The organism is Streptomyces sp. NBC_00557 (assembly GCF_036345995.1).
Classification (GTDB): domain Bacteria; phylum Actinomycetota; class Actinomycetes; order Streptomycetales; family Streptomycetaceae; genus Streptomyces.
This window is the reverse complement of the sequence record NZ_CP107796.1, coordinates 3,943,561-4,001,231: the sequence shown is the minus strand read 5'-3', so window position 1 is coordinate 4,001,231 and position 57,671 is coordinate 3,943,561. Positions and strand designations below refer to the sequence as shown.

General features: G+C 72.3%; 43 protein-coding genes and 1 pseudogene (2 of these 44 only partly in view). 18 read left to right on the top strand and 26 right to left on the bottom strand.

Annotated features, from left to right (window positions below; genetic code table 11):
* On the top strand, positions 1–632 hold the 3' portion of the coding sequence (locus tag OG956_RS17120) for a carbon-nitrogen family hydrolase (protein WP_330338843.1). The gene continues 163 nt to the left of window position 1, outside the view; the window shows 632 of its 795 coding nt (coding positions 164–795); the start codon falls outside the window, past its left edge; the stop codon is at positions 630–632.
* A 306-nt stretch (positions 633–938) separates the two neighbouring features.
* Here the strand turns inward: OG956_RS17120 and OG956_RS17115 are convergent, their stop codons facing one another.
* Together OG956_RS17115 and OG956_RS17110 are read right to left on the bottom strand one after the other, a co-directional pair.
* Positions 939–1,433: an LURP-one-related/scramblase family protein gene (locus OG956_RS17115; protein WP_330338842.1), complete on the bottom strand. Its 495-nt coding sequence runs from the start codon at positions 1,431–1,433 to the stop codon at positions 939–941.
* 31 nt (positions 1,434–1,464) lie between these two features.
* Positions 1,465–2,124: pseudogene (locus OG956_RS17110) on the bottom strand (GlxA family transcriptional regulator); the annotation flags it as partial.
* On the opposite strand from OG956_RS17110, the gene OG956_RS17105 reads away from it, so the two are divergent.
* Entirely contained in the window at positions 2,117–2,392 is a 276-nt protein-coding gene (locus OG956_RS17105; RefSeq protein WP_443065569.1) for a hypothetical protein, read from the top strand. The pseudogene OG956_RS17110 and the gene OG956_RS17105 overlap by 8 nt on opposite strands.
* Before the next feature lie 29 nt (positions 2,393–2,421).
* On the top strand, positions 2,422–4,230 hold the full coding sequence (locus OG956_RS17100) for an NHL domain-containing thioredoxin family protein (protein WP_330338841.1): 1,809 nt from the start codon (positions 2,422–2,424) through the stop codon (positions 4,228–4,230).
* A gap of 31 nt (positions 4,231–4,261) precedes the next feature.
* Here the strand turns inward: OG956_RS17100 and OG956_RS17095 are convergent, their stop codons facing one another.
* The 3 genes from OG956_RS17095 to OG956_RS17085 all read right to left on the bottom strand — a co-directional run bounded on the left by OG956_RS17095 (position 4,262) and on the right by OG956_RS17085 (position 7,803).
* Positions 4,262–4,516, bottom strand: coding sequence for a DUF6458 family protein (locus OG956_RS17095; protein WP_330338840.1), 255 nt, complete (start codon positions 4,514–4,516; stop codon positions 4,262–4,264).
* A gap of 88 nt (positions 4,517–4,604) precedes the next feature.
* Positions 4,605–5,903 carry a M18 family aminopeptidase gene (locus tag OG956_RS17090; RefSeq protein ID WP_330338839.1) on the bottom strand — a complete coding sequence of 433 codons (1,299 nt, stop codon included), beginning with the start codon at positions 5,901–5,903 and terminating at the stop codon, positions 4,605–4,607.
* Between the two features lie 73 nt (positions 5,904–5,976).
* Positions 5,977–7,803 (bottom strand): acyl-CoA dehydrogenase, encoded by a 1,827-nt coding sequence (locus tag OG956_RS17085; protein ID WP_330338838.1) that lies wholly within the window; start codon positions 7,801–7,803, stop codon positions 5,977–5,979.
* A gap of 322 nt (positions 7,804–8,125) precedes the next feature.
* Here OG956_RS17085 and OG956_RS17080 point away from each other — a divergent pair, with 322 nt between their 5' ends.
* The 3 genes from OG956_RS17080 (at position 8,126) to OG956_RS17070 (ending at position 10,923) form a co-directional block, all read left to right on the top strand.
* The gene (locus tag OG956_RS17080; RefSeq protein WP_330338837.1) at positions 8,126–8,605 is read left to right on the top strand and encodes an SseB family protein; all 480 of its coding nucleotides are present in this window, start codon (positions 8,126–8,128) and stop codon (positions 8,603–8,605) included.
* Between the two features lie 135 nt (positions 8,606–8,740).
* A complete protein-coding gene (locus tag OG956_RS17075; protein ID WP_330338836.1) occupies positions 8,741–9,718 on the top strand; it encodes a pirin family protein in 978 nt (325 codons plus the stop codon).
* Between the two features lie 125 nt (positions 9,719–9,843).
* Complete coding sequence (locus tag OG956_RS17070; protein WP_330338835.1) at positions 9,844–10,923, top strand: AI-2E family transporter; 1,080 nt, start codon at positions 9,844–9,846, stop codon at positions 10,921–10,923.
* On the opposite strand, the gene OG956_RS17065 is transcribed toward OG956_RS17070, so the two are convergent.
* The gene (locus OG956_RS17065) at positions 10,860–13,016 is read right to left on the bottom strand and encodes a SpoIIE family protein phosphatase (protein WP_330338834.1); all 2,157 of its coding nucleotides are present in this window, start codon (positions 13,014–13,016) and stop codon (positions 10,860–10,862) included. The two genes, OG956_RS17070 and OG956_RS17065, sit on opposite strands and share 64 nt — an antisense overlap.
* Before the next feature lie 198 nt (positions 13,017–13,214).
* Here OG956_RS17065 and aspS point away from each other — a divergent pair, with 198 nt between their 5' ends.
* Positions 13,215–14,978, top strand: a complete 1,764-nt coding sequence (gene aspS / locus OG956_RS17060) for an aspartate--tRNA ligase (protein ID WP_330338833.1) — start codon at positions 13,215–13,217, stop codon at positions 14,976–14,978.
* Between the two features lie 35 nt (positions 14,979–15,013).
* Here aspS and OG956_RS17055 read toward each other — a convergent pair whose 3' ends face one another.
* The 4 genes from OG956_RS17055 to drmA all read right to left on the bottom strand — a co-directional run bounded on the left by OG956_RS17055 (position 15,014) and on the right by drmA (position 22,140).
* Positions 15,014–15,721: a nucleotidyl transferase AbiEii/AbiGii toxin family protein gene (locus OG956_RS17055; RefSeq protein WP_330338832.1), complete on the bottom strand. Its 708-nt coding sequence runs from the start codon at positions 15,719–15,721 to the stop codon at positions 15,014–15,016.
* Between the two features lie 130 nt (positions 15,722–15,851).
* Complete coding sequence (gene drmC / locus OG956_RS17050) at positions 15,852–16,667, bottom strand: DISARM system phospholipase D-like protein DrmC (protein WP_330338831.1); 816 nt, start codon at positions 16,665–16,667, stop codon at positions 15,852–15,854.
* Positions 16,664–18,520 (bottom strand): DUF1998 domain-containing protein, encoded by a 1,857-nt coding sequence (locus tag OG956_RS17045; RefSeq protein ID WP_330338830.1) that lies wholly within the window; start codon positions 18,518–18,520, stop codon positions 16,664–16,666. The genes drmC and OG956_RS17045 overlap by 4 nt, the downstream gene beginning before the upstream one ends.
* Positions 18,517–22,140 carry a DISARM system helicase DrmA gene (gene drmA, locus OG956_RS17040; protein WP_330338829.1) on the bottom strand — a complete coding sequence of 1,208 codons (3,624 nt, stop codon included), beginning with the start codon at positions 22,138–22,140 and terminating at the stop codon, positions 18,517–18,519. Before drmA ends, OG956_RS17045 begins: the two co-directional genes overlap by 4 nt.
* Positions 22,141–22,378: 238 nt before the next feature.
* Here drmA and OG956_RS17035 point away from each other — a divergent pair, with 238 nt between their 5' ends.
* Entirely contained in the window at positions 22,379–23,029 is a 651-nt protein-coding gene (locus OG956_RS17035; protein WP_330338828.1) for a DUF4365 domain-containing protein, read from the top strand.
* Entirely contained in the window at positions 23,026–24,222 is a 1,197-nt protein-coding gene (locus OG956_RS17030) for a hypothetical protein (protein ID WP_330338827.1), read from the top strand. The genes OG956_RS17035 and OG956_RS17030 overlap by 4 nt, the downstream gene beginning before the upstream one ends.
* A gap of 301 nt (positions 24,223–24,523) precedes the next feature.
* Here OG956_RS17030 and OG956_RS17025 read toward each other — a convergent pair whose 3' ends face one another.
* From OG956_RS17025 to OG956_RS17015, 3 genes are all read right to left on the bottom strand, one after another.
* A complete protein-coding gene (locus tag OG956_RS17025) occupies positions 24,524–25,135 on the bottom strand; it encodes a Uma2 family endonuclease (RefSeq protein WP_330338826.1) in 612 nt (203 codons plus the stop codon).
* A 49-nt stretch (positions 25,136–25,184) separates the two neighbouring features.
* Positions 25,185–26,054, bottom strand: coding sequence for a helix-turn-helix domain-containing protein (locus OG956_RS17020; protein ID WP_330338825.1), 870 nt, complete (start codon positions 26,052–26,054; stop codon positions 25,185–25,187).
* Between the two features lie 149 nt (positions 26,055–26,203).
* On the bottom strand, positions 26,204–26,749 hold the full coding sequence (locus OG956_RS17015; protein ID WP_330338824.1) for an ATP-binding protein: 546 nt from the start codon (positions 26,747–26,749) through the stop codon (positions 26,204–26,206).
* A 158-nt stretch (positions 26,750–26,907) separates the two neighbouring features.
* Between OG956_RS17015 and OG956_RS17010 the strand changes: the two genes are divergently transcribed.
* Together OG956_RS17010 and OG956_RS17005 are read left to right on the top strand one after the other, a co-directional pair.
* The gene (locus OG956_RS17010; protein ID WP_330338823.1) at positions 26,908–27,783 is read left to right on the top strand and encodes a helix-turn-helix domain-containing protein; all 876 of its coding nucleotides are present in this window, start codon (positions 26,908–26,910) and stop codon (positions 27,781–27,783) included.
* Positions 27,780–27,992: a DUF397 domain-containing protein gene (locus OG956_RS17005; protein ID WP_330338822.1), complete on the top strand. Its 213-nt coding sequence runs from the start codon at positions 27,780–27,782 to the stop codon at positions 27,990–27,992. Before OG956_RS17010 ends, OG956_RS17005 begins: the two co-directional genes overlap by 4 nt.
* A 55-nt stretch (positions 27,993–28,047) precedes the next feature.
* Here the strand turns inward: OG956_RS17005 and OG956_RS17000 are convergent, their stop codons facing one another.
* The 8 genes from OG956_RS17000 to OG956_RS16965 all read right to left on the bottom strand — a co-directional run bounded on the left by OG956_RS17000 (position 28,048) and on the right by OG956_RS16965 (position 44,387).
* Positions 28,048–32,103, bottom strand: coding sequence for an Eco57I restriction-modification methylase domain-containing protein (locus OG956_RS17000; protein ID WP_330338821.1), 4,056 nt, complete (start codon positions 32,101–32,103; stop codon positions 28,048–28,050).
* Positions 32,104–32,225: 122 nt separating this feature from the next.
* The gene (gene drmD, locus OG956_RS16995; RefSeq protein ID WP_330338820.1) at positions 32,226–35,465 is read right to left on the bottom strand and encodes a DISARM system SNF2-like helicase DrmD; all 3,240 of its coding nucleotides are present in this window, start codon (positions 35,463–35,465) and stop codon (positions 32,226–32,228) included.
* A gap of 139 nt (positions 35,466–35,604) precedes the next feature.
* Positions 35,605–37,320, bottom strand: a complete 1,716-nt coding sequence (gene metG, locus OG956_RS16990) for a methionine--tRNA ligase (RefSeq protein WP_330338819.1) — start codon at positions 37,318–37,320, stop codon at positions 35,605–35,607.
* 138 nt (positions 37,321–37,458) lie between these two features.
* Entirely contained in the window at positions 37,459–39,096 is a 1,638-nt protein-coding gene (locus OG956_RS16985) for a VWA domain-containing protein (protein ID WP_330338818.1), read from the bottom strand.
* Between the two features lie 71 nt (positions 39,097–39,167).
* Complete coding sequence (locus tag OG956_RS16980) at positions 39,168–41,111, bottom strand: FUSC family protein (RefSeq protein ID WP_330338817.1); 1,944 nt, start codon at positions 41,109–41,111, stop codon at positions 39,168–39,170.
* A 215-nt stretch (positions 41,112–41,326) separates the two neighbouring features.
* The gene (locus tag OG956_RS16975) at positions 41,327–42,283 is read right to left on the bottom strand and encodes an endonuclease/exonuclease/phosphatase family protein (protein WP_330338816.1); all 957 of its coding nucleotides are present in this window, start codon (positions 42,281–42,283) and stop codon (positions 41,327–41,329) included.
* Positions 42,284–42,599: 316 nt separating this feature from the next.
* Complete coding sequence (locus OG956_RS16970; RefSeq protein WP_330338815.1) at positions 42,600–43,559, bottom strand: hypothetical protein; 960 nt, start codon at positions 43,557–43,559, stop codon at positions 42,600–42,602.
* 345 nt (positions 43,560–43,904) lie between these two features.
* Complete coding sequence (locus OG956_RS16965; RefSeq protein ID WP_330338814.1) at positions 43,905–44,387, bottom strand: hypothetical protein; 483 nt, start codon at positions 44,385–44,387, stop codon at positions 43,905–43,907.
* Positions 44,388–44,548: 161 nt separating this feature from the next.
* Between OG956_RS16965 and OG956_RS16960 the strand changes: the two genes are divergently transcribed.
* Positions 44,549–45,718 carry a PP2C family protein-serine/threonine phosphatase gene (locus tag OG956_RS16960; protein ID WP_330342867.1) on the top strand — a complete coding sequence of 390 codons (1,170 nt, stop codon included), beginning with the start codon at positions 44,549–44,551 and terminating at the stop codon, positions 45,716–45,718.
* 169 nt (positions 45,719–45,887) lie between these two features.
* Complete coding sequence (locus OG956_RS16955) at positions 45,888–47,219, top strand: hypothetical protein (RefSeq protein WP_330338813.1); 1,332 nt, start codon at positions 45,888–45,890, stop codon at positions 47,217–47,219.
* Positions 47,220–47,258: 39 nt separating this feature from the next.
* Here the strand turns inward: OG956_RS16955 and OG956_RS16950 are convergent, their stop codons facing one another.
* Both OG956_RS16950 and OG956_RS16945 read right to left on the bottom strand, forming a co-directional pair.
* Positions 47,259–48,503, bottom strand: a complete 1,245-nt coding sequence (locus OG956_RS16950) for an amidohydrolase (RefSeq protein ID WP_330338812.1) — start codon at positions 48,501–48,503, stop codon at positions 47,259–47,261.
* Between the two features lie 51 nt (positions 48,504–48,554).
* Complete coding sequence (locus tag OG956_RS16945) at positions 48,555–48,677, bottom strand: hypothetical protein (protein ID WP_330338811.1); 123 nt, start codon at positions 48,675–48,677, stop codon at positions 48,555–48,557.
* A 162-nt stretch (positions 48,678–48,839) separates the two neighbouring features.
* Between OG956_RS16945 and OG956_RS16940 the strand changes: the two genes are divergently transcribed.
* The gene (locus tag OG956_RS16940) at positions 48,840–50,183 is read left to right on the top strand and encodes a tetratricopeptide repeat protein (protein WP_330338810.1); all 1,344 of its coding nucleotides are present in this window, start codon (positions 48,840–48,842) and stop codon (positions 50,181–50,183) included.
* 3 nt (positions 50,184–50,186) lie between these two features.
* Here OG956_RS16940 and OG956_RS16935 read toward each other — a convergent pair whose 3' ends face one another.
* Positions 50,187–51,146, bottom strand: coding sequence for a hypothetical protein (locus tag OG956_RS16935; protein ID WP_330338809.1), 960 nt, complete (start codon positions 51,144–51,146; stop codon positions 50,187–50,189).
* A gap of 432 nt (positions 51,147–51,578) precedes the next feature.
* Here OG956_RS16935 and thrS point away from each other — a divergent pair, with 432 nt between their 5' ends.
* The 3 genes from thrS to OG956_RS16920 all read left to right on the top strand — a co-directional run bounded on the left by thrS (position 51,579) and on the right by OG956_RS16920 (position 55,626).
* Positions 51,579–52,805: a threonine--tRNA ligase gene (gene thrS, locus OG956_RS16930; protein ID WP_330338808.1), complete on the top strand. Its 1,227-nt coding sequence runs from the start codon at positions 51,579–51,581 to the stop codon at positions 52,803–52,805.
* Between the two features lie 50 nt (positions 52,806–52,855).
* Positions 52,856–53,824 (top strand): nucleoside hydrolase, encoded by a 969-nt coding sequence (locus tag OG956_RS16925; RefSeq protein ID WP_330338807.1) that lies wholly within the window; start codon positions 52,856–52,858, stop codon positions 53,822–53,824.
* A gap of 143 nt (positions 53,825–53,967) precedes the next feature.
* Positions 53,968–55,626, top strand: a complete 1,659-nt coding sequence (locus tag OG956_RS16920; RefSeq protein ID WP_330338806.1) for a glycoside hydrolase family 13 protein — start codon at positions 53,968–53,970, stop codon at positions 55,624–55,626.
* 9 nt (positions 55,627–55,635) lie between these two features.
* Here the strand turns inward: OG956_RS16920 and OG956_RS16915 are convergent, their stop codons facing one another.
* Complete coding sequence (locus OG956_RS16915; protein ID WP_443065681.1) at positions 55,636–56,355, bottom strand: DUF4142 domain-containing protein; 720 nt, start codon at positions 56,353–56,355, stop codon at positions 55,636–55,638.
* 316 nt (positions 56,356–56,671) lie between these two features.
* On the opposite strand from OG956_RS16915, the gene OG956_RS16910 reads away from it, so the two are divergent.
* Positions 56,672–57,379 carry a DUF6445 family protein gene (locus OG956_RS16910; RefSeq protein ID WP_330338805.1) on the top strand — a complete coding sequence of 236 codons (708 nt, stop codon included), beginning with the start codon at positions 56,672–56,674 and terminating at the stop codon, positions 57,377–57,379.
* Between the two features lie 43 nt (positions 57,380–57,422).
* On the opposite strand, the gene OG956_RS16905 is transcribed toward OG956_RS16910, so the two are convergent.
* Positions 57,423–57,671, bottom strand: partial view of a cytochrome C oxidase subunit I gene (locus OG956_RS16905; RefSeq protein ID WP_330342865.1) — the 3' portion only. The gene runs 81 nt beyond the window's last position; only the last 249 of its 330 coding nucleotides appear in the window; the start codon falls outside the window, past its right edge — the gene reads right to left on this strand; its stop codon occupies positions 57,423–57,425.

Below are 57,671 nucleotides of genomic sequence, written 5' to 3'. Positions count from 1 at the left end.
AGGCCGAGCCGCTGGAGGGGCCGACGCACGAGGCGATGGCCAAGGCCGCGAGCGACGCGGGCGTGTGGCTGCACGCGGGGTCGATTCCGGAGCGTGACCCTGACGGGCCCCTCTACAACACCTCTCTCGTCTTCTCCCCCTCCGGTGAACTGGCCGCCGCCTACCGCAAGATCCACCGCTTCGGCTTCGACAAGGGCGAGGCCGTCCTGATGGGCGCCGGGCGGGACCTGGTGACGGTCCGGCTGCCCGGGACCACGCTCGGCGTGGCCACCTGCTACGACCTCCGTTTCCCCGAACTCTTCCGTGCCCTGGTCGACGCGGGCGCCGACACCCTGGTGATCCCGGCGGGCTGGCCCGAGCGACGGCGCTCGCACTGGACGCTGCTGGCTCAGGCACGGGCGGTGGAGAACCAGGCGTTCGTGCTCGCGTGTGGAACGGCCGGCACCCACGCGGGAGTTCCCCAGGCGGGTCACTCGATCGTGGTGGACCCGTGGGGCGAGGTGCTCGCCGAGGCGGGCCCGGACGAGGAGATCCTCACCGTCGACCTCGACCCCGCGAAGGTGGCGGCCACCCGCGAGCAGTTCCCGGCGCTGAAGGACCGCGTGCTGGGCCTGGAGCCGCCGCGCCGCTAGCGGGCGACCGCTGGGCCTGGAGCCGCGCGCCGACGGGCGGCCGATGTGCCTTGAGCGCTGTACGCCGGTCGGCGACCACTGACTTGAAGCTGCCGCGACGCCGGCGACCGGTCGGCCTGGAGCCGCCGCGACGCCGACGGGCGACCGATTGGGGCTGATCCGCGACAGCATCGGCGTGCGATCGGTTGCGGCCTGACCCTCGCGGCATCGGCGGGCGACCGGTTGACCTGAGCCCTCGTACCGCCGGCGGGCGACCGCTGGGCCTGGAGCGCCCTGTGGTGCCAGAGGGCGGGCGGGTCGGCGGTGTCAGTCGTCCTCCCGCTCCTTCTGCGCCAGGTGGATCACGCACACCGCCACCGCGACCAGCAGGGCCGGGTCGGCGTCCTCGCGCACGATGTCGATGCCGTAGGTGTCCCGGAGGGTGAGCCGGCGGCGGGAGATCACGGCCAGGAGCTCGCCGTCGTACTCGATGGCGAACTCGTGATCGAGGATCCTGCCGCTGACGTCCAGTTCGGTGCCGTCGACCAGCGACACCCGGTAGTGGTGGCGCAGCAGGGACAGCCGTTTGCGCCGGATGGTCGCCAGGCCCTCGCCGTCCCGCTCGATCACCATGGTGTCGCGCAGCGCGAACATCTTCTGGTGGATGTCGATGAGCACCCGCCCGTGGGCGTCCTTCAGCTGGAAGGTGTCCCGCAGCCGCATGGCCTTGCCGTCGACGAGGAAGACCTTGCGGCCGTGCTCGTCCTCGATCCAGTAATCGTCGCCGATGCCGAGCAGCCGGTCGTGTACGAGGAGTCTCATGCGGGTACCGTTCCCCGCCGCGCGTTGATCGTCACGGCGCCGCCGGCCCGAAACGCCTCCGGTACGCCGACGGGCTGAGCCCCGTCTCCCGGCGCAGCCGCGCCCGCAGGTTGGCCGCCGTACCCAGGCCGCTGCGGGCCGCGACGACGTCCAGGCGCTCCTCGCCCCGCTCGATGAGGCGGCACGCAAGGGCCACCCGTTCTCCGGTCAGCCACGCCAGCGGGGTGGTGCCCAGTTGGGCGCGGAAGCGGCGGTGCAGGGTGGCGGGGCTGACGGCCGCGCGGGCGGCGAGGTCCGCCACCGTCAGCGGATCGCCCAGCCGCTCTTGTGCCCAGGCCAGCAGCGGGCCGAGGGACTCGTCGGGCACGTCGGGCACCGGCCGCTCCACGAACTGCCGCTGGCCGCCGTCGCGGTGGGCGGCGAACACCAGGCGCCGGGAGACGGCGGCGGCGAGTTCGGCGCCGTGGTCGCGGCGCCAGAGGTGCAGCCCGAGGCCGAGGGCGGCCGCGCTGCCGGCGGCGGTGAGGACGTCGCCCTCGTCGACGAAGAGCACGTCCGGCTCCAGCAGCACCTTGGGATGCAGGTCCCGGAAGGCGTCCGCCCACATCCAGTGGGTGGTGGCCCGGCGCCCGTCCAGCAGCCCGGCCTCGGCGAGGGCGAAACTGCCCGTGCAGAAGCTGACGATGCGCGCCCTGGGCCTGCGCGAGCCGGCCGGGGCGCGCACGGTCGTCCTGACCAGCGGCTCGGTGTTCACCGTCCCGCGCGGCACCTACCACAAGCCGTCCGCGCCCCGGCGCGCCGAAGTCCTCCTGTTCGAGCCCACCCGCACCCTCACGGTCGGCGACCGCCAGGAGGATGTGCCCGCCCACGTGGACGTCAGGGCTCAGGGCAGGGGGCAACGGTTCGATCCTGAGAAACGGCTCCGGATCGTCTGGGTGGGCGCAAGCCACGAGGAATAGCTCAGGCCTGGGTGTGGTTGGTCCCGATCATGGCGAAGCACGCACGCGTTCGCGCCCCCGAACTGATCGGCAAGGGCGGCTGGATCAATACGGGTCACAAGGAGCTCAGCCTTGCCGGGCTCCGAGGACGCATCGTAATTATTGATTTTTGGACATTTTGTTGCGTGAACTGCCTGCACGTCCTGGACGAGCTGCGCGAGCTGGAGGAGAAGCACCGGGACACGGTGGTGATCATCGGGGTGCACTCGCCGAAGTTCGTGCACGAGGCCGAGCACCAGGCGGTGGTGGACGCGGTGGAGCGCTACGGCGTGGAGCACCCGGTGCTGGACGACCCGGAGCTGTCCACCTGGAAGCAGTACGCGGTGCGTGCCTGGCCGACCCTGGTGGTGATCGACCCGGAGGGGTACGTGGTCGCGCAGCACGCGGGCGAGGGGCACGCGCACGCCATCGAGCGGCTGGTCGGGGAGCTGGAGGCGGAGCACGGGGCGAAGGGCACGCTGCGCCGTGGGGACGGGCCGTACGTGCCGCCCGAGCCGCAGCCCACCACCCTGCGCTTCCCGGGCAAGGCGCTGCTGCTGCCGTCGGGCAACTTCCTGGTCAGCGACACCACCCGGCACCAGCTGGTGGAGCTGGCCGAGGACGCCGAGACGGTCGTACGGCGCATCGGCTCCGGCTCGCGCGGGTTCGCCGACGGCGGCCCGGAGAACGCCTCCTTCAACGAGCCGCAGGGGCTCGCCCTGCTGGAGGACGGCGCGGTGGTGGTGGCCGACACCGTCAACCACGCCCTGCGCCGCCTGGACCTCGCCTCCGGCGGGGTGACCACCCTGGCCGGCACCGGGCGGCAGTGGTGGCAGGGGTCCGCCACCGCCGGGCCGGCCCGCGAGGTCGACCTCTCCTCGCCGTGGGACGTGGCGGTGTTCGCCGGCAAGGTGTGGATCGCCATGGCGGGCGTGCACCAGCTGTGGACGTACGATCCCGAGGCGGGCACGGTCGGCGTGGCGGCCGGCACGACCAACGAGGGGCTGGTGGACGGACCCGGCGCCGAGGCCTGGTTCGCTCAGCCCTCCGGTCTCGCGGCCACCGCCGAGCGGCTGTGGCTGGCCGACTCCGAGACGAGCGCCCTGCGCTGGGTGGACCTGGACGGACACGTCCACACCGCGGTCGGCACCGGGCTGTTCGACTTCGGGCACCGCGACGGCGCCGCCGGGCAGGCCCTGTTCCAGCATCCGCTGGGCGTGACGGCCCTCCCCGACGGCTCGGTGGCGGTCGCCGACACCTACAACCACGCCCTGCGCCGCTACGACCCGGCGACCGGCGAGGTCACGACCCTGGCCACGGATCTGCGCGAGCCCAGCGACGCCGTGCTCGCCGGCGAGGACATCGTGGTGGTGGAGTCGGCCCGGCACCGGCTGACCCGGCTGCGGCTGCCGGAGGAGGCGGTGCGGGTGGAGGCGGTCGCCCACCGCACCCAGCGGGCGGCGACCGAGGTCGCGCCCGGCAGGCTCCGGCTGGACGTCGTCTTCCAGGCCCCGGCCGGCCAGAAGCTGGACACCCGGTACGGCCCCTCCACCCGCCTGCTGGTCTCCTCCACCCCGCCCGAGCTGCTGCTCGGGGGCGAGGGCGCGGACACGGACCTCTCCCGCGACCTGGAGCTGAACCCGGAGGTCGCCGAGGGCGTCCTGCACGTCTCGGCCATGGCGGCGAGCTGCGACGACGACCCGGCCAACGACTACCCCGCCTGCCACGTCCACCAGCAGGACTGGGGCGTCCCGGTCCGTCTCACCGCGGACGGCGCGGACCGCCTGCCCCTCGTCCTGGCCGGGATGGACGAACAGTAGGCAGGCAGGTTCACCGGATCAAGGACCCTCCTCAGACGCCGTAGCCGTCGCTGTAGCCGTCGACGTGGTGGTGATGGTGGTGCGGTTCCTCCTCGACCACCGGCGTCGGCGGCATCACGACCCGCCGGCGCCGGGCGATTCCGCTGAAGGTCGCCACGCCGATCAGGCCCACGGCCATCAGGATCACGCCGACGACGGTCAGGTTGACACCGTGCATGTGCCAGTCGGTCGCGAACGTGAGGATGGCCCCCACGGCGATGAGGATGATGCATCCTCCGAGCCCCATGAGAAGTCGCCTCCCCTTTCGGTTCCGGAATCTCCGGTGCCGTCCGGGTACCCGGCGAGGCCCCGACTAGCCGTCGGCGGCGCCCGGATCAGCCCTCCAGAAAGGCCGTCAGGGCGTTGGCCAGCAGGAACGGGTCGTCGGCGCCGCACAGTTCGCGCACGCTGTGCATCGAGAGGATGGCCACGCCGATGTCCACGGTCCTGATGCCGTGCCGGGCCGCGGTGATGGGACCGATCGTGGTGCCGCAGGGCATGGAGTTGTTGGAGACGAACGACTGGAACGGCACGCCCGCCTTCTCGCAGGCGGCGGCGAACACGGCGCGGCCCGAACCGTCCGTGGCGTAGCGGTTGTTGACGTTCACCTTGAGGATCGGGCCGCCGTTGACCCGCGGGTGGTGCGTCGGGTCGTGCCGCTCCGCGTAGTTGGGGTGGACGGCGTGGCCCGTGTCGGAGGACAGGCAGACCGTGCCGGCGAAGGCGCGGGCCCGGTCCTCGAAGGAGCCGCCGCGCGCGAGGACCGAACGCTCCAGCACCGTGCCGAGCAGCGGGCCGTCGGCGCCCGTGTCGGACTGGGAGCCGTTCTCCTCGTGGTCGAACGCGGCCAGTACGGGGATGCGGGTGAGCCGGGCGCCGGAGGTGGCGACGGCGGCCAGCGCGGCCGTGCCCGCGTGCACCGACAGCAGGTTGTCCATGCGCGGACCGGCGACCAGTTCCCGGTCCCGGCCGAGGTAGGCGGGGGCCTCCACGGGGTGCGTCATCAGGTCCCAGCCGGTGACCGAGCCGGCGGCCAGCCCCGCCTCCTGCTCCAGGAAGGCGATCAGGTCGCCGTCGGTGACGTCGTCGCCGAGGCCCCAGACCGGCTGCAGATGGCGCTGCTTGTCGAGCTTGAGCCCCTCGCTGCTGACGGAACGGTCGAGGTGGATGGCGAGTTGGGGGACGCGCAGCAGCGGCCGGTCCACGTTCACCAGGACCGTGGAGCCGTCGCGCAGGCTCAGCCGGCCGGCCAGGCCCAGGTCGCGGTCCAGCCAGGAGTTCATCAGCGGGCCGCCGTAGATCTCGACGGCCACCTGGCGCCAGCCGTGCGCCCCGCTGTCCGGGCGCGGCTTGATCCGCAGGTTCGGGGAGTCGGTGTGGGCGCCGACGATGTGGAACGGCGTGTGCGCCTCGGCGCCTTCGGGGACGTACCAGGCGATGATCGCGCCGCCGCGCAGCACGTACTTGCCGCCCTTGGCGCCGTCCCAGGCGTCCGTCTCGGCCACCTGCCGGAAGCCGGCCTTCTCCAGCCGTTCGGCGGCGGCCGCCACGGCGTGGTACGGCGTCGGGCCGGCCGCGAGAAAGGACATCAGGTCGTCGGTGTGGCCGCGGTCGAAGCGGACTGGTGCGCTCATGGATTCACCTTAACGACGTGCACGGGCCCGCTCCCGGAAAGGGAGCGGGCCCGCACAGGGTATCTACAGAGCCTCAGAACGCGGCTTCGTCCAGTTCCATCAGGTCCAGGTCCACACCGGAGGCGACCTTGCGGGCGAGGGTGACGCCCGGCAGGACGTTCGCCGCGAAGAACTTCGCCGCGGCGATCTTGCCGGTGTAGAACGCCTTGTCCTTGGCGGAGGCGGTGGGCAGCTTCTCGGCGGCGACCGCGGCGCCCTTGAGCAGCAGGTAGCCGACGACGACGTCGCCGGAGGCCATCAGCAGGCGGGTGGTGTTCAGGCCCACCTTGTAGATGTTCTTGGTGTCCTGCTCGGTGGCGGCGAGGTCGGTCAGCATCAGGCCGACGATCGCCTCCAGCTCCACGGCGGCCTTGGCCAGGTGCTCGCGGGCGCCGGCCAGCTCCTCGCCGCCGGTGCCGAGCGCCAGGAACTTCTTGATGTCCTCGGCGAGGGAGTTCAGCGCGGCGCCCTGGTTGCGGACGATCTTCCGGAAGAAGAAGTCCTGGCCCTGGATCGCGGTGGTGCCCTCGTACAGGGTGTCGATCTTGGAGTCCCGGATGTACTGCTCGACCGGGTACTCCTGCAGGAAGCCGGAGCCGCCGAAGGTCTGCAGCGACTGGGCGAGCTGCTCGTAGCCCTTCTCGGAGCCGTAGCCCTTGACGATGGGCAGCAGCAGGTCGTTCAGGGCGTGCTCGGCGGAGGCGTCCTCGCCGGCGGCCTCCTTGATCTGGATCGCGTCCTGGATCGAGGCGGTGTACATCACCAGGGCGCGCATGCCCTCGGCGTACGCCTTCTGCGTCATCAGCGAGCGGCGCACGTCCGGGTGGTGGGTGATGGTGACCTTCGGCGCGGTCTTGTCCATGAAGTTCGCCAGGTCCGGGCCCTGGACGCGCTCCTTGGCGTACTCCAGCGCGTTGAGGTAGCCGGTGGACAGCGTGGAGATCGCCTTCGTGCCGACCATCATGCGGGCGAACTCGATGATGCGGAACATCTGGCGGATGCCGTCGTGCTTGTCGCCGATGAGCCAGCCCTTGGCGGGGTGCTTGTCGCCGAAGGTCATCTCGCAGGTGTTGGAGACCTTCAGGCCCATCTTGTGCTCGACGTTGGTGGCGTAGACGCCGTTGCGCTCGCCCAGCTCGCCGGTCTCGAAGTCGAACAGGTACTTCGGCACGAGGAACAGGGACAGGCCCTTGGTGCCGGGGCCGGCGCCCTCGGGACGCGCGAGCACGTAGTGGAGGATGTTCTCCGACATGTCGTGCTCACCGGAGGTGATGAAGCGCTTCACGCCCTCGATGTGCCAGGAGCCGTCCTCCTGCTGGATCGCCTTGGTGCGGCCGGCGCCCACGTCGGAGCCCGCGTCGGGCTCGGTGAGCACCATGGTGGAGCCCCACTGCTTCTCCACGGCGATCTTCGCTATGTGCTTCTGGACCTCGTTGCCCTCCTCGAAGAGGATGCCGGCGAACGCCGGGCCGGAGGAGTACATCCACACGGCCGGGTTGGCGCCCAGGATCAGCTCCGCGTAGGCCCAGATCAGGGAGCGCGGCGAGGTGGTGCCGCCGATCTCCTCGGGCAGGCCGAGCCGCCAGTACTCGGAGTCCATGAAGGCCTGGTAGCTCTTCTTGAAGGACGCCGGGACCGGCGCGGTGTTGGTCTCCGGGTCGAAGACGGGCGGGTTGCGGTCGGCGTCGGCGAAGGACTCGGCCAGCTCGTTCTCCGAGAGGCGGGTCATCTCCTCCAGGATGCTCTTCGCGGTGTCGACGTCCATCTCCTCGAACGGGCCGGTGCCGTACACCTTGTCGCGGCCGAGTACTTCGAAGAGGTTGAACTCGATGTCGCGGAGATTCGCCTTGTAGTGCCCCATGGTCACGGCTCCGTAGAGGGATCGGCGAGGCACTGACTCCTCGCACCTAGTTCACGTACCAACAAGTAGCCACGATGATGCTACCCGCCGGTAATAAGAAGCAAGCCCCGCCCCCGCAAGTGTGAGAAGGGTCTACTCCTCGGCGGCCGGGAACCGGACCGTGCGCCCGCCCGTGAGCAGCGCGCGGGGCGCGGCGGCCGGCCGCCGCGGCCGCCCGCGCGGAAGGCGGGTGACCGCCCGGTATGCGCACCGCCCGGGCGTCGGCCGGGGGTTGGATCCCGCGGCGCCCCACGGCGCCGCCCGCCCTCGGTACTCTTGCGCCATGTACGGATACGGCCAGCCCATGGACGGCGCCGCCGCCCAGCAGCAGTACGCCCCGCCGCAGCAGCCCGGCGGTGTCGGCGGGTACGGCCAGCAGCCGCCGCTCTACCCGGAGCCGTCCCCGCCCTCGCTCGCCGACGCGGTGCGCGCCTTTACGACCGGGCAGATGTCCGCCGAGGACTTCCAGCAGATCTTCGCCACGTCGAAGGTGTACTGCCCGCGTGGCGACACCCCCGGCTTCCTGGCCCTGCACAACACCCAGCAGCCGGTGATCCCCATGTTCACCTCGCTCAAGGAGCTGCGCCGGTACGCGGGCAAGGAGTCCAAGTACTTCGTCATCACCGGCGCCGAGGTGATCGACCTGCTGCCCACCGGCTACGGCTTCGTCCTGGACATGGAGGGGGAGCACCGGATGGTGTTCGACGCGAAGGCGGTGGAGCAGATGGTCGACTTCGCGATGCGCCGGATGTATGGCGGCTAGGCGCCATTGCTCCGCCGACGGCTGACGGCCGTCGCCGCCCGCGAGCCCGGAGGGAATGCCCTCCGGGCTCGTTCTGTTAGGGGTGGCAGAAAGTTCAACGCTCAACTAAACTGGGTCCACAAGGAGGTACCGACCATGCCTGCAGTGACCGTCGAGAACCCGTTGACGCTGCCCCGTGTGACCGCTCCCGCCGACGCCGTGGCGCGTCCCGTGCTGGCGGTCACGACCGCTCCGAGCGGATTCGAGGGCGAGGGCTTCCCGGTGCGCCGGGCGTTCGCGGGGATCAACTACCGCCACCTCGACCCGTTCATCATGATGGACCAGATGGGCGAGGTGGAGTACGCGCCGGGCGAGCCCAAGGGCACCCCCTGGCACCCGCACCGCGGCTTCGAGACCGTCACCTACATCATCGACGGGATCTTCGACCACCAGGACTCGCACGGCGGTGGCGGCACCATCACCGACGGCGACACCCAGTGGATGACCGCCGGCTCCGGCCTGCTGCACATCGAGGCCCCGCCGGAGCACCTCGTCGTGTCCGGCGGTCTCTTCCACGGCCTGCAGCTGTGGGTGAACCTCCCGGCCAAGGACAAGATGATGGCGCCGCGCTACCAGGACATCCGCGGCCGCCAGGTCCAGCTGCTCACCTCCCCCGACGGCGGTGCGCTGCTGCGGGTCATCGCGGGCGAGCTGGACGGCCACCAGGGTCCCGGCATCACCCACACCCCGATCACGATGATCCACGCCACGCTCGCCCCGGGCGCCGAGCTGACCCTGCCCTGGCGGGAGGACTTCAACGGCCTGGCCTACGTCCTCGCGGGCCGCGGCAGCGTCGGCACCGAGCGCCGGCCGATCCACCTCGGCCAGACCGCCGTGTTCGGCGCCGGGGGTTCGCTGACCGTCCGCGCGGACGCCCAGCAGGACTCCCACACCCCGGACCTGGAGGTCGTGCTGCTGGGCGGACGGCCGATCCGTGAGCCCATGGCGCACTACGGCCCGTTCGTCATGAACACCAAGGACGAGCTGATGCAGGCCTTCGAGGACTACCAGAAGGGCCGGCTGGGCTCGATCCCGGCGGTCCACGGCATGACGGAGACCGGCCCGCAGGCCTGACGAGCCGCCACCGCCGCCGGGCGGACGCCGGTACCTGCACCGGTCAGGTACCGGTACCGGCACCGCCTCACCCGCCCGGCGTCGTGCGCAGGACACCCGTCGAGGGGGCATGATCCGCTGGAGGCGTGCAGCTGCTGCCCGACCCCGTCCGCCGCCTCGCCGCCTGGTGCGCCGTACTGCTGCTGGTCGCCGGGGTGGGATGGGTCGGGGTGCGGCTGTGCGGGGAGTTCCGTACGGCCGTGACACCCGTGCTGCTCGCCCTGCTCGGCACCGCGCTGCTCGGCCCGCTGCACCGGCGGCTCGTGCGGGCCGGGGTGCAGGCCTCCGTGGCGGCCGGGCTCACCTGTGTCGCCGTCGTGGCCGTCGTCGGCGGCGCCGTGTGCATCGTCGTCGCCGCGCTCATCGGCACCGGCGACGAGATCATCGCCTCGCTGCGGCACGCCGCCAAGAGCGTCGCCGCGCGCTTCGGGGCCGCCGGCACCGGCCTGGACGACCTCGCCGTCAACTCCCGCAAGCTGCTGAGCAGGTTCGGGAGCACGGCCGCCTCCAACGTCATCAGCGGGGTCAGCGTGGTCGGCGAGTCCCTCGCGATGGCCGTGCTCGCCCTGCTGCTCGTCTTCTTCTTCCTGCGCGACTCCCACCTCGCCGTGCAGACCCTGCGCGCCCTCGCGCCCCGCGGCTCGGGGGACATGCTGGAGGCCGTGGCCCGGCGCGCCTTCCAGGCGGTGGAGGGGTTCATGCGCGGGACCACCGTGATCGCCCTCATCGACGCCCTGTGCATCACCGTCGGCCTGCTGATCCTCCAGGTGCCCGGCGCGGTCGGGCTCGGCGCGCTCGTCTTCGTCGGGGCCTACGTCCCCTATCTCGGCGCCTTCGTCTCCGGCACGGTGGCCGTCCTGGTGGCGCTCGCCGACCGGGGCTTCGTCATCGCGCTGTGGGCGCTCGGCGTCGTCCTCGCCGTGCAGGTGCTGGAGGGGCACGTGCTGCAGCCCGTCATCCAGAGCCGGACGGTGCAGATGCACCCGGCCGTGGTGATGCTCGCCATCACCGCCGGGGCGTCCGTCGCGGGCATCCTCGGCATGCTGCTCGCCGTACCGCTGACCGCCGCCGCCTTCGGGGTCGTACAGGAGCTGCGGACGCGTTACGCGGCGCCCTCCTCCGCGGCACCGGCGGGCCCGTCCGCCGAGACGCCGCCCGGTTCGTAGAGCTCGAACCAGATGCTCTTGCCCTCGCCCCGCGGCTCCACCCCCCAGGCGTCCGCGAGGAGTTCGATCAGTATCAGGCCGCGGCCGGAGGAGGCCAGCTCGCCGGGCCGGCGCTTGTGCGGCAGGTCGTCGCCCGCGTCGGTGACCTCCACCCGCAGCCGCCGCAGCCCCGCCCCGCCCGTCACCTCGGCGAGCAGCAGCGCGTCGGTGTCGGTGTGCACCAGGACGTTGGTGATCATCTCGGAGACCAGCAGCACCGCCGAGTCGACCTGCTCGGGCGAGCCCCAGTCGTGCAGCAGCGCGCTCAGATGCCGGCGGGCGTCGGCGATCCGGGCCGGCTCGTCCTGCGCCACCGACAGCAGGGTGCGCCGGACCGCCGGCCGCACGGTGCCTTCCAGCGGGCGGCACAGCAGCACCAGCGCGATGTCGTCCTCGCGGCGGTCGGCCAGCGGCCCGGTGGTGTGGTGCGAGGACGGCCCGTGCACGCCCTGCACCAGCGCGTCGGCCAGCGACTCCGGATCGACCTCGTCGTCTGCCGGATGCTCCTCCAGGATCGTCCGCAGCCGGCGCCAGCCGCTGTCCAGGTCGTGCCCGCCGGTCTCGATCAGGCCGTCGGTGCAGATCATCAGCGTCTCGCCGGGTTCCAGGGTGAACCGGGTCGTCGGATAGTCCGGGTCGGGGTCGATGCCGAGCGGCAGTCCGCCCGCCGTGGGCCGCGTCATCACCGTGCCGTCGGCCATCCGGATCGCCGGGTCCGGGTGCCCGGCGCGGGCGATCTCCAGTATCCCGGTCACCGGGTCGGCCTCGGCGTACACACAGGTCGCGAAGCGCGGGTCGGCCGGGTGGCCGGCGCCGTCGTCGTGGGTGATGCCGTGCAGGAACCTCGAGGCGCGGGAGAGCACGGCGTCCGGGCGGTGGCCCTCGGAGGCGTAGGCGCGCAGGGCGATGCGCAGCTGGCCCATGAGTCCGGCGGCGCGTACGTCATGGCCCTGGACGTCGCCCATGACCAGCGCGAAGCGGCCGGAGGGCAGCGGGATCATGTCGTACCAGTCGCCGCCGACCTGGAGTCCGCCGCCGGTGGGGATGTACCGGGCGGCCACCCGCAGCCCGGGGATCTCCGGGCCGAGCGAGGGCAGCATGGACCGTTGCAGGCCCTCGGTCAGCTCCCGCTCCTCCTCGGCGGCGCCGGCCCGGGACAGCGCCTGCGCGAGCATCCGGGCCACGGTCGTCAGCACGGCGCGTTCGTCGGGGGTGAACGCCACGGGATGGGCGAACGCCGCCATCCAGGCGCCCATGGGGCGTCCGGCCACGGTCAGCGGCAGGAAGGCCCAGGACTGCCGGCCGAAGTGGCGGGCGAGCGGCCAGGACGCCGGATAGCGCTCCTTGTACTCCTGCGGCGAGGACAGATACACCGCACGGCCCGTGCGGACGACCTCGGCGGCCGGATAGCCGGTGGTCAGCGGCATGTGGGAGAAGGGGCCCAGGTCGCCGGGCTGGTGCCCGTGCTGGCCGATGATCGTCAGCCGGTCGCCCTGCACCCCGAACACCACGAGGCCGTCCGGCGAGAACCCCGGCATCGACAGGCCGCCGGCCACCCGCAGCACCTCGGTGGTGGACCGCGCCTCGGCCAGTGCCCGGCCCGCGTCCAGCAGGAACGCCTCCCGCGAGCGCCGCCAGTCGCCGGTGACCGCGCTGCGGGCGGCGGAGGTGCCGGGGGCCGGTTCGGTGACCTCCTGGAGGGTGCCGATCAGCTCGTAGGCCTGCCGCACGGGGTCGTACGACGGCTTCGACCGGCTGCGGACGACCCGCAGGACGTTGCCCTGCTCGTCCATGATCCGTATGCGCACCTCGGCGAGCGTGCCCTCGGCGACGGCCAGCGGGATCACTCCGGTGATCTCGTTCCAGTCGACGGGGTGCAGCCGGGCCCGGGTCTGGGCCTCCGTCAGGGTGGTCGCCTCCGCGGGCAGACCGAGCAGCCGCGCGGCCTCCGCGTCCACGGTGACTTCTCCGGCGGCCGTGTCCCAGTGCCACAGCCCGGTCGCGAGGGCGGCTAGGACGTCCCCGACAGACGGGAGGGGCTCGCCTGTACGCATTCGCCCACTTTAAGAAGATATGACGGATGGGTGCCACCGTAGGAAGAGGAGGGCCGGTCCCGGGACGCTCGGAGGATCCTCCGGCGTGCGGCACGGGAAAAGGGTGGGGAGCCCAGGTTGGGGTGCCCGGTACCCTTGGGGTGGCCTAGGCCGTACCCGCCTGGCGACACCCGATCCGCAAAGACTGGATGAACGACGATGCATCGGTACAGGTCCCACACCTGCGGCCAGCTCCGCGCTTCTGACGTCGGCACCGACGTCCGGCTGAGTGGCTGGCTGCACAATCGGCGCGACCTGGGCGGCATCCTCTTCATCGATCTGCGCGACCACTACGGCATCACGCAGCTGGTCGCCCGCCCCGGCACCGAGGCGTACGAGGCCCTGGACAAGCTGTCCAAGGAGACCGTGGTCCGCGTGGACGGCCGCGTTGTTTCACGTGGAACCGAGAACGTGAACCCCGACCTGCCCACCGGCGAGATCGAGATCGAGGTCGGCGACGTCGAGGTGCTGGGCGCGGCGGCCCCGCTGCCCTTCACGATCAACACCGAGGACGGGGTCAACGAGGAGCGGCGCCTGGAGTACCGCTTCCTGGACCTGCGCCGCGAGCGCATGCACCGCAACATCATGCTGCGTACGGCGGTCATCTCGGCCATGCGCCAGAAGATGTCGGCGATGGGCTTCAACGAGATGGCTACGCCCATCCTGTCCGCCACCTCCCCCGAGGGCGCACGCGACTACGTCGTCCCCTCCCGTGTGCACCCGGGCAAGTTCTACGCGCTGCCGCAGGCCCCGCAGCAGTTCAAGCAGCTGCTGATGATCTCCGGCTTCGACCGCTACTTCCAGATCGCGCCCTGCTTCCGCGACGAGGACGCCCGTGCGGACCGCTCGCCGGGCGAGTTCTACCAGCTCGACATCGAGATGAGCTTCGTCGAGCAGGAGGACGTCTTCCAGCCGGTCGAGAAGCTGATGACCGAGCTGTTCGAGGAGTTCGGCGGCGGCCGGCACGTCACCTCCCCCTTCCCGCGGATCCCATTCCGCGAGGCGATGGCGAAGTACGGCTCCGACAAGCCGGACCTGCGCGCCAAGCTGGAACTGGTCGACATCACCGACGTCTTCGAGGGCTCGGAGTTCAAGGCGTTCGCCGGCAAGCACGTGCGCGCGCTGCCGGTGCCGGCGGTCCAGGACCAGCCGCGCAAGTTCTTCGACCAGCTCGGCGAGTTCGCCGTCTCGCTCGGCGCGAAGGGCCTGGCCTGGGTCCGCGTGGGTGAGGACGGCTCCCTGTCCGGCCCGATCGCCAAGTTCCTCACCGAGGAGAACGTCGCCGAGCTGACCAAGCGGCTCTCGCTGGCCCCCGGCCACGCGGTCTTCTTCGGCGCGGGCGAGTTCGACGAGGTCTCCAAGATCATGGGCGCGGTCCGGGTGGAGGCGGCCAAGCGCGCCGGCCACTTCGAGGAGGGCGTCTTCCGCTTCTGCTGGATCGTCGACTTCCCGATGTACGAGAAGGACGAGGAGACCGGCGCGATCGACTTCTCGCACAACCCCTTCTCCATGCCGCAGGGCGGGCTCGAGGCCCTGGAGACCCAGGACCCGCTGGACATCCTGGGCTGGCAGTACGACATCGTCTGCAACGGCGTCGAGCTGTCCTCCGGCGCGATCCGGAACCACGAGCCGGAGATCATGCTCAAGGCCTTCGAGATCGCGGGCTACGACCGTGAGACCGTCGAGGAGAAGTTCGCGGGCATGCTCCGCGCGTTCCGCTTCGGCGCCCCGCCGCACGGCGGCATCGCCCCCGGCGTCGACCGCATCGTCATGCTCCTCGCGGACGAGCCGAACATCCGCGAGACGATCGCCTTCCCGCTCAACGGCAACGCCCAGGACCTGATGATGGGCGCCCCGACCGAGCTGGACGAGACCCGCCTGCGCGAGCTGCACCTGAGCATCAGGAAGCCGCAGCCGAAGTAGGACGGCGCCGCCGCTCTGCGGTCCTCCGCGTTACTTCAGTCCCCCGCGTCGGGCCCGGACTCCGTGTCCGGCTCGATGTCGGGGGACGCGCCGTCTTCGAGCAGTCGCTCGGCGATGTCGTCGGACCACTCCTGGGCCCAGGCGCGCAGGGCGGCGACCTCGGCCTCCTCGAGGCCGTACCGCAGGAAGTCCCCGTCGGAGTAGAAGTCCGTGCCCGTCAGCCGGGACTGCAGCGTCGGCAGATCGAACGGGTCATGGGCGTGCCGGCGGCCCAGCGCCTCCAGATCCGGCAGGGAGAAGCGGGCAGCGGCGGCCCGCGCGTCGATCAGGTCGACGGCCGCTCCGCGGTCGTACAGCGCCCGGATCTTCGTGCCGACGGCGTCCTCCAGGGAGAGGGCAGGGCCGTACTCGGTCAGCTCCGGCGGCTGCCAGAAGGCTTCCTTGTGCAGGGCCACGGCACAGGGCTCGCCCGTCGGCGGATCGACGACCGTCAGCTGCGCGGTGAGCGCGGTGACCGTCCCCGCCCGGACCCGCCGTCCGCGGGCCTCCAGGGCGGCGCCGACGGCGGCGGCGATCCGGTCCATCGCCTCGGAACTCTCCGTGGCGAAGTCGAGATTCGCATGCGGGCGCACCACCAGACCGTGCGCCTGCACCGCGTATCCACCGGCGAGCACCAGCCCGTAGGCGCCGCCCGCACTGACGACGTCGGCGAGGAGGCGGTGGTGGGGTTCGGGGACGTTCAAGGTTCTTCCCGGGTTGCCGTCGCGATGATCGAGGGGAGCTTCTCATGCGTACCGCTCAGTCGACCGTGAACGGGACGCTGACACCGGCGCGGGCGTGCTGAGGTACCGTCGCGAGGCGTGAGGAGTCGGTTCACACCTGACGCATGATGTTGTGCTCCGGGGTCAGCAACCAGTGAAAATGGTCGACCAGACCCTTAACGAGCTGGGGATCACGGAGCACCACACCGAGTTCGATGTTGTCTGACAGCGCCCGGTCGGTGAGATTGGCGCTGCCCAAAAGCGCCGTGTGCCGGTCGGCAGCGATCAGTTTGGCGTGCAGTACTCCCACTGCCCCCACGCGGTGCCAGATGCGCACTCCACGGGGCAGCGCGGCGAAGGCGGCTGCTGCCTGTGTGGATTCCTCAAGCAAAAGGTCCACATGGACGCCTCTGTCGACCGCTTGCCCTATCTCTCGCACAACATCCCGAGCGCCGTGCGCGGCGAAGCTGGCGATCAGCAGTGATGTGGTTGCGGAGCGGATCACCTCCATGGCGACACCGCTCGTCAGCCGTGCCGGTACGGATGCGCCGAGGGGCCCGCTGACCACGACCTGGGTCGGCTTCGGGCGTGGCAGTGACCGGGCCGTGGCAAGGGCAAGTGCCAGTCCGGCTCCGGTCAAGGCGGGTGCCTCGGTGCGCCAGGCATGGATGATGTCCGTGAGCTGGCGCGCCAGGCCGGCGGCCGATTCCCCGGCGGCGAAGCGGCTGACCCGGGCGTCGTCCGGCCCGGTGGCCGCTTCCAGGACGCGTTCCAGGGCGACGCGCCTGTCCTCGGGCAGGCGTTCGCAGAGGGCGGCGAGAAGAGCGGGCAGGCGAGCGGAGGACGCGCCACTGCGAGCGGCCGGGACGCCTGCCCGGGACGCTCCGCTCGGCCCTTCCTGGCCGGGAATCGGCTGCGGGCGGCTCATGGCCTGAATGCACAGGCGTCGTCCGCCAGTGTCTCCACCAGCAGTGCCCGGTCCAGGTAGTGGTTGCCCCGCTCGCAGGACGTCTCCGCCGCGAACAGGCACGCATGGCACGCCGCGCCGTGCAACCGGGCATGGATGCGCGGATCGTGCTCGGAGCACATCGGGTCGGAGCTGCACAGCTTCGCCTCTTCGAGGGCCTGGGCGATGGCCGGCCCGAGGCGGTCACGGCGTCCGAGCGAGACGAGTCCACCCAGGGTTCCCTCGCTGTCGGGGGCCGCGGTGTAGAGCAGGATGCCCGACATGGGGTCGGGGCCGGAGCGGGCATAGATCCGCTCCGCTATGCCCGAGGCGCCGTAGCCGCAGTCCAGCGCGAACTGCCGGATCAGCACGTGCGCCAGGGTGTGCAGAAGCACGTACCTGATTCCTGGCCAGCGCGGCTCCACGCCGCGGGCCAGGCACCAGTCCCGGTGTGCGTCCTGGAGGACCCTTTCCCGGGCGAGCACCGCGTCGCGTCGCTCCCAATCGGCGAGTGGCCGCTCCTTGAGCGCCAGGAACACTCCCTCACCCCGCAGCTCGGCGCAGGGAACCCAGGTTGGGTCGTTGCGGCTCAGGGGCGCTCCGGGGCGGGTGCGCACCTCTTCGTCCGGCAGCCATTCGGGAGCCTCGATCCGGGTGAAGCCGGTGAGTGCCGACACCTCGCGCAGTCGGTGGACCAAGACCACGCTGTCCAGCCACTCCGCCGTCCCGTCGGGCACCCGCCGCTCGCGGACCGTGGTGAAGTCCGGCAGTGCATGGTCGCGTGGATGAGTGAAGGCCCGCCACTCGGGCGTGATGAGGTCGAACTCCTCGTCCTCTTCTTCCGGCTCACCTGTGACCGCTTGTGCTTCCTTGGTGATGGCCGTCCACACGGCGTCCGCGCCGTACTGCTCCAGCTCGGGCCAGCATGCCTGCGTGGGCAGCAGCATCTTCGCGGCGTCCGCGGGAACGGCGGCGAGCGGGGAGAGCAGCTTCCAGTGTTCCTTGACCGCCTGAGTGAGGGGCTCTTCGGCACGCGGAATGCTGAACACCTTCAGTTGCGAGGCGAACCAGCTGTTGGTGGCGCCCAGCACCATCGTCCGTGCGAACTCGCGGCAACCGCCCGGGGCGAAGGTGCCGAGGTGGGGGTGGTGGCCGCGGCAGGCCGGCAGGTTGCTCTCCCCGGCCTGGCCGATGGCGTCCGCCATGGAACGGACCGCCCCGCACGTGCAGCGCACGAAGACGTTGGCGGCTTCGCCGGTGGTGCCGGACTCGGTCAGGCTCAGGGTGGGGTTGTCGCAGGCGTCGTCGCCCTTGTGGACGAAGTAGACCCAGGGGAAGTCGTCCATGTGGCCGTCCTTGCAGGCGACCAGGAACCGGGCGGGCAGGGCCGTCGGCTGGCCCTTGCCCGGACCGCCGCAGTTGGTGTGGACGTACTTGGTCTTCTCCGGCCGGTAGAGGTTGGGCCGCAGCTGGAAGAGGCCGCTGGAAGCGGGTGCCAGCTGGTTGCACCGCTCGCGGGAGCAGCGCAGCCACCGGGGGAACAGGGCGACCGGCACGCCCGTCCTGGTCCAGTCGCCGTAGGGGTCGGCGGGGTTCTCCGGCAGGTGGGGCGGGGTGCGCAGGGCGGTGACCGAGCCGCCGAGGCGGCGGCGTACGGCGGCCAGGAGGCGGTCCTCGGTCAGGACGCGCGCGCGGACCGGGTCCCAGTCGTCGAGGCCCATCACCATGGTCGAGAGGTTGGGCAGGTCGGTGACGGCGCCGATGCCGTAGGTGTGCAGGAGCTGGCTGGGCCGCAGTTCGCCCACACGGAGTGCTTGGGTGGTGGGGCTGCTCATGTCCTCTCCCAGGGGTCGTCGTCGCCATCGGCCGGGCCGGCGTGGTCGTCGTCCTGCACACGCGGTGCGTAGGGCGGTTCCTCGTCGGGTTCCGGTCCTGTCGCACCGGTGAAGATCAGCCGGATCGGCGGTTCCACCTCGCGCAGTGAGGTGGGGCAGGTCATGAGCCGCCACGGGCCGCTGTCCGGCTCCAGCAGCAGCGGGGCGACGTCGCCCTGCCGCTTGGCCGCGCGGTATCCGAGGACGGCGCCGGGTGCGCGGCGCTTCTGCTCCCAGTAGTCGAGGCGGGCGTCGAGCCGGGTCCGTACCTCGTTGACGACGTGCTGGTCGGCCAGGACGTCCCGGGCGCGCAGTTCCAGGGAGCGCACGGCATGGCTGACGACCTCGCCGCGGCGGTCCACCCACTGTGCGCCCCGGTTGGGGTTGTAGTCCGGCTTGAGATTGCGGACGAGGGAGGCGAGGACACCGGTCAGTCCCCGGTCCACGGCACGATCGGCGAACGGCGTGACGGAGAGGGCCTCGACGTGCTGGTAGATGCTGGCGTGGAAGGACTCGAAGGTCTCGTAGTGCGAGAGATCGCGCGGCCGGGCCCAGTTGAGGACGGTGAAGACGAGACCGGGCGCGCGGCGGCCGACGCGGCTCGTGGCCTGGATGTACTCGGCGGTCGACTTGGGCTGGTTGTTGACGACCATGACGCCGAGCCGGGCGACGTCGACTCCGACGGCGATCATGTTGGTGGCGAGCAGGACGTCGATGGGCCGGGGGGATCCCTTGGGCCTGCGGCCGAACGCGAGGTCGAGTTTCGCCAGGATGTCGGGGATGGCCTCGGACGCCATGCGGCTGGTCAGCTCGGCGGGTTCTCCGATACGGCGGGCGGCTAGCCCTCGGCGGTCGGCCCGCAGCAGCCTCGCCGACACGTCGTCCTCGACGAGCCGCCGCATGCCGCCGAGGTCACGCAGGCTGTTGAAGTAGCCGACGAGCGTCATGTACGGGTCGGTCAGGTCGCTCGGGCCGTAGGTTTCGTACAGGTGCTGGGCGGCGGCGAGCTGGGCGACGAACACCCGGATCGCCACGGACTTGGTCCGCACACCCTGGGCGCAGATGCCCACGTAGCGGCGGCCGGGGGTCTCGGCGGTGTCGCGGCGCCGGGCGAAGAACGTGTCGTCGGCGTCGAGTCCGGACGGCGGGAAGACGGCCGTGCGGCGGGCGAAGAGATCGTGGATCTGCCGGTCCGCACGGCGCACGGTGGCGGTGGAGGCGATGACCTTCGGCCGCACGCTCCGGCCCGGTTCGGGCTCCCAGGTGGACAGCAGATCCACGGCTGTCTCGTAGAGGCCGGTGAGGGAGCCGAGAGGACCGGAGATGAGGTGCAGCTCGTCCTGGACGATCAGGTCCGGCGGGCGCACGCGCTGCGCGTCCACGGTGGAAGCGGCCGGGTGGCCGTTGCCCGGCGGATGGCTGGACGACTCCCAGTCGTTGTCGACGGCGGACGGTGTGACGTATCCGTGGCGCGTGCACCGGCGAGAGACCTGGCCGAACAGGGCCTGCGTCTCGCCCCGCCACGGCAGTTGGGCGAACTTGTCGACCGTGGCGATGACGAGGCTCGGCGGGAGACGGTAGATCTCCTCGTCGACGACGAGGATCGGCAGTCCCCGCTGCTCGGCCGGCAGCCCGAAGGCGGCGGCCCCGAAGGGGCATTCGTAGGCGTCGGGGCAGGTGATGAACGTCCGGCGCAGGGTGGGCTCCACGGCGATGTCGCGGCCCGCCTCCATTTTCGCTCCGCACCAGGGGCAACTCGTGAGCTGGTGCGGTGACCCGGTGCGTCCGAAGCCGCTGAACCCCTTGTCCTTCTTGCGTTCCTTGACCCACTCGGCGGCCTGGTCGGTGGTGTTGGGGGTGACGCGGCCACCGACCCACAGACCGATACGGAACGGGTTGTCGCCCCAGCGGGCAGGCTCCTCGCGGCGGATCACCTCGCAGGCGCAGATCAGTGCGGCGGCGCGCTGGAACTGCTGGATGGTGAGCAGACGCAGCGTGTACCGCATGATCACGGCGACGCCGTGCTCGGCGTCGAGGCCGCCGAGGTGCGGCGTGCGCCTGCGGACGGCGAGGGTGAACGCGGTCAGACCGAGGTAGGCCTCGGTCTTGCCGCCACCGGTGGGGAACCACAGGAGGTCGGCCAGCGCCCCGCGGTCGTCGGCGCGCTCGGGGTGGGCGGGGTCCGCGAGCGACGGGAGGTTGAGCAGCAGGAACGCCAGCTGGAAGGGACGCCAGCTGCGGTTCTCCGGCAGGTCGGCGGCGCGGACCGCCTCGTCCAGCGACAGCGCGGGCGTACGGCGCCGGTCTGCGGCCGCGATGGTGTGCACACGCTGGTGCCACATGGCACGGTTGGCGAACCGGAAGGCGTCGAGAGCGTCGGGGTCGTCCCGCAGCACGTCGATGCCGGCCTGGATGCGGTCGGCCGCCACACCGGCGAGCCGGAGGTTCTCCAGGGCCTCGGCACGGTAGGCGTCGAGGCCGACGGCGGGATCGTCGACGGACCGGCGCTGACGCTCGATCCAAGACCGGTACCCGTCGACGAGCGGCTGCAGCGCGGCCCGCAGGGGAGCGGCCTCCAGTCGGCTCAGCTCGCGCATGTCCAGCACGAGGTCGCCGAGTTCGGGCAGGTCCTCGTCCCGCGGGTCGCGGCGGGGATCGGGGACGTCGGTGTGCGGGATCTCGTACGACGGGGTGGCCGTCGTGGTCAGGCGTACGGCGCGCCGGGCGTCCGCCGGGTCGGCCTCGGCGTGCACGCCGGTGCCGTGGCCGACGGCGAACTCGGGGTGGAAGCGGTAGGTCATGGCGAGCGAGCGGCGCTCGTCGTGGTCGTCTCCGGGCAGTTCGACGGCCCGGCGCGGCAGGAACGGAGCGGTGCCCGGAGCGCCCGCCACGGTCATCGAGGCCTGGAACATCCAGTGGGTGCAGCCCGACTTGTTCTCCTGCCCGTTGACCAGGAACAGCGAGACCAGCCAGGAACCCTCGTGCAGCCGGGCCCGGCCACGCACCACGATGTGGGGGAAGTCCCGCGGGTGCACCGGCTGGGCGGCGAGTCTGCCCTCCGCCAGCTTCACGGTGACGGTGCCCGAACAGGGCACCCGGCGCCAGACCCGCCGGTGGTTTCCCTCGATCTCCGACTCGCCGCGCTCGTAGCGCGCCCAGGTGCAGTCGACCCTCAGCTCCTGGATGTCGCGCGCCACCCGCAGGGTCAGTCCCAGCGTCGACGGGTGCAGGCTCGGCATGGACGGCGCGGACGGGTCGGGGTCGCCGGCCTCGGGCTCCTGCTCGGGGGCCATGCCCGGCTCCTCGAGCGTCTCGGGCTCGACGACCTTGCCGACGGTCTTCAGGTCGGAGTCGCCCTCCTCGCGGACACCGCCGGGTGCCAGCCGCCCGATGATGTAGTGGTCCAGGGGGTTGCCCTCCGACAACTCCTCCGGCTCGTCCCCGGTGGGGCCCAGGAGGTCGCGCACGACCAGCTCGGCGAGCTTGTCGCGCAGTTGCCGGTGCGTGGGCGCGGACAGCACCGGTGCGGCGGGGCCGGCGGCCGGCTCGGGACCGGGGCCGGTGAGAGGCTGCTGGGTCACGGGCAAAGAGTAGGCGCGCGCACTGACATCGGACACGGACTTCCCGTATCGGACCCGGTCCGTGGGCCGGTGACCGGTTGTTCCCGGGGCGTCCGGTGGGCCCGCCGCGGCCTGATTCCGATCAAGGCTGTTGGCCGACGGTGTGACCTTCGTTACCGTGCGTCCCGCGACGGGTACACAGGCGCATGAGAAGCAGGCGCGCGCCGCGCGTGCGGTGTTCGGGGGTGAACGGGGCCAGATGACGGACAGCACGACCGGCGGCATCCCGCACCAGCAGCCGAACGACCTGCTGAAGCGGCTGTTCGCCCCGAAATCCACTGGGCCGAGCGGTCCCGCGTCCCCGCCCGCCTGGGTGCAGGGATCGCAGGGTTTCGGCGACAACGGCCATCGTGGCGCCTTCGGCGAGGAGTTCATCCGCATGCTGGCCACGGCGGCCAACCTCGACGTGACGCGCAAGGAGCGCGACCGGGTCGGCGTCGACTGGCAGTTGGGGTATGCGGGACGCAGAGGGACCCGTAGATATCCGGCCATTGAGGCACAGGTCAAGTGCACGTCGTCCCCGGACATCCACGACGACCACATTCGCTACCCGCTCAAGGTGAAGAACTACAACCAGCTGGCCGGCAACGACTACGAGATGCCCCGCTTCCTGTTCCTCGTGCTGGCTCCGGCGGACCCCCACGCCTGGTCGCACGCCACCGAGGAGCGGTTACGCCTGAGCCACGCCGCGTACTGGCTGTGCCTGCACGACCAGAAGCCTGTAGCACCCGCCAACACATCGGGCTCGAGTACGCGCACGGTCTACGTCCCCCGTGCCAACCTGCTGACCGTCGACTCCTTGCACGACCTGTTCGCCGAGGACTACCGGGAGCTGGTGGGGGTGGCATGACGGTGATCACCGACGCGGAGTTCGAGCAGGCCGCGACCCTCGCGCCCGAGGTCGTCCGGCGTTATCTGAGCGGCAAGGGCTGGAGCGCGGAGCGGGACCTGTCGGGTGCCGAGCTGTGGGAGTGGAAGCCGCGCGACGAGCCGGGCCCGCCGTACGAACTGCTGGTGCCGGTGCGGCGCCGCCGTGACTACGCCGGCCGGGTCGCCGACATCCTGGAGACGCTGGCCGTGGTGGAGGCGCGGCCCGCGGGTGACATCCTGCGGGAGATGCGGTTGCCGCCGGTGGACTGGCAGTTCCTGCGCCTGGTGCCGCCCGGCCCGTCGGGTACGGCTCCCTTGCTCGACCTGGTGTCGGCGCTGACCGGTCTGAAGGACCTGCACACGGCGGCGGCGTCCTCGGCGCTGGGGCCTCGGCCGGTACAGCCCGCGCGGAAACCGCAGCCGGTGAAGGACCATGTGGCGTCGGTACGGCTGGACCAGACGCGTGTCGGCAGTTACGTCGTCGCCGCTCACGTCCCCTTGCCGGAGGGTGCCTACGGCGGGCACGACCGGAGGGGCCAGGGTTCTCTCTTCGACGAGACGGAGCTGACTCGGCAGCGCAGCCTGGCGGCGCAACGGCCCGAACCGTTCGCCCGCCGGGTCTCCCGGATGCTGTACGCGGGTGTCACCTGCGCGCACAAGGCCGCCGAGCTGACCCTGGCCCAGGACTCCGTGCCGCACGTCGAGCACATGTCGGATGCCGGCCTGTCCGCGAACCTGTGCGAGGCCCTGGTCAGGATCGCGGGTGAGGAGCGCCGTGACTTCTCCCTCTCCTTCGCGTGGTCGTCCGAGCGGCCGGTGGAGCAGCCCTCGCCGCCGGTCGCGATCAGCCGGCGTCACGCGGTGGCGCTGGAGGCCGTGGCGCAGGACCTGCGCGAGCGGCTGGGCCGCGAGGAGGGCGCGGTTCTGCACGGGGTGGTGAAGAAGCTGCACCGGGATGTGCACCCGCGCGAGGCCACGATCTTCGGTTCCTTCCTGCACGATGACTACCGGCGCCAGCGCAGTGTCCGGGTGGAGCTGCGTGCCGAGGACATCGACCGGGCGGCGGACGCCTGGCGGTTCGGGTGGGAGGTGACGGTGACCGGAGACCTGGAGCCGCGGGGGACGGGCGTGCGGATGCGGGGGGTGCGGGAGTTCACGGTGCGACCGGAGTAGAGGCCTGGGCAGGAGTCACCGAGGCGGCTGCCACCTGGGCGAGGAAGTCGACGGGGGCCGTACGCGCGCTTTCCTCCGCGCCGAAGGCGTACTCCCGCTTCCAGCTCAACCGCGTACTGCCTTCATGGCTTCGTCCAGTACGGCGGCCAGCTCCCGAAGAGCTTCTTCGGCGACGGCGGGATCTTCGGCCTCCAGCCTGCTCTGCGCGCGCTCGAAGCGAGCGGACAGCTCGGGGCGGCGGGCGATCTCGATGTCCCGGGCCCAGCGGAGAACCCAGGGTGCTGTACGTCGTGGGTGGGGCTCACCGCTGCTCGTCGCTGCTTCCTTCGTATCGAGGCAGGCCCTCGGTGGAGATGGTCCAGTCGGCGATGGTGACGTTCTCGCCGTAGACGAAGTCCTTGCGGGTGGCGTAGCGGGGGCCGTCGGGGGTGGGGTGGATGTCGGTCAGGACCGCGCCGGTGCCAGTGCGGGGATCGAAGATCGCGTAGACGGGGATGCCCATCAGGGGGTAGTCGCGCATCTTGGTGATCCAGTCGTTGTCCGGGTTGGAGCGGGACACGACCTCGACGGCGGCGATGAGAGTACGGGGGTCGAAGGAGCCCGGGACGTCCATGTCCTCCATGGTGATCACCATGATGTCCGGTCGGCGCATGAGGCCCTGGGACTCGTCCTCGACATCCGGTTCGCCCGTGTGAGCCACGATCTCTTCCGGCATCACCCTTTCCAGGCGCCTCCGCAGGTGCACGGTGGTCAGCTCATGAGGGCCGACAGGCGACATCATGTCGTGGACGATCCCTTCCCGGGTGATCTCGAACTTGCCGGGCAGGGTGTCGTCCGCGGACTGAACGTAGTCCCGCATGGCCCGGTAGCGGTGTGAAGCGCCCTGTCGCGCGTTGTCCGGTGCGATGGTCATGGCGCTCGCTCCTCGTGTGTGCCCAGGGGCAAGGATCGTCACGTCCATGCTAGGCGGCCTCCGGGAGATCGGATCGGCAGTCGCGGCAGCGGCCCGGGGCGGGGGCCCGGAAGGCGCGGTCGCAGCCGTCGCAGGTCTGGAGGGGGTGCCGGGGCTCAGGGGCCGGTGCGGCCGGGAGCCGGAACGGCGGCGGGGGCGGCAGCTGGGCGGTCAGGCGGTGGGCGAGGAGGGCGGCCGGGCGGATCAGGGGCTCGTTGGGCAGGTTCTCGGTCAGGGCGTGGCGTACGGCGGTGGGGGTGAGGTCGCGTTCCAGCCAGGCGGCGACACCGGGGGCGAGGTGTTCGGCGTCGGTGGCGGAGAGGAGGAGGCGGGGGTCGTGGCGGCGCAGGCCGGCGAGGACGTCGACGGCGGTCTGGAGGAGGGCGGGCGCGGGGTACGACGGCTTCGGGACTGCGGGAAGGCGACGCTTGCGTGGCGCGGGTTCGTCCGGGGCCGTGCGGCGGGCGGGCCTGCGGGTGGTCGTCTCGCGGGCGGCGCGGTGACCGGGCCTGTTGCAGGAGACCGTGCGGGTGACGATCCGGCCGGTGGGGGTGCGCTCGCGGGTGCGGCGCAGGTAGCCGTGGGTTTCGAGTTCGCGCAGGGCGGCGGCGATCCGGGTGGGGCCCTCGGGGAAGCGGGCGGCGAGGGTCTTGATGTCCACGGCGGTGCCCGGCCGGACGGACTGGATGTAACAGGCCAGTCCGATGGCGAGCAGGGACAGCTCCGGGTGCTGGGCCAGGTCGTTGCCGATCACCGTGAAGTTCTCGGTGTGGCGGACGTGGTCGTGGACGACGCCGGCGGTCCGGTGCCCGTCGGGGTGGTTTTTGCCCCGGAGACGGGACTGGGCGCGCGAGGGCGCGCTAGGGTTTTCGGTGTCCATCGGGAAGGGCCAATCTTCCTCGGTGGTCAGGCCCTCGCACTGGGATGCCAGTCCCGGCGAGGGCCGTCGCATGTCTGGGGTTGTTGGGTGCTGCTGGCGCTGAGCGTAGGGCAGGCAACCGGTCCCAAATCCAGCCCACTTGGGCATATTCACTCGCGGGGGTGAGTTTGCCCGGCGGGAGGGAGGGGTGGGGTTTGGTGGGGTTCTTTCTCCCCGGTGGGTAGTGCATAGGGAGCGCAGGTCGGACCGGAGAGTGGGCTTTCATGTTCCGGTGACTGCGGGGCGGGGAAGGTGAGTTCGGCCCAGACGGTCTTGCGGGGTGGCAGGCCGTGGGTGACGCCCCAGCGGTCGGCGAGAGCGGCGACGAGGGTCAGGCCGCGGCCGGATTCGGCGGTCAGGCCGGCGGGTTGGCGGTGCGGAATCCGGTCACCGCGTGTGTCCGTCACCTCGATGCGGAGGGTTTGGCCGACCACGTAGAGCAGGAGCCGGAAGTTCCGGCCGGGGACGCGGCCGTGGGTGGCGGCGTTGTTCGCCAGTTCGGCCACGATGAGCCGCGCCGGGTCCAACGAGATCCCCCAGGTGCGCAGTTGTTCCGTGGCGAGCAGTCGGGCGAGGCGTGCGCCTCGGGGGGTGGGGGACAGCAGGACGCTGAAGTTGCGGATGGGGCTGCCGGGTTGGGGGAGTTTCTGATTCACGTCACTCAGCGTGGCCGGATATGCCTACCGTGGGGAGTGACGTCGTGGTTGCGTACGGTGACTGTCCGGTCGTTGTCCGGTGCTGTCCGGGCTTGTCGGGCCGTCGCGTACGGGTAGGGCGTGGCTGGCACGAGGCGGTACGACGGAGGGGCGCGCGCATGTCGGTGGACGGCGAGGTTCGGCAGCTGAGGACCGAGGCTGACGAGCCGGGGTGGGAGGTGGACCCGGACGACGAGTGGGGCGTGGCCGTGGTCGCCACCGTGGGGCGGCAGTTGAAGCTGCGGCGCGAGGCGGTGGGGATGCGCGCCGGCGACTTCGGGAAGGCCGTGGGGTACGGCGAGGATCTCGTCTACAAGATCGAGAGCGGGAAGCGGATTCCCCGGCCCGAGTATCTGGACAGGGCGGACGAGGTGTTGGGGGCGGGTGGGCTGCTCGCCGCGATGAAGGAGGATGTGGCGAAGGTCCGGTATCCGAAGAAGGTGCGGGATCTGGCGCAGATGGAGGCGCGGGCGGTCGAGATCGGGGTGTACGAGAACAGCAACATCGCCGGTCTGTTGCAGACCGAGGAGCACATGCGGGCGCTCTTCGGCGCGTGGCTTCCTGCCTACTCGGACGAGGAGACGGAGCGCATGGTGGCAGCGCGCATGGCTCGCCGTTCGATCTTCGAGCGGTCACCCGCGCCGACGCTCAGCTTCGTCCAGGAAGAGTCGACGCTCCGGCGGCCGGTCGGGGGCAGAATGGTGTGGCGTCAACAGCTCGAACGCTTGCTTGAGCTGGGGGAGTTGCGGAATGTGTCAATCCAGGTCATGCCGACAGACGTCGAGGAACACTTCGGTACGGGCGGGATCATCGAGGTGCTGAAGTTCCCGGACGGTACGGCGGTAGGGCGCTCCGAGGGGGCGTTCAACGGTCGCCCGGTGACTGATCCGAAGCAGATCCGCATCCTTGACCTGCGCTATAGCATGATCCGGGCCCAGGCGCTCACGCCCCGAGAGTCGCGGGCTTTCATCGAGCAGATGCTTGGAGAAACATGAGCGGCAACCCCACCCCCGGCGACGGCTCCACGCTGGCGTGGTTCAAGAGCAGCTACAGCAGCAGCGGCGACGGCAACTCCTGCGTGGAGGTCGCCACCACCCCCGACACCATCCACGTCCGCGACTCCAAGTACCGGGACGCCAGCCCCCGCCTCGCCCTCGCGCCGGAGGCCTGGGCAGACTTCGTGGCGTACGCGTCCGAGAGCTGACCTCCCGACTGACTGCCCCGTGGTCGCCACCGGGCGCGGGGCATTGCCGTACGGCTCAGAAGAGCGCGTCGGGCTGAGCGAACAACGCGCCGTCGTCGAAGTCCCCCGAAGCGGTACTGGACTTACGCGCGGCGGCCCGAGCCTTTGCCTTGGCCTTACGAGCGGCAGCGCGTCGCCGCTTAGCCTCGGGCGTGTGCAGGCCCTTCTCCACTTCTTCCTTGTAGCGGGCGTGGTTCAGCTCAAGAAGCCGATCCAGGATCTCTGTCTGGACGTCCGACGCGATGGTGAAGCGAACGCCCTGCGGCGTGGTGTGGAACCCATGCTTGAGGTCGAGATCGGTCCAGCCATAGGCCGCGGCGACGGCCTGGTCCACCTCAATATGTGCTCGGCGGATCGCTTCGATGTCGGGGGCGGACTCAGACTTGGAGTGGACGAGTTTGTAGGCGTCGGTGAGACCCATGTCTTGGGCTGACATCACAGCATGCTGGGCTGCTTCCAGTACTGCTCCTGCCCGGTGAAGACGCGATGTTTCGTCAGGGCGGGGGAATGTCTCATAGATGTCCGACGGGTTGTAGCGGAGGTCACCTTTTAGGCTGGAGCCCCAATGCCAGGCCCAGGCCACGTGTGGTGTGCTGGACAGGAGTGCAAGCTGAGCGGTCGACGACGTGGCAATCACCGACACTGCTTCCGAGAAAACTTGGTTAGTTGGCAACAGGCTGGGAATCAGCGACTTGCTATGCCGGACGATCACGATGGCGCGATCCATGTCCGAGATCGCCTCGTACAACTGGGAGGCACGCTCGGCGAACTGCCACCACCGTTCGCGACGCGCCGCTCTCTTGTTCCGCGCTCGAACCGGCTTCACGTCTCGCTCTACGATTGCGAACGCTTCTGCATACTCCGCAGCCTTTTTCTGAGGCCAGTCCTCAAAGTTGATGACCCAGCGACTCGCTGTACAACCCGGACGCTGATACAGGTCTTCTCCGTTGAGGTAGGGACGAATAACCTCCGCGTTCCTGGGGTTCTTCCCGATAAGTTCCTGAGCCTCTTCGGGAGTGAGGATGAACCCCTTACCCAGCACGATTGCCCCTTGGAACGATTGTGCCTCGTTCGCCACCAAACGATGTGGCACACCCGACGCCCGAGACGCCGGATCCAGTCCTGGCGTGATCCCCTGCACCTCATTGCCGTCCAACACGGGAGCCTCACTTTGCCCGAGTTTCCCGGCCAGCCACAGGAGCGATACGACCACGGCAGCAGTGCCGGACCACGGCTGCGCCTTCACCGCCCGGTACAACGCCCACCCATCTGTCGTCGCTTGATCCAGCCCCACCTCACGGGTATCGCCCTGGGCAATAGTGTTCGTGGCGATGATCCCCGTGCGACGACCTGGCGCCAGCGACAGGTAGCGCAGCAGGAAGTACGAGCACAGGTCCGCGCTCCCCCGCTTGCCGCCGCCAATCCGATTGACCAGGTACTCGCGATAGTCCTGCCCCAACGCTCCCGTCAGCTTCTGTCCACCGATGAACGGCGGATTTCCCACCACGACATCGAATCCAGCAGAGCCCCCCACCCCCATAACTTCAGGAAACTCCAAAGGCCAATGCAACGGCCGAACCGCCTCCGCCCGAGGCCCCTTCAGCCACCCCTCCACGATCTCCCGGGCCCGTTCAGCCGCAGCCTCAGCCGCGACCTCGTCATCGTCCCCCAGCGCCGTAGCGACCAGCCCCGCCACAGCCTCCAGCCGGTTCCGGTAGGCCCGGCTCTTCGCGTCCTCCTTGGCGTCCCGGAACCGCGCGGCCCCCCGCGCCCCGCCGACGTTCTCCTCGCCGGTGATCTCGGACGCCTCCTCGTCGGAGATGCCCTCGGCAGCGAGAGCCGCGCCCACCACGGCATCGGCCGCCAGCCGCAGCTTGCCGCTCAGGGCCTCCGCCTTCGCCAGCAGGTCGGCCTTGTCCCGCACAACGCGGATGTCCGTGACCGCCGTCGACTCGATCTGGCGCCGCAGATCTGCGGCCTGCGACAGCAGCGACTCCGTGTTCTCCAGTGCCCGTGCGACCTCGGGGCTCAACTGCCGGTCCTGCCAGTCCAGATGGAACTGCCTGACCTGGCGTACGTCGATGACGCCGATCAGCGAGTCCCCGCACCGCAGCGCGTGGTCCAGGAACGAGAACGGCCGCCCCTTCGCCAGCGTGACCAGCCACAGCGACAGCTTGGCCAGCTCCACGGCCATGGGGTCGCGGTCGACCCCGTACAGGCACCGGTCGGCCACCAACCGCCGGGCGATCTGGTGCAGTTGCTCGTGGTCGTCCCGGTCCACGTCCCGGGTGATCTCCGGCGGAAGCTCCGGCTCCCGGAGCCACGCCTCCACCACCCGGTCCGCCAGGTACCGGCACGCCGACACCAGGAACGCTCCCGAACCCATCGCCGGGTCCAGCACCCGCAGCTTCAGCAGTTCCTCGGCCTTCTTCGGCCGCCAGACACCGGGGTCCGCGCCCTCCGCCGGACCCGGCGAGTAGCACAGCGGTGCCAGCGTGTGCTCGACGACCTCCTCCGCCAGCGCCTTCGGCGTGTAGTGCGTGCCGGTGTCACGCCGGTTGCCGGAGCGGACCATGATGATCGAGCCCGCCGGCCACACCTTCGGCTCGCCGCGCAGGTCCGTGCCGTACAGGCCGGAGAAGGCAGCCGCCCGCTCGACCAGGGCCGGGTCACTGCCGCACGCCGTCTCCAGTTCGACCGTCACCGTGCCGGACTTGGCCTGGGCCGCCTGAACCGTCGCCGGCTTCGTGCCCGTCGCCGCCGCCACCTGCTCTGCGAGCGTCCCGGCCGCCGACCACTCCTCCAGGCGGGTCAGCGGCAGCACCGCCTCGTACTTCCTGTCCCGGCCGAAGGAGACCCCGACGTAGGGTTCCTCCGCCCAGTGGCAGCCGTACTCCAGCAGACCCTCGTAGACATGGCCGATCTGCTCGACGTCCAGGCCCTTGTAGGACAGGCGTTCCCTGCCCTTGAAGCCCTTGCGGGCGCGCAGGGTGAGGAGGGCGTCGAGGATCTCGTAGACCACCCGGTCCGTGACCTTGGCCGGGACCAGCCAGGGGAAGCGGGACGGGTCGAACAGCGAGCCGCCGTAGGGCGGGATCCACAGCTGGTCGTGGGTGCTGCCGCCGTGAATCGCGGCGAACACCGCGAGCAGGCGCGGCCAGGTCGCCTCGACCCGGTCGCCCAGCTCGTCGCCGTGCAGGCTCTGCGCCTTCGCCAGCTCGTCGTGGAGGGGGCCGATGGCGTACGAGGCGTCGTACAGCTCGTCTCCGGAGGGCAGCAGGCGCTGTTCCTCGGCGTAGAGGAGGAAGACGAGGCGCATCATCACGGTGAGCGCGCCCTCGTAGACCTGCTTGGCCGGTACGCCCCGCAGCAGGTCGCCGCCCGACTCGCGGTCCAGCCGGGACAGCTCCGCCACCAGCAGGGACACGGCCTCGCGCACCTGGCGGCCCAGGGTGTCGGTGACCTCGGACTGGGCGTCGGCGGTGCGGGCGAACAGGCCCGCCGTGGAGTCGGTCGGCTTGCCCTCGGCGTCCTGCGGCGGGCGGATCACACGGCTCGCGGTGAGCAGGCTGGTGAAGGCGCGGGCGAGGATCGGTTCCTCGGTCCACAGGTCCGCGTCGAAGACGGCGATGGTCGTCGCTTCCTTCGGGCGGGCGTGGACCAGGGCCCACTCGCGGCCGTTCGTCAGCAGGGCGAGCGGCACCTCGCGGGCGCGGCACAGCTCGGCCGCGCGGTCGGCGAGGCCGGGCTGTTCGCCGCGCGGGCGGTTGAGGGGGCCCTCCCAGTCGTCCGTGCGGAAGAAGAGGGCGCGCGGGGCCAGCCCGCCGGACCGGCCGGGGCCGACCAGCACCGCGTCGGGGGTGTTCGCGCCGGCCCGCAGCGACTCGGGGATCGCCGCGCCCTCGCGCAGGCCGGGCGCCCGCCAGCCCAGCAGCTCCGCCAGGACGAACTGCTCCCACGCGGAGCGCAGCAGCGCCGGGTCCTCCTGGACCTCCGCCCAGGCCTGCCGCAGCCGCTCCCATGTCTCGGGCGGGATCGTGTCCAGGCCCTGCGGGAACGCCCCGACCAGCACCGGCAGCGAGACGAACGGGCCGTCGGGCCGCAGCAGCCGCAGCCAGTCCTCGTGCTGCTGGGCAGGGGTGGGGACCGAGCCCTTCGGCGGAACCTTCCTGGCAGGGCGGGCGGCGGTCGGCATCAGCGGTTCTCCTGGCGGGCGGTGGCGGAGAGGGAACGGGGGACGAGGAAGGTCACGGCGACCGGGAACCAGCGGGGGGATGGATCGGCCCAGCGGCGGCGCAGCGCGGCCGTCTCCGTCTCCGTCACCTCCGGCAGCCTCCGCAGCCGCTCCAGCAGCGCCTCGCGGTCGGCGCGCAGCTGGCGGCGCTCGTCGTCGATGTCGAAGAGCGACTCCTGCTGCCAGTGCCCGGTGTCGTCGAGCCGCGCCCGGATCGAGCGGCCCAGGTCCTCCAGGACCGCACGCATGCCCTCGACCTCCTGCTCGCACCGTTCGGCGAGCATGGTCTCAAGTGAGCGGAAGCGCCGGTTCGCCCGGTTCTGCAAGGCGCGGGCGAGACGGTCCTCCAGCTGCGGCCAGAGGTCGGTCAGCTCGGTGAGGACGCCCTCGGCGGGCAGCTCCTCCGTGGCCTCGGCCAGCCACCTGTCGACGTCCTCCATCTTCCCGGCGACGAACTTGCCGCCCTCGATCAGCCCGCCCGCCGTGATCACCTCCTCGTGCAGCCGCGTCCCGCCGCTGCCGGTGATGACCACGCGGCCGTGCGCGACCACGGCCGGCTGCCGCAGCGCACCGTCCGGCACCACCCGGGCCGTCACCCGGGACAGGCGGGCCCCCGCGCCGCTCGACCACAGCTCCGCCCGCAGCAGCCGCAGGCACATCTGGACCAGGCGGTGCCCCAGGTGCAGGTGCACCACGTCCGTGCGGTCGCGGGCCTCCGCCTCGTCGAAGACGACCGGGCGCTCCTTGCCGGTGAGCGGGTGGCGCAGGCCGTCGTTGCGGGCCCGCGCCCAGGCGCCGGGCAGCTCGGGCAGGCGGAAGCAGCGGGCGGCCCGGTCGGGCCGGGGGTCGGGGACCTCGGTGAGGTCCTTCCGGTGGGCGAGCATCAGGCCCGTACGGACGACCCGCTCGACGGTCTCCGGGTGCAGATGCAGCTGCTGACGGCTCTCGGACAGCGCCTCCACCAGGCGTTCCAGGTCGCGGGCCAGGTCGCGCTCGACCTTCAGGACGGCCTTGCCCGACCGCTTCGTGATCTCGGCGTCGGCGGTGGTCCAGCTCGAACGCCGGCCCAGCATCTTCTGCTCGACCTGCGCGGCGATCACCTCGCCCGCGCTGCCCAGGTCCTCCCGGATCCGCTCCGTCTTGCGGGCTGCGACGGCGAGGAAGTGCAGCTCGTCCTCCAGGGCGCCGTCCTCGTAGCCGGAGTCCGTCTGATGGTCGTGGGCCGGGTCGAAGCCCTGCCAGCCGCGCGGCACGAAGTGGTAGACGTCCACCTGGTCGGCCTTCTGCCCGTGCCGGTCCACTCGGCCGTTGCGCTGCTCCAGCCGGTTGGGGTTCCACGGGATCTCCCAGTGCAGCACCCGGTGACAGTGCGCCTGGAGGTTGATGCCCTCGCTGGCCGCGTCGGTGCCGAGCAGGATACGGACGGGGGAGAGGTCGGGGCTCTCCTGGAAGACCTGCTTGACCTGCTCCCGCTCCTCCTGGTCCTGACCGCCGTAGAGCTGCGCGATCCGCTCCGCCGGGTATCCGGCGGCGATCAGCTGTCCGTACAGCCAGCGCTGGGTGTCGCGGTACTCGGTGAAGACGATCACCCGCTCCGGCTCCCAGTCGCCCAGCGGGCCGTCGGGACAGACGATGCCGTCCAGCCATTCCCGGAAGCGGGCAAACTTGGCGTCCGGCCGCTTCCCGGCGTCCACGGCCCAGGCGTCGAGTTCCCTGAGCAGTCTGTGCTCGTGGTCGGAGAGCGGGCGCATGGCCTGGCGGGCGGCGGTCAGGGCCCGGGCCGCCGCCTCGGCCTGCTCCTGCTCGCTCTCCTCCTCCGCCTCCTCGACGCCGTCGATCAGGGGCCGCAGCACCCGGACGCTCGGGGCCGGATCGTCCGCGGGCCCGGCCTGGCGGGACGTCATCGTCTTCAGGTGGGTGCTGATCGTCTCCGCGAACGCCTTCGGCGACGACAGGAAGCGCTTCTTCAGCAGGGTCGTCACGAAGTCGGCGGCCGTCCGGCCGGCCTTCCCGTCCCCCTGGCCGTCGCGGCGCGAGCGCGCGTACTCCGCGAGCTTGGCGTACGCCTCCCGCGCCGCGTCGCTGTAGTCGACCTCCAGGGCGTGCGGCACCCGCCGGGGGAAGCGCGGCTTGCCGTTCCACAGCGGCGGCAGGTCCGACTTCATGCGGCGCACCATCACCCGGCGCAGCTGCTCCTCGGACGGCTTGACGCCACGGGCGAACCGGTGGTCGTCGAGGAGTTCCAGGAGCGCGGTGAAGGACTCCAGGTAGCCGTTGTGAGGGGTCGCGGAGAGGAAGAGGCGGTGCTCGCAGTGCGGCGCGAGCAGCTTCACGGCGCGGGTGCGCTGCGAGTCCACCGCGTACTTCCCCGTGCCGGAGGGCGCGCAGGTGTGCACCTCGTCCACGACCAGCAGGTCGAACGCCCGGGGGTACTCCGGCACCGGCGGCAGCAGTTCCCGCAGCATCCGCAGCGGGCGTTCGCGCTTGAGCCAGTCGATGGAGACGATCAGGCGCGGGTGGTGGGTCCACGGGTTGGCGTACAGGCCGGCTGAGCGGCGCAGCTCCCGCAGCATCCGGGTGTTGACGATGCGGAAGTCCAGGCCGAACTTGTCGCGCATCTCGTCGCGCCACTGGAGCGTCAGGCCGGCGGGGCAGACGATCAGCATGGAGCGGGCGCGGTGGCGCAGCATCAGCTCCTGCATCACCAGGCCGGCCTCGACCGTCTTGCCCAGACCGACGTCGTCCGCGATCAGCAGGTTCGTGCGCGGCATGGACAGGGCGCGGACCACCGGGTCCAGCTGGTAGTCCTGGATCTCGACGCCTGAACGGAACGGCGCTTGGAGGGCCGTCTTGTCGGCCGAGGCGATCGCACCCCAGCGCACCGCGTCCAGGAAGGCGTCCAGGCGGCCCGGATCGTCGAAGCCGGTCTCCGGCGAGGGCAGCTCGTACTGGTCGTGGACGTCCGTGGCCTGCTCCAGCTCCCAGACCACCCGCAGTTCCTCGTCCCGGCCGTCGCTCTCCAGCGACGACAGGGTGATCAGGTGGCTGGGAGCGGCTTCCGCGGCACGTGCCGGATCATCGCTCGCGGCGGTCGAGCGGAGGACGTCGGTCACGACCCAGGGGCGGTTCCGTACGGTCACGCGCTGGCCCGGGGCCGGAACAGGGGAGCCGGACACCGCTTCCGCTCTGGCAGCCTGCATGACCATCGCCCTGATCCCCCGCCTTCACCCACACGCACTGACGCAGCGATCGTAAAAGTTTAGGTGTGACATGCGCGGCGATGTCCCCTGTTCCCCTGATTCAGGAGGAGGCGCATGGTTCAGGAGGAGGCAGACCGGGTCAGGCCTCCTCGCCGCCGAAGCGCTCCTTGTAGGCCGCCAGGTCCTCGTCGGTCAGCTTGGCGAAGAGGACCGGCGGGACCGTGAACGGGGTGCCGGACGGGACCGAGGCGAGGGACCTGGCCTCGTCCGCGGTGACCCAGGTGGCGGCGTCGTCCGGCAGGGAGAAGGCCGCGCGCATCACCTTGGCCGTGGCCGGGATCAGCGGCTCGGAGACCACCGCGTACAGGTGGATCAGGTTCATCGCCGTGCGCAGGGTGAGGGCAGCGGCGTCCTTGTCCGTCTTGATCTGCAGCCAGGGGGCCTTCTCCTCCAGGTAGGAGTTGCCCGCCGACCACAGGGCGCGCAGGGCCGCGGCCGCCTTGCGGAACTGCATCGCCTCCATCTGCTCCTCGTACTCGCCGAGGAGGCGGGCGATCTCCTCGCCCAGCCGGGTCTCCGCCTCGCCGGGCTCGCCGCCGGCCGGCACTTCCTCGCCGAAGCGCTTCTTCGAGAAGGACAGCACGCGGTTGACGAAGTTGCCGAGCGTGTCGGCGAGGTCCTTGTTGACCGTGGCGGTGAAGTGCTCCCAGGTGAAGGACGAGTCGTCAGACTCGGGCGCGTTGGCGATGAGGAAGTAGCGCCAGTAGTCGGCCGGCAGGACGTCCAGCGCCTGGTCGGTGAAGACACCGCGCTTCTGGCTGGTGGAGAACTTCCCGCCGTAGTACGTCAGCCAGTTGAAGGCCTTGACGTAGTCGACCTTCTTCCACGGCTCGCGCACGCCCAGCTCGGTGGCCGGGAACATCACCGTGTGGAAGGGGACGTTGTCCTTGGCCATGAACTCGGTGTAGCGCACGGTGTCGTCCGCGTCGTACCACCAGGACTTCCAGTCGCGGTTCTCCGGGTCCTGGTCGGCCCACTCCTTCGTCGCGCCGATGTACTCGATCGGGGCGTCGAACCAGACGTAGAAGACCTTGCCCTCGGCCGCCAGCTCCGGCCAGGTGTCGGCCGGGACCGGGACGCCCCAGTCCAGGTCACGGGTGATCGCGCGGTCGTGCAGGCCCTCGGTCAGCCACTTGTGGGCGATGGAGGAGGCCAGCTGCGGCCAGTCCTTGTCGTGCCGGGCCACCCACTCGCGGACCTCGTTCTCCAGCTTCGACTGCAGGAGGAACAGGTGCTTGGTCTCGCGGACCTCCAGGTCCGTGCTGCCGGAGATCGCCGAGCGCGGGTTGATCAGGTCGGTCGGGTCCAGGACGCGGGTGCAGTTCTCGCACTGGTCGCCGCGGGCCTTGTCGTAGCCGCAGTGCGGGCAGGTGCCCTCCACGTAGCGGTCCGGGAGGAAGCGGCCGTCGGTGGGGCTGTACACCTGGCGGATCGCCCGCTCCTCGATGAAGCCGTTCTCGTGCAGCTTGCGGGCGAAGTGCTGGGTGATCTCGCGGTTCTCCGCGGACGAGCTGCGGCCGAAGTAGTCGAAGGCGAGCTGGAAGCCGTCGTAGACGGCCTTCTGCGCGTCGTGCGCCTGGGCGCAGAACTCCTCCACCGGCAGGCCCTGCTCCTTCGCCGCCAGCTCGGCCGGGGTGCCGTGCTCGTCGGTGGCGCAGATGTACAGGACGTCGTGGCCGCGCTGGCGGAGGTACCGGGAGTACACGTCCGCCGGGAGCATGGACCCCACCATGTTGCCCAGGTGCTTGATCCCGTTGATGTAGGGAAGGGCGCTGGTGATGAGGTGTCGAGCCATCGTGGCTGCTCCCAGGTCGCTGCGTTTTCTGCGGTTTCGAACCTTGAAATCGTAGCCGACAGGGGTGGGCCGCCCGTTTCCCGTTTTGCTGGGTGGGATGTGCCGGGTGGGAAAGGGCGGCCCCGGAATCACGGACGGTCACGGCCGCCAGGCGGCCAGTACACCTTCGTAGAGTTCCGCGTCCGTCAGCTCGCGGGGAGCGGGGCCCGCGTGGAAGAAGGACGTGTTGGAGGTCTTCAGCTTGCGGAGGTAGTCGAAGGCCTTGTTGTCGTGCTCCCCGAAGGCCACGAAGGAGAAGAACACGGCGGGGTGCGACGCCGCGGCATCGGTGAGGGCCTGCGTCGCGGGGGTCTTCGCGTCCGGGGCGCCGTCGGTCTGGAAGACGACGAGGGCCGGGGTGCGGGGGGTCTCGTTCCCTTCCGTCTGTTCCGTGTGCTTGTCGTAGTGGGCGAGTACGGCTTCCACGGCGGCGTGGTAGCTGGTACGGCCCATGCGGCCCAGGCCGGCGTGCACGTCGTCGATCTTGGTCTCGTGGTCCGGGGTGAGGGTGAGGTCGGTGGTGCCGTCGATCTCCGTGGAGAAGAAGACGGTGTGGACCGTCGCCTCGGGGTCCAGGTGGGCGGCGAGGGCGAGGGTCTGGTCGGCGAGGGCCTGCGCGGAGCCGTCCTTGTAGTACGGGCGCATGCTCGCGGACCGGTCCAGCACGAGGTAGATCCTGGCTCGGGTGCCGGTGAGGTCGTGCTTCTTGAGGGCGGTGGTGGCGGCCTTGTAGGCGGCGGTGAGGGAGGGGGCGCGGGACTTGACCTTGGCGAGGGTGGTGGCGGGGGTCGTCTTGCGGGGTGCGTCGGCGTCGGCGGGGGTGTCTTCGGCCGGCGCCGTCTCCACGACCGGCTGAGGCTCGGTCTCCGGCTCCGCTTCCGGCTGCGGTTCTGGCTGGGCTTCCGTCTCGGTCTTCTCCGCGACCGGCTGAGGTTCGGCCTCGGGCCCGGCCTCCGGTTCGGGCTTCTCGGCGGCGGGCTGAGGTTCGGCTTCCGGCTCGGCTTCAGGCTTCTCTGCGACCGGCTGAGGTTCGGCCTCGGGCCCGGCCTCCGGTTCGGGCTTCTCGGCGACGGGCTGAGGTTCGGCTTCCGGCTCGGCTTCAGGCTTCTCTGCGACCGGCTGGGGCTCGGTTTCCGGCTCGGTTTCCGGTTCCGGCTTCTCGGCGGCGGGCTGAGGTTCGGTTTCCGGCTCGGTCTCCGGCTTCTCCGCGACCGGCTCCGGCTCGGCTTCAGGCTTCTCGGCGACCGGCTGAGGCTCGGCCTCCGGCTCCGCCCCCGGTTCGGGCTTCTCCGCGACCGGCTGGGGCTCGGCTTCCGGCTCCGCCGCAGCCTCGGGCTCCTCGGCCTTCGGCTCGGGGGTCTCCGGCTCGGGGGTTTCCGGGGTGGAGGAGTTGCTGTGCGGTTCTGCCGGGCGGGGGACCTGGATCCTGTCGAAGACGGCGGAGACCAGTTCGTGTTCCTCGCGGCGGGGCTCGGGCACGGTCGGGGTGGTGGGCTCGGCCTCGGCGGGGGCCTGCTGCTGGGCGGGGAGGGAGGCGGCCGGCCGCTCGGGCTGCGTGGGCCGGGGGGCCTGCTCCTCCGGCTTCGCGGGGCGGGACGCGGACTCCTCCGGCTGGGCGGCCTCCGCCTTCGCCGGCTCTTCCGCCCCCCTGTGCAGGGAGTTCGCATCCTCTGCCGGTGTGGCGCGTCCCTTGCGTGAGCGGCTGAACGCGTTCCGCAGGAGAGTGAGAATGCCCATGTGCGCAACCCTTCGTGAGTTGATGCCCGTCGATCCCTGGCCAGGACGGACACGTAAGGTTAGCGAAGGGCTCAGTGGGGGGAAGCGATCGACCGGGCCGCGGCGACCTCCTGCCGCAGCGGTTCGAGGACACTGCCCGCGGGACCGGTGAGATCGGTGCGGACCGGGATCAGCACGTCGGCGTCCCGTACGCCTTCCGACAACTCCCTGAGCTGCATCACCACGTGGGCGATCTCGGCCGGGGACGGCGGCGGCGCCCCGTGCCGCACCCGGACGCGGGCCGCCGTCGTCGCGTCGACGATCCGTTCCACCGCCACGACCAGCGGCCACCACGCCGCCGCGCGCCGGCCGGTCGGCGGCGGCTCGGTCAGGGCCCGCTGGAACTCGGTACGGATCACCGACAGGTCGCGGTAGAGCCGCCGGCGCATACGGGCCCGGGCGGCAGGGTCGCCGTCGGCGCCGAACGCCGTCTCCACGTACCGGGCCGTGTCCGCCACCGCGTCCGCGAGGCGGTCGCCCACGCGGGTGCGCCAGCTCTCCGGCCAGAGCAGGTAGCCGGCGGTCAGGGCGATGGCGCAGCCGAGGAGCGAGTCCGTCAGGCGGGGCAGGAGCAGCGCCGTGCCCTGGTGGTTCAGCAGGTCGGAGAGGAGCAGGATCACCGGGGTGATCGCCGCCGTCTGGTAGCCGTAGCCCCGTGGGGTCAGGGCCGGGATCAGCGGGGCCAGCACGAGCATCACCGGTACGTCCCACCAGCCCAGCGGGACCTCCGCCAGCACCACCGCCGCGATCACCAGGCCCGCCACCGTGCCGAGGGCGCGCAGCAGGGCCCGGGAGAACACCGAGCCGAAGTCGGGCTTGAGCACGAACGTGATCGTCAGGGCCACCCAGTAGGAGCGCGGGACCGGGACCAGGGAGACCAGGGCCTGGGCGACGGCGATGCAGAGCGCCAGGCGTACGCCGTAGCGCCAGGAGTTGGCGGAGAGGACGACGTTGCGGGCCGCTCGCGCCGTGCGGATGCCCAGTGCCGGCGGCCGGCCGAGGGGGTCGTCGATTCCCCGCGGGTCCGTGTCGGGGGCCGTCACCACCGCCGCGGTGTGGCGCAGGGCGTGGTCCACGGCGCGCGCCGTCTCGGTCGTCGGGAGCGGCAGGTCCAGGGCTATCGGGCCCGTGTAGCCGGTCTCGACGGCCCGGGCGAGGTGGCCGACCGCCTCGGGGACCTGCGGCGGCAGGGGGCGGCCCGCCAGATGGGCCGCGGGGGCCACCTCCATCACGGGCGTGATCGCGTTCAACTGGGCGAGCAGCCGGGTGAGTTCGCGGCTGCGGCCGTGGTGGCGGGCGCGCCGGCCAAGGATCAGGTCGTACGACTGGTTCAGGGACTGGGTGACCGTCCGGCGGGCCTCCTCGTACGCCTCGGTGCGGTCGGTGCCGGAGACGGCCAGCAGGGCCGCGACCGTGCGGTAGGTGGCGGCGACCGCCGTGCGTTCGGGTACGCCCGAGCGCAACGGCCAGGCCAGCAGGGCGAGGAGCAGGACGAGCAGGCCGCCGCCGGTCATCAGGGTGGCGGCGAGCCACCAGGGGCGGGGCAGCGGGAGGCCCGCGCCGATCACACAGTTCAGCAGGAGGAGCAGGCCCGAGACCGAGGCCACCGCGCCGATCGTCGAGATCATGCCGGAGACCAGGGCGATCCCGGTGACGGTGGCGACCGCGTACCAGCCGTGCCCGTACACCAGCGTGCCCAGGGTCACGCCGACCGCGCCGAAGAGCTGGGGTACGGCGATGTTGAGGATGCGCATGCGGTAGGCGTCGGCGGTGTCGCCGATGACGCCGGACAGGGCGCCCATGGAGGCCAGGGCGCCGTACGCCGGGTGACTGCCGGCGAAGCCGAGCACCAGGGGGAGGGCCATCGCGACGGCGGCCCGGGCCACGGCGGCCTTGTTGACCGGGGCCTGCTCGGGGCGCAGGTTCCGCACCAGCCAGTCGGGAGGGGTGAGGCCGACGGGGAACTCGCGCGACATGCGGCCATTATCACCGGTTCGTTCCCTGGGGGCCGGAGTCGTCCCAGGTCCGGGCGCCGGTCCGGCCAGGGGTCGTAGTGGTGTGGCGCCCGTCCGGCGAGGGGTCGTAGTGGTGTGGCGCTCGTCCGGGTCCCGGCGGGGCGCTGGTCGGCCGCCTCGGTCCGGCGCCGGTGCGAGGGCGTGTCGCGGTCGCGCGCCGACCGGTCGGGGCGGAGTCAGCCGCGGTGGTGGAGGGTGACGTCCACGACGAGGGCGCGGTGGTCGGTGCCGGTCACGCGCAGGAAGCGGGCGTCGGCCGCGGTGAAGTCCGGGGAGAGCAGGACGTGGTCGATCTGAGCGCCGAAGACGGACGCGGTGCGCGCGGGCCAGCTGGCGGCAAGGCCGGGTCCGGCGAGGCGGGCGGCGTCGGTCAGGCCGGTGTCCAGGATGCGGCGGAAGGCGGCGTGGTCCCGGGTGGCGTTGAAGTCGCCGGCCAGGACGGTGGGTGTGTTCCGGCCGGCGGCGGCGAAGGCGCGGAGCGCGCCGAGTTCCCGGCGCCACAGGCCGACCTGGCCGGGCAGCGGGGGCATGGGGTGGGCGAGTTGGAGGCGTACGGCGGTGCCGTGCACGTCCGCGAGCGCACCGGGCATGCCCATGGTGCCGGGGACACCGGCCGTCGGTCTCAAGGGATAGCGGCTGAGGATGAGCGAGCCGTGGGAGCCGGCCGCGCGGACCGCCCGCCGGTAGGGGTAGGCGGCCGCGAACTCGGTCTCCAGGGTGCCCTGGCAGGCGAACTCGCACTCCTCGACGAAGACGACGTCCGGCCGGCGGTCGCGGATCAGCGGCACCAGGGCGGGGGTGGCGCGCCCGAACTCCACGTTGGAGGTCAGCACGCGCAGGGTGGCGAGCGGCGGGCCGCCGGGGTCGGCGGCGCCGCCGTACGGCCGCACGTACCAGGCGAGCACGCCGAGGACGACGGCCCCGCACACCAGGCCCGGCCACCAGCGGGCGAGCAGCGCGCACAGCAGGGCGAAGCCGGTCGGCACGAGCAGCCAGGGCAGGAAGGCGAGCAGTTGGGGCACCGGGGTGACACCGTCGGTGCCGGCGGCCCGGCAGCCGGCGACCGCACCGACCCCGGCGAGCAGCAGTCCGGCACACCAGGCGCCGAGCCTGCGTCCGCGGCGACGGTTCACGGGGCGAGCGTACGGGGGGTGTTCGGGCGGGCGCCAGGGCGTGACCGGGCCGGAGGGGGGCGCTGGTTGCGCCGTGGGCGGGTCGGCCTCCCCCAAGGTCCGGGATCCGGGTGTCCTCGGGCGCGGTCGGGGCCTGTGCGCGCGGCGGCTTCGGCGGGTGGGGAGTCCTCGGTCGGCTGTCCACAGGGTGGGGGACGCCGGCTGTCCACAGGGTGGGGACGCCGGCTGTCCGCACCGTGGGGACAGAGGGTCCCGTACCGGATGCCGGGGCGCGGAGCGTTCCGGCTTCTCCGGTGTCCCGGCCCTGGCCCAGCGGTCAGGTCCGGGCCCGGGTCGGCGCGTGGACCGGGGGCGGTGGTGGGGTGCCCGGGCCGGACGGGGGCCGGGGCCGGGCCGGGCGGCCCAGGCGCAGACGGCGGGTCAGCCAGGTCGTCAGCGCCACCGCCAGGCCCAGCCCCAGCAGCAGCCAGGAGGCCGTGCGCAGGCTCGCGGTGAGGGCGTCGTAGACCGCGCCGGCCGCCGGATGGGGCACGTCCGCGGGCAGGTCGGCGAGGGTGAGGCCGCGGCCGACGGCCACGGCGAGGGACAGCAGGGCCCCGCCCAGGGCGGTGCCCAGCGCGGTCGCGGCGACGGCGCGCCGGCGGTGCACGGCGAGGGCGATCCCGGTGGCGGCGAGGGCGACGGCCGCCACCGGCAGCCAGAGACCTGCGACTTCGAGCACGTGGAACCCCTTCCGGAAGGCGGCGAGCCGGCTCGCCGGGAGGACGGACACCGCTGTGTGCTCCACCGGGATGCGGGCGGCGAGCGGCACGTGGTCCCGGCTCAGCTGCCGCTTGACCTGATCGGTGATGGGGGCGAGGTCGACGGTGACCGGGCGTCCGGCCGACTCGTCGTCCTCCTCGCGCAGGGCCCGCAGGACCGCGTCGTGGGTGACCCGGTTTCCGGTGTCCCAGGCGAGTCGGAAGGCCTCGGTCTGGGTGAAGGAGCGCACCGCGTCCCGCACGAACGGACGGAGCGAACCTCCCCCGGAGGGGGTACCCCCGGCCGGGCGGACGTCCGTGTGCTGGTCCACCGCGCGCAGGATGCCGTCGCCGACCGTGTCCGCGACGGCCTCCCGCACGCTCGGGTCGGCGGCGAGCGGCGCCATCGTGGTGACGTACCGGCCCGTGTCGGCGAGACCGTACGCCGCCCAGGCCGCCAGCGTGCCGAACGGCACGAGGAGGCAGGACAGCGCGACCAGTACGGCCGACAGGGCGCTCCTGAGGCGTGGGGGCACGCTTCCAGGCAACGGCCTGCGGGGCGGGGCCGCGAGCGGGGCGACTGCATTCGGGCGAAGGACCGCACTCCTGGGGGAAGCGGGGCCTCCGCTCTCCGGTGGAGGGTTCACCCGAACGGGTGTTTCCTGGTGTGGGGAGGGAGTCCGGTCCTCGGGCCGGGTTCCACGGCCGGGTGAGGGAAGCGGGGAACCCGGGAGGGCGGGCGTGGGTCACGGCGTACCGGGGCCCACGCCGCCGTCGTACACGCCTGACCCGGTCACCGTGCCGTGTGCCGGCCCCGTGACCCGGTCGCCGTGCCGTGTGCCGGCCGCTCCCGGCCCGTACGGCCGCCCGCTCGGCCCGGCTCAGCGGACCCGGCGGCCGAAGGCGTCCTCGCGCGTGTAGTAGCGGTAGAAGAACGCGGCGAAGGTGCATGCCGCGATGACCAGCGACATCATCACCGCCCGCCAGACCGAGTGCGGTGTCTGGATGTAGAGGAAGCCGAAGGCGATGCCGACGAAGGCCGTCCACAGCAGCGCGTGCACCTCCCGGGGCATGCGCGGGGCCAGCGTCAGCAGGGCGATGCACCCCACCGCGAACACCAGCGCGCTGAGCCAGCCGAGCAGCAGGTTGCCGCCGGTGACGGGGCCGCCCTGGCGGGCGTTGGCCGCGACCCAGTAGCCGTAGACCAGGCCCAGCACCACCGGGACGGCGATGTGCGCGATGCGGTGCGTGCGCGCGTCGAAGACGTCCGGCGGACGGACGGGGACGCCGGAGGTCCGGCGCTCGATCGAACCCGTACGGCCGGGGCGGGGCATGCCACCCGGCGCGGGTGCCGCTTGAGCCATGAGAGCACTCCTCTCTCTCCTCGCCCCCGGCTTCCAGAGCACACCGGGAGGCGCGGCCCGGCAAGTCGGCCAGGAGGGTGACGGGTGCCCGGATGCGACGGCTTCGCTCGCGTGTTTCGCTGGGAAACCGAGGAACATGGAGGCTGCCCCGCGTGACGGAGATGGAGTACGGCCGGCGGCGGCAACCGCTGCACGGGTACGGCCGGAACGTCGCCCTGGTGTCCCCGCTGCTGCTGCTCGGTGGGATCGTGCTGCTCGACTTCGGCACCAGCGAGCGGTTCCGGATCGTCTCCTGGATCGTGCTGGTTCCGGGCACGGCCGCCGCGATCTGCGGCGTGTGGACGACGGGCTGCTACGCCGTGCTGGCGGTGGTGGCGTTCATCGCGGTCGACAGCGCCTGGCCTCACCAGTACCGGGCCGGGCTCGCCGACTTCATCCTGGTCGCGCTCGGCGGCCTGTTGGCCGTGGTGGCCTCGGCGGCGCGGATGCGCAAGGAGCGGCATGACCTGCACATCCAGGACATCGCCGAGACGACCCGGCGCACCGTGCTGCGTCCGCTGCCGACGCCCTGGGCCGGTCTCGAGCACGCCGGGGTCTATCTGGCCGCGGACGTCGACGCCCGGGTCGGCGGCGACTTCTACGACATCCAGCCCAGCCCGCACGGCCCCCGGGTCCTCGTCGGTGACGTACAGGGCAAGGGGCTCGGCGCGGTGGAGACGGCGGCGGCGCTGCTCGGCACGTTCCGGGAGGCCGGCTACCACGAGAAGGAACTCGCGACCGTCGCCGAGCGGCTGGAGACCCGGATGCTGCGGCACCGGTGGCACGTCGCCGCGCTCGGCCGGGACGACGGCGACCGGTTCGCCACCGCCGTGCTGATCGGCTTTCCCGAGGGCGGTCCCGGGAACATCGAGCTGGTCAACTTCGGTCACGAGGCGGCGCTCGCCGTCGGCCCGCGCGGGCTCCGCGAACTGCCCAGCGGCGACGGGCTGCCGATCGGGTTCGGCGACCTGGGGGGCGGGCTGCCGCCGGTGCACCGGGTGCGGTTGGCCGACGACGAGACGCTGCTGCTGGTCACCGACGGCGTGACCGAGGCCCGCGACCGCGGGGGCGCCTTCTATCCGCTGGTCAAGGACATCACCGCTGCGGTCACCACCGACCCGGCGCAGACCAACCCCCGGACACTGGTCCGCCGGGTCCGGGACGGCGTACTCCACCACTGCCGGGGCGGCCTGGCCGACGACACCACGGTGTTCGCCGTACGGCGCCTGCGAGCGGCGGGGGGAGAGGAGGGCAGGGAGGGCGACGAGGGTGAGACGCGATCGCCGGCCTGATGGCGGCTGCGGGTGGGCGATGGGTGACGGAGTGGGCGGAGGCGCGGGAGGCGAAGGGGGTGAAGAGGGGCGATTGCGGGCCTGTCGCCTCGGTGGGGCGCGCGTTTGCAGCCGCAGCGGTTACGGTGCTGGCTGGAGAGCCGATCTGGGTCCGACAGGGGGAGGGACGATGCCCGGAACCGTGCTGCTGCTCGCGGCTTCGCCGCTGGGCCGGGGACGCCTGGTGGACGCGGCCGGGGTGCTGCCGGTGCTGGCCGCCGTCGCACCCGCCGTGCTGTCCGGTAGCGACACCGCGAACGTCGTCGAACTCGCCGATCCGCTGGAGCCGCAGGCCGTGTTGACCCGGCTGCGGGCCGCCGCTGCGGCGCCGGGGCCGCTGACCGTGTACGTCGCCGGGCAACTGCAGCTGGACCGGCGGCAGCGGCTGCCGCATCTCGCGCTGGCCCGCACCACGCCGGCCACGGTGCGCTACACCGCGCTGCCGTGGCACTGGGTACGCGAGGAGCTGCGGTTGCGGTCCGCCGCGGACACCGCGCTCGTCGTGGACCTGCACGCGGATGCGGAGGCCTGGCGCCACGTCGCCGAGCGCGGGCTGGACTGCGGGGCCAACGCCGCGGTGTACGGCCGTGTCGCCCCTGTCGCCGGGCGGCGCGGGGTGGCCGAGCCGGCGTACATGAAGGCGGTGGCCACGCTGTTGCGCAGCGGCTACCGGCCGCCGCTCCCGCAGCTGCACGAGCAGGCGCTGGCCCGCATCGCGGACGCCGGCGCCGGCCGTGACCTGCTGCTGTCCCTGCCCGGCGGTGCCAGGCCTCCGTTCGCTTACGCACCCACCCGACCCGGCCGGCCTGCCCCGCTCGTGCCCGGCACCGGTCCCACACCCCCGGCCCCCATCGGCTCGCCCCCGCCCGCCGCGCTGCCGGTCCCGTCCGGGGCCGGGCAGGAGACGCGTGCCGCCGGCCCCGTCTCGCCCACGGCCGCCCGGGATGCGCACGCCACGGAGCCGGTACCGCCCGGCAACAGCCAGGCGCCCCGCCCCGGCACCCCGACCCCGCACCTCCCGGCGCCCACCCCCGGCCAGGACCCCCACGCCCTGATCAGCGCCGCCGTTCGGAGCGGGCGGCACGAGGAGGCCGAGGCTCTTGCCGCCCGGTACGAGGAGCGTGCCGTAGGGGCGCGGGGGGCGGTGTCCGAGGAGGCGTTGCACTGGGCCGAAGTGCGCGCCGATCTCGCGATGTTCGCGGGGGACGCGGTGCGCAGCTGCCGCGCCTGGCTGGCGGTCGCCCGAAGGCGGCTGGCCGCCGGGCAGGCCGTGGACGCGCCCGCCGTCGAGGCGGCCGTGGACCGCGCGCACCATCAGTGGACGCGGATCGCGGACCCTGCGCGGGCGCGCGAACTCGGGCCCGAGCTAGCCGAGTTGAGGCTGCGGGTGCCGGGGCGGCGGCAGGGCGCGCTGGAGAACGTCCGCCGTCAGCTACGGCAGCTGCAGGCCACCGCCCCCTGAGGACGACCGGCCTCGTACGGCGGGTGAGCGAGGACCGGGTCATGCCTCCGGCAGCAGCGCCAGCGCCCCCGAGACCAGCGTGCGGACGCCCGGGGCGATCACGGAGAGATCGGGAGCGAAGTGCGGGCTGTGGTTGCTCGGCACGGCCGCGAACTTCTCCGGCAGGCTGTCGCCGGGCGCCCGGTCCCAGACCTCGGCGGGCGTCGTGGTGACGAACCAGTACGAGTAGGGAATCGCGTTGTCCAGCGCGAGTTGCGGGAAGTCCTCGCTGCCCATCGCCGGGCCCGGGTCGAACACCGTGCCCGCGCCGAAGACCTCCCCGTGCACGGCGGCGACCCTGGCGTCGGTGTCCGCGTCGTTGACGGTCACCGGGAAGGTGTTGCCGAGGGTGACGTCGGGTTCGCGCGGGCAGCCGGCGGCCAGGCACTCGCCGCGCGCGATGCGCCGGATCGCCTCCAGCATCCGCTGCCGTACCGACTCGGACTGGGTGCGCAGGTTCAGCGAGATGCGCGCCTCGGACGGGATGATGTTGTGCCGGGTGCCGGCCTCGATCCGGCCCACGGTCAGTACGGCGGACTCGCCGGCGGCGATCTCCCGGGACACCACGGTCTGCAGCCGGGTCACGAGATAGGCGGCGGTGACGACGGGGTCCACGGTGGACTCCGGGCGCGAGCCGTGCCCGCCCCGGCCGTGCACCACGATGTCCACGTCCGTCGCGGCGGACAGGATCAGCCCCGGCGAGTGCGGGTACAGGCCCGCCGGGCCGGGCACGGCGTGCTGGCCGAGCAGGACGTCGGGCCGCCCGAACCGCTCGTACAGCCCGTCCGCGAGCATGCGGCTCGCCCCCTGCCCGCTCTCCTCGGCGGGCTGCCCGACGACCAGCAGGGTGCCGGCCCAGGCGTCCCGTCCGGCCGCGAGCGCGGCGGCGGCGCCGGTCAGCCAGGTGACGTGCAGGTCGTGGCCGCAGGCGTGCATCACGCCGTCCGTCCGCGAGGCGTACGGCAGCCCGGTCTCCTCCTTGACGGGCAGCGCGTCCATGTCGGCCCGCAGCAGCACGGTCGGCCCGTCCCCGTTGGCCAGCCGCCCCACGACCCCGGTGCCGCCGACGCCCTGCGCCGTCTCGTACCCGGCCTTCGCCAGCCGCTCGGCCAGCTTCCCGGCGGTCCGGTGCTCGGTCAGCGACAGCTCGGGGTGGCGGTGCAGGTCGCGGTAGAGGTCTTCCAGGTCCGGCACCGGCAGGTCGGCGGTCAGGGCCAGGGCGGCACGGGCGGCGGCAGAGGTCATGACGCGAGGGTAGGCCTCCGGCGGCCTCGCCCACAGGCTGCCGTTCGGGGCCTAACCGTGCCGTGCGGGCGCCGCCTGCTGGGTCTCGGCGGTCCGGCCGGGGTTCGCCGCATGGGCCGGGCCGGCGTTCGCCGCGAGGATCAGGGCCGTCGCGGCTATCACGGCTGCGGCCACGGCTCTGCGCACGGTGGTGTTTCCGTAGGGTGCGGTTGTACGTCCCGGCACGGCGACCTCGCAACACAACAGCGACGTATTAAGCACACTTAATCCTCCGTTTAACCTAGGGGGTGAGCGGTGCCAACGGCAAGAGGCGCCAGGGGAGTTGGGGGTGCGGGGATGCCGGAGCGGGACGACCCGGTGGTCATAGGGCAGCGCGTGCAGCAGCTGCGCACCCAGCGGGGACTCACCCAGCGGCAGCTCGCGGAGCCTGCCTACACGCCCGCCTACATCTCCACCCTGGAGGCGGGCCGGGTGCGGGCCTCCGACGAGGCGCTGCGGCACATCGCCGGCCGGCTCGGCGTGGCCTTCGAGGAGCTGGCCGTCGGCCGGCCCGCGCACCTCGCCACCGACCTGAGGCTGGCGCTCACCGAGGCCCAGCGGATCCTCGCCGACGGACGGGCCGAGGAGGCCGCCGTCCAGTACGCGGCGCTGCTGGACCGGGCGGAGACCCACGCCCTGGACCGCGAGCAGGCGACCGCGCTGCTCGGGCTCGGCGAATGCGCGCTGGAGACCGGTGAGCTGGAGCGTGCGCGGGAGTTCTTCGAACGGGCCGAGCGGCGCCTGGCGGACGAGTCGCTGCCGGTGCGCGTCCCGGCCGTGCGGGGCCGCGCGGTCGCGCACTACCTCGCCGGCGAACTCCGGTACTCCGTCTACCTCCTGGAGTCCGCCCTCGACGAGCTGAACCGGGGCGGACTGCACGACCCCGACGCCCTGCTCCTGCTCTACGCCAGCGTCATCGGCCCGTACATGGACATGGGCGCGCACGCCCGCGCCGCCCAGGCCGCCGAGTTCGCGCTCGCGCTCGCCCCGCAGTCCGGCGACCCGGCGCTGATCGCCCGGATGCACCGCTCGGTGGCCCGCACCCTGATCGCCGAGGGACGGGTCGCCGAGGCCGACGCCTCCCTCGCCAAGGCGGCCGAGCTGTACGGCCGGCTGCGGCTGCGCACCGAGCTGGCCAACTGCCACTGGATGCGCGGGTACGTGTGCGCGCAGAACGGCGAACTGGAGCGTGCGGAGGCCGAGTTGCGCCAGGCGCACGCCATGCTGGCGCAGAGCCGGGCGGCCCTGTACCGCAGCCAGGCCGCCGTGGAACTCGCCGACGTGCTGCACCGGCGCGGCAAGTCCGAGGAGTCCGCCGTCCTCCTGCAGGGCGTCCTCGGCGACTTCTCCTCCGAGCGCGGCGCGGTGCACGCCGCCGCGGCCCACCGGCTGCTCGGCATCATCGCCGAGGACGCCCGGGACACCGAGGCCGCCGAGGAGCACTACGTCCGCGCGCTCAGCCTGCTGGAACGCGCGGGCGCCGCGGGCGACCTGGCCGACCTGTGCCGCCTCCTCGGCGACCTGTTCCGCCGCACCGGCCGCGTGGAGGCCGCCCTGGACGCCTACCGCACCGGTCTCGGCCACCGCACGGCCCCGGGTACGACGACCCTGGGCCCGGCCCCGGCGCAGCCCCCGCTGTGAGGGTCACACCTGCGCCCTGCCCTGCTTGCGGACGTCCGCCAGGCGCAGGGCGCCGACCTGGACCGCGGCCTGCGTCGCGTCGTTCGGGACGTCGCCCAGTCCGCCGTTGGTGAGGGCGAACGCGTCCTGGCCGGCGCGGACGGCGGCCACCTCCAGGGTGAGCACGGCGTGCCGGTCGTCGCGGTCGGTGGCGGAGAGGCTGATCCGCAGGCCCTGGCTCCTGTCCCCGACCTTGGGCAGCGGGGCGTCGCCGACCTGGACGTCCTCCTGGATGCCGGTCTGCGTGGTGGCCGTGAACCGCGCGCACCGCGCCGGCATCGTGCCGAGCCACGCCAGGGCGGCGTCGACGTCGGCGGGGCGGCGGGCGGCGATCTGGTAGCGCAGCTGGGCGCCCGTGTCGGTGTCGTCCAGGCCGGTGGCGGCGCGGGCCGGGCCGCCGAGGATCTCGTCGGTGTAGAGGGCGTCCAGCAGCCGCTGGCAGTCGCCGGCCGAGGTGGTCGCCTTCAGCAGCTGGTCCCGCCAGGTGGCCGCGCCCTGGGTCGCCGTCCAGGGGGCACCGAGGTCGCTCTGGGTGAGCAGCGCGGCCCGGGCCTGCTCGTCGGTGAGCGTGGAACCGTCGGGCCGGGGCGAGGTCCTCGGCGTCTTCGACGGCTTGTCGATCGTCGGCATCGGCGGCGTCGCCGTGTCCTGCTGATTCAGCACGAGCGCCGCGCAGCCGCCGGCGAGGACGAGCCCGACGGCTATGAGGGAGAGCACGACACCGCGGGGGAGATCGGCGAGGCGGGCGAGCACGGGAAGCCTGAGATGTTCTGGAAGTCCTGGAAGTCCTGGAAGTCCGGGCAGGCGGCTGTGCTGCGGCTCCGGGTCGTCCGGGGCGCCGGGGGCCGGCGGGTGTCCGTGGCCGCCGTGGTCGCCGAGGATCTTGGGGGCACGGGGGTCGCGCGGGCGTATCGCGGGGGTCATCGGTGCCTCCTGAGCGCTCGGGGCCGGTGGGGTCGCCGGCGCGTGTCCGCCGGTGGGGGCACCTGCCGGTGGTCCCTGATCTCACGGCACCACCGCCCCGGCCGCCTCACCAGCGCTCCCGTCCGTCCGGGTGACCGGCCCGCCGGAACCGGGTGAAAGGCCCGCCGGACCGGTGTGAGCGGGGGACTCCGCCCCGCCCGGCCGGTCCCGGCGGTCTGCCGTAATGCGCTCGAGCGGCGGCTTCGCCGCCTGCTACCGTCCCCGTATGCAGCGCGCCCCGCAGTGCCCGAAGAGCACGACGACGCCGGAGACCGTCCCGGCGCGCTGACAGCTGACCAGCATCCAGGCCCCGGGGCGAGCGCCCCGGGGCTTCGGCGTTGCCGCGTCCTCCCGGTTCCTCGCCCCGCCCACCGGACCCGCGGAGGAACCCCGATGAACGAGCAGATCCCCGACCACCGCCGCCTCGGCCGTGAACTCGGCCTCTTCGGCACCGACCCGCTGATCGGCGCCGGCCTGCCGTACTGGCTGCCCGACGGCGCGGTCGTACGGCACACCCTGGAGGAGTACATCCGCGAGGCCGAACGCCTTGCCGGGTACCGGCACGTGTACTCGCCCGTGCTCGGCAAACGGGAGCTGTACGAGATCTCCGGGCACTGGGACCACTACAGCGACGACATGTACCCGCCGATGAGGCTGGGCGCCGAGGAGGTCGTGCTGCGCCCGAGCCTGTGCCCCCACCACGCCCTGATCTACCGGTCCCGCTCCCGCAGTTACCGCGAACTGCCGCTCAGGATCGCCGAGGTGGGCAGCATGCACCGCGCCGAACTGTCCGGCGTCCTCGGCGGACTGACCCGTGTGCGCGCCATCCAGCTCAACGACGCGCACGTCTTCTGCACCCTGGACCAGGCGGTCGAGGAGGCCCGCGCCGCGCTGGAGCTGATCGCCCGCGCCTACGCCGACCTGGGCATCGAGGCCGTACGGCACCGGCTGTCGCTGCCCGGCGAGGGCGGCAAGTACGTCGCCGGCCCGGAGCTGTGGCGCCGGGCCACCGGGCTGCTGCGGCAGGTGCTGGAGGAGTCGGGCGTCGCCTACGAGGAGGCGGAGGGCGAGGCGGCTTTCTACGGCCCGAAGATCGACGTGCAGATCGCCGACCCGGCCGGGCGCGAGTCCACCCTGTCCACCGTGCAGATCGACTTCCACCAGCCGGCCCGCTTCGACCTGCAGTACATCGGCGCGGACGGCGCCCGGCACCGCCCGGTGATGGTGCACCGCAGCATCATCGGCAGCGTGGAGCGGGCCGTCGCCCACCTGATCGAGGCGCACGCCGGCGCCTTCCCGGCCTGGCTGGCGCCCGTCCAGCTGGTGGTGCTGCCGGTCTCCGACGAACAGCGGGAGCAGGCGGCCCGGGTCGTGCGGGAGGCCGTGGCGCTGGGCCTGCGCGCCGAAGCCGCCGGTCCGGCCGAGGGCACCCTCGGCGCCCGGATCCGCGCCGCGCGCCTGGTGCCGTACCAGGCGGTGATCGGCGCGCGGGAGGCCGGGGCCGGCCGGGCGGCCGTACGGCTGCGCGGCGGCGGGCGGCCCGGGGAGCTGCCGGTCCCCGAACTGCTGGACCGGATCGCCGGCCGGGTGCGGGCGCGCGGTACCGCCCTGTGGGAGTGACCGCGCCGGTCCGTCCTGATCTAAGGTCGGCGTGACGGAAGGAGCCCGCCGTGACCGGTCAGCCCACCCCCGTGATCATCGACTGCGACACCGGTGTCGACGACGCCCTCGCGCTGCTGCTGGCCGTGCGCCACCCGGGCCTCGATCTGCGGGCGGTGACCTGCGTCGCCGGGAACACGGACGTCGACGGCGTGGTCCGCAACACCCTGACCGTGCTGGAGCGGGCGGGCGCCCCGGAGATCCCCGTGGGCCGGGGCGCGGCGCGCCCGCTGATCGAGCCGGCGCGCTCGGCGCGGCACGTGCACGGCTCCGACGGCATGGGCGACCTGGGCCTGCCCGCGCCGTCCCGGGCCCCGGCGGACGTGGACGCCGTGACGCTCCTGCGGCGCGAGATCCTGGCCTCCCCGCGCCCGGTCACCCTGATCCCGACCGCGCCGCTGACGAACATCGCCCTGCTGCTGCGCACCCACCCGGAGGTGACCGGCAACATCGAGCGGATCGTGTTCATGGGCGGCGCGGTGGCCACCGGCAACGCCACGCCGGTCGCCGAGTTCAACGTCTGGCACGATCCGGAGGCGGCGGCGATCCTGCTCACCGCCGGGGTGCCGATCACGATGTACGGCCTCGACGTCTTCATGCAGGTCGTCGTGCCCGCCGCCGACGTGCACCGGATGCGCGCGAGCACCGACCCCGGCACCCGCCTGGCCGGCGACCTCCTCGCCCACCGGCCGACCTTCCAGGGCGAGGCCCCGGAGGCCGAGGAGGCGGGCGGACTCGGCGACGCGGGCGCGGTGTGCGCGGTCGTCGACCCGCAGGGCATCAGTACCCGGCTCCTCCCGGTGGAGGTCGCCCTCGCCCCCGGCCCCACCCGGGGCCAGACCCTGGTCGACCGCCGCCCCCGCCCCGGCGAGTCGGAGATCCACGAGGGCGCGCGCGAACAGGCGCTGGTCGACGTGGCGTTGGAGGTGGACGTGGAGCGTTACGTGAAGCTGTACCTGGACGCGGTGGAGCGGCCGTAGCGCGTCCAGGCTCCGCCGGGGAAGTGAACGGCCCCTCCGCGCGGCCACCGCACGCGGCCGAACCGCCGGAGACGCAAGGGTTCCTTTTCCGGGCAATGGGGACAGATGTCCTGTACTGTCGTCCACCCCCGAAGGGAGCCCGCATGGCAGACCGCTTTCCGGACCTCTCCTCCAAGAACCCCGACTGGTGGCGCCAGGCCGTCATCTACCAGGTCTATCCGCGCAGCTTCGCCGACGCCGACGGCGACGGGCTCGGCGACCTGCGCGGCATCACGCGCCGCCTCGACCACCTCGCCGCGCTCGGCGTCGACGCCCTGTGGCTGAGCCCGTTCTACCCCTCCGAACTGGCCGACGGCGGCTACGACGTCGCCGACCACCGGGACGTCGACCCCCGCCTCGGCACCCTGGACGACTTCGACGCCCTGGTCGCCGAGGCCCACCGGCTCGGCCTGAAGGTCGTCGTCGACCTCGTCCCCAACCACACCTCGCACCAGCACCCCTGGTTCCAGGAGGCCCTGCGTTCCGGCCCCGGCTCCCCGGCCCGCGAGCGCTACGTCTTCCGCTCCGGCCGGGGCGCGCACGGCGAACTCCCGCCCACCGACTGGCCGTCCGTCTTCGGCGGCAGCGCCTGGACCCGCACCGCGGACGGCGAGTGGTACCTGCACCTGTTCGCCCCCGAACAGCCCGACCTCAACTGGGACCACGAGCAGGTCCGCGCCGACTTCCGCGCCACCCTGCGCTTCTGGTCCGACCGGGGCGTGGACGGCTTCCGCGTCGACGTCGCCCACGGCCTGGCCAAGGACCTCTCCGAGCCGCTGCGGGACATCGGGGGCATCGGCGCGACCGGCGAGACGGCCCTGCCGCTGGTGCCGCCGGGCAGCCACCCGTACTGGGACCGCGACGAGGTGCACGAGATCTACCGGGACTGGCGCAAGGTGTTCGACGCCTACAGCCCGCCGCGCACGGCGGTCGCCGAGGCCTGGGTCCCGGGCGCCCGCCGCGCGCTGTACGCGCGCCCCGACGAACTCGGCCAGGCCTTCAACTTCGAGTACCTGGAGGCCGGGTGGGACGCGGACGAGCTGCGCCGCGTCATCACCGACGAACTGGCCACCGCGCGGGCCGCCGGCGCCACCGCCACCTGGGTGCTGTCCAACCACGACGTCGTACGCCACGCCTCCCGGCTGATGCTGCCGCCCGGCACCGACCCGGACGCCTGGCTGATGTCCGGCGGCACCGCGCCCGCACTGGACGCCGCGGCCGGGCTGCGCCGGGCCCGCGCCGCGACCCTGCTCATGCTGGCGCTGCCCGGATCGGCGTACCTCTACCAGGGCGAGGAGCTCGGCCTGCCCGAGGTCGCCGACCTGCCCACCGAGGTCCTCCAGGACCCGATCTGGGAGCAGACCGGCCATGTCCGCAAGGGCCGCGACGGCTGCCGGGTGCCGCTGCCGTGGACGACGAGCGGACCGTCGTACGGCTTCGGGCCCGGCGCGGCGTGGCTGCCCCAGCCGTCCTCCTTCGCCCGGTACGCCGTCGAGGCCCAGGCGGGCGCCGAGGGCTCCACCCTGGAGCTGTACCGCACCGCCCTGCGGCTGCGCCGCAAGCTGCTCGAGGGCGAGACGCTGACCTGGGCGGCCGACAGCCCCGCCGGGGTCCTGGACTTCACCCGCCGCGAGGGCTGGCGGTGCGTGACCAACCTCGGCGGCGGGCCCGTACCGCTGCCGCCGGGCGAGCCGCTGCTGGCCAGCACGCCCCTGCCCGACGCCCGGACCCTGCCGCCGGACACCACGGTCTGGCTCGGCTGAGCGGACCGCTCAGCGCACCGTCGGGCTCGGGCTCGGCCCCGACGCGTTGCCGCCGGTCAGCCCGCTGAGGTCGACCGGCGTCGACGTGGCGGTCGGCGGCGGGGTGAGCACCACCTGCTGCTGGCCGGGGGCCGGGGGCGGCGGGGTCAGGTCGGAGGCGGGCAGCTTCGGCGGGGTCGTCTGCTGGAAGAGGGTCTGGTCGAAGTCGACGAGACCGGTCTTCTCCATCACCGTCATGTGGTCCAGCACGGTGTCGTTGGCCTGGTCGGCGAGGGCGCGCACCAGCGAGTTCTTGGTGGTGGACCGGATCTTCGCGATGGCGTTGAAGATCGCGCCGTGCGTCATCCGCAGGATGTTGGCGAAGTCGGTGTCGAACTTCTTCCCGTTGTCCGCCTTCAACTGGCTGACGAAGCCCTGCTGCTGGGGGCTGGCCAGGTTGGGCAGGGTGATGTTAAGCAGCGGGGCGATCTTGCGGCAGGTGGTGTCCAGCGCGGCGTGCCCGTCGATCAGGTGCTTGCTGGCCGTGATGACGCCCGGCGTGGTGCCCTTCTGCAGCCCCATCTGTCCCACCGGGTACTCCCACAGGCCGGCCGACCGCACCTTCACCACGAAGTCCCGGTCCTGCTCGGTGAGCGGGCCCCACTGGGTGTTCGCGATGATGCGGTCCTGGGCGGTGGTGGCCTTGGTCAGGCCGAGCATGCTCGGGTAGGCGAGGGCCGCGAGCGTCATGGCCATCGCACCGCCCACGAAGAGAGTTCCCGTCGCGTTCCGCGAAAAGCGCACCGTGCCTCCTGCCCGGTCGTGGATCCGCCCAGGGCGACGGCGGCTCCGGGCGGTTCGGACGCACAGCAATACGGACGCGGGAGCGATTCGTATCGGTGGCGCGGGTAAAAAGTGCGCCCAGGGCGCGCAGGACGCGTACGCGGTGGCGCGGGGCCGGGACTCCGCCACGGATTGCCATGTGTTGGTGTGCATGACAAACGGTTGGTGAAACGTTGACCGGTCTCCGGGAGAAGGCGACGAAGCGCGGTCCTAGATTCGCCGCATGCCCCCACAACCGCCGTCCCGTCTGCCCGCGCCCCGCCCCCCGGGCGGCGCCGCCCTTCCCGTCCTGCCCTACCGCAAGCCCACCAAGGGCCGCGACTACTGGGTCATCGACGACGCCCTGCCCGACGTCGACGCCGTACGGGAGCGCTGCCTGGCCAAGGACGACTGGGTCAAGGGCTACCCGTACACCTCCGAGACCTGGCCCGGCCTGCGCGCCATGCCGGGACTCGAGCCCGGTGAACTCGCCGTGATCGAGCGGCTGGTGAAGAAGGCGACGGGGGCGAAGGAGCTGTGGGTGCAGCAGGCGCCCGGCGGCGGCACCCTCAACCACAACTGCGTCCAGGTGGTCGGCGAGGGCGAGAGCGAGCCCCGCCCGCACACCGACTCCCGCGCCCTGTGCCGGTACGCGGCGGTGCTCTACCTCAACCCCCATGTGCCGGGGGCCTGCGGCACCGCGTTCTACCGCCAGTCCCTGCCGGGCGGCCGGCTCGGCGGCAACATCGTCCAGGCCCCGCACAACAACCTCGTCGAGGCCCTCGGCACCCGTTTCGTGCCCGCCGGCCACTTCGAGGAGGACGTCCGCGTCCCCCACCGGTACAACCGCCTGCTCCTCTACAACGCCAACCTGGTGCACAGCGCGACGGCGTACCACGGCACGACGCTGGAGGAGAAGCGGATGACGGCGGTCTTCTTCTGGATGGCGTGAGTCCGGACGGCGTGCGTCCGGGCAGCGGGGGCCGCCGGCCGGGTCACAGGAGTACCAGGAGCCCCGCCAGGGCCGCGCAGAGCGCGCAGACGGCGAGGGTGACGGCCAGGCAGCGGCGCTTGAGGTCCCGGTAGCGGTGTTCGTACTCGGCGCGCAGGGACACGCAGCGGGCCGCGATGCGCTCCAGGTCGGCGCGGGCCCGGGCCAGGCTGTCGGCGGTGTAGCGGCGTTCGACCTCCTCGCGCTGCGCGGTCGTCAGCCACTCCAGCGGGCCGGTGAACTCCCGGGCCCG

Coding starts and splice junctions, on each gene's coding strand:
- OG956_RS17090 (WP_330338839.1), bottom strand. CDS start 5,903: ATGAGCGCACCAGTCCGCTTCGACCGCGGCCACACCGACGACCTGATG.
- OG956_RS16940 (WP_330338810.1), top strand. CDS start 48,840: ATGCCGGAGCGGGACGACCCGGTGGTCATAGGGCAGCGCGTGCAGCAG.
- OG956_RS17085 (WP_330338838.1), bottom strand. CDS start 7,803: ATGGGGCACTACAAGGCGAATCTCCGCGACATCGAGTTCAACCTCTTC.
- OG956_RS16935 (WP_330338809.1), bottom strand. CDS start 51,146: ATGACCCCCGCGATACGCCCGCGCGACCCCCGTGCCCCCAAGATCCTC.
- OG956_RS16920 (WP_330338806.1), top strand. CDS start 53,968: ATGGCAGACCGCTTTCCGGACCTCTCCTCCAAGAACCCCGACTGGTGG.
- OG956_RS16910 (WP_330338805.1), top strand. CDS start 56,672: ATGCCCCCACAACCGCCGTCCCGTCTGCCCGCGCCCCGCCCCCCGGGC.
- aspS (WP_330338833.1), top strand. CDS start 13,215: ATGCATCGGTACAGGTCCCACACCTGCGGCCAGCTCCGCGCTTCTGAC.
- OG956_RS17025 (WP_330338826.1), bottom strand. CDS start 25,135: ATGACCATCGCACCGGACAACGCGCGACAGGGCGCTTCACACCGCTAC.
- OG956_RS17105 (WP_443065569.1), top strand. CDS start 2,117: ATGCGCGCCCTGGGCCTGCGCGAGCCGGCCGGGGCGCGCACGGTCGTC.
- OG956_RS16965 (WP_330338814.1), bottom strand. CDS start 44,387: ATGGCTCAAGCGGCACCCGCGCCGGGTGGCATGCCCCGCCCCGGCCGT.
- OG956_RS17045 (WP_330338830.1), bottom strand. CDS start 18,520: ATGAGCAGCCCCACCACCCAAGCACTCCGTGTGGGCGAACTGCGGCCC.
- OG956_RS17095 (WP_330338840.1), bottom strand. CDS start 4,516: ATGGGGCTCGGAGGATGCATCATCCTCATCGCCGTGGGGGCCATCCTC.
- OG956_RS16955 (WP_330338813.1), top strand. CDS start 45,888: ATGCCCGGAACCGTGCTGCTGCTCGCGGCTTCGCCGCTGGGCCGGGGA.
- OG956_RS17035 (WP_330338828.1), top strand. CDS start 22,379: ATGACGGACAGCACGACCGGCGGCATCCCGCACCAGCAGCCGAACGAC.
- OG956_RS16915 (WP_443065681.1), bottom strand. CDS start 56,355: ATGACGCTCGCGGCCCTCGCCTACCCGAGCATGCTCGGCCTGACCAAG.
- OG956_RS16980 (WP_330338817.1), bottom strand. CDS start 41,111: ATGTCGCGCGAGTTCCCCGTCGGCCTCACCCCTCCCGACTGGCTGGTG.
- OG956_RS16960 (WP_330342867.1), top strand. CDS start 44,549: ATGGAGTACGGCCGGCGGCGGCAACCGCTGCACGGGTACGGCCGGAAC.
- OG956_RS17080 (WP_330338837.1), top strand. CDS start 8,126: ATGTACGGATACGGCCAGCCCATGGACGGCGCCGCCGCCCAGCAGCAG.
- OG956_RS17010 (WP_330338823.1), top strand. CDS start 26,908: ATGTCGGTGGACGGCGAGGTTCGGCAGCTGAGGACCGAGGCTGACGAG.
- OG956_RS17020 (WP_330338825.1), bottom strand. CDS start 26,054: ATGGACACCGAAAACCCTAGCGCGCCCTCGCGCGCCCAGTCCCGTCTC.
- OG956_RS17100 (WP_330338841.1), top strand. CDS start 2,422: ATGGCGAAGCACGCACGCGTTCGCGCCCCCGAACTGATCGGCAAGGGC.
- thrS (WP_330338808.1), top strand. CDS start 51,579: ATGAACGAGCAGATCCCCGACCACCGCCGCCTCGGCCGTGAACTCGGC.
- OG956_RS17115 (WP_330338842.1), bottom strand. CDS start 1,433: ATGAGACTCCTCGTACACGACCGGCTGCTCGGCATCGGCGACGATTAC.
- OG956_RS17030 (WP_330338827.1), top strand. CDS start 23,026: ATGACGGTGATCACCGACGCGGAGTTCGAGCAGGCCGCGACCCTCGCG.
- OG956_RS16985 (WP_330338818.1), bottom strand. CDS start 39,096: ATGGGCATTCTCACTCTCCTGCGGAACGCGTTCAGCCGCTCACGCAAG.
- drmD (WP_330338820.1), bottom strand. CDS start 35,465: ATGCAGGCTGCCAGAGCGGAAGCGGTGTCCGGCTCCCCTGTTCCGGCC.
- drmC (WP_330338831.1), bottom strand. CDS start 16,667: ATGAGCCGCCCGCAGCCGATTCCCGGCCAGGAAGGGCCGAGCGGAGCG.
- OG956_RS16950 (WP_330338812.1), bottom strand. CDS start 48,503: ATGACCTCTGCCGCCGCCCGTGCCGCCCTGGCCCTGACCGCCGACCTG.
- metG (WP_330338819.1), bottom strand. CDS start 37,320: ATGGCTCGACACCTCATCACCAGCGCCCTTCCCTACATCAACGGGATC.
- OG956_RS17005 (WP_330338822.1), top strand. CDS start 27,780: ATGAGCGGCAACCCCACCCCCGGCGACGGCTCCACGCTGGCGTGGTTC.
- OG956_RS17065 (WP_330338834.1), bottom strand. CDS start 13,016: ATGCGTACAGGCGAGCCCCTCCCGTCTGTCGGGGACGTCCTAGCCGCC.
- OG956_RS17075 (WP_330338836.1), top strand. CDS start 8,741: ATGCCTGCAGTGACCGTCGAGAACCCGTTGACGCTGCCCCGTGTGACC.